This is a genomic window from Musicola paradisiaca NCPPB 2511, assembly GCF_000400505.1.
Classification (GTDB): domain Bacteria; phylum Pseudomonadota; class Gammaproteobacteria; order Enterobacterales; family Enterobacteriaceae; genus Musicola; species Musicola paradisiaca.
Genome location: NZ_CM001857.1, coordinates 195,824 through 253,494, shown reverse-complemented (window position 1 = coordinate 253,494; position 57,671 = coordinate 195,824). Strand labels below are relative to the sequence as shown.

Genomic DNA, 57,671 nt, shown 5'->3' with positions numbered 1-57,671 from the left:
TCGTAATTGCGGCCACCGTGGCCGACCCCAGCGCGATACGCAGCAACGCCGCAACCGTCCAGCACATCAATAACGGCGACAGCGACGACCCTTTCATCAGTTCGGCAATGTACTGCCCTACGCCGCTGTCGACCAGAACCTGCTTGAATGCGCCACCGCCGGCGATGATAAACAGGATCATGGCGATCGCACCGATGGAATCGCTGACGATGTCCATCACCGACGCCATATTCCGCCCACCGCGCAGCCCCAACGTAAAGACAGCCAGCACGATGGCGATAAACAACGCGACCGCCGGATGGCCAATAAACTCAAAGCATTGCCGAACCGCATTCTCTTTTGGCAACAGCATTTCGCAGATCGCCGCAGCAGCCATCAGAATGACGGGGATAATCGCCGCCAGCAGGCTAACGCCAAAACCCGGCATTTCCTCTTCAGTGAAAATTTTCGGGTTAAACAACCCCTTGGGCGGCTCTTTCTCATATTTCTTCAAACACCTGGAAAACACCGGCCCCGCGATAATTACCGTTGGAATGGTAATGATCATCCCATATAGCAGCGTCACGCCCAGATTGGCGTTAAAAATGGTGGCGATGGCGGTCGGCCCTGGGTGGGGCGGCAGAAAACAGTGCGTAACGGACAGTGCGGCGACCATGGGAACGCCAACGTACAACAGCGGGAGTTGCGCCGCCGCCACGATGGTAAACACCAGCGGCAACAGCAGGACAAAACCCACTTCGTAAAACATGGCCAGCCCGACAATCAGGCCGGTAATCACCAGGGCCCATTGAATCCGGCTTTTCCCGAAATGGTGAATAAGGGTTGTCGCAATGCGCTGTGCCGCGCCGGTATCCGAAATTAAACGTCCCAGCATGGCGCCGAAACCCAGAATCATGGATAACCCGCCCAGCGTACCGCCAATCCCGGACTGAATAGAAGACATGACTTTCAGTGGCGCCATACCCTCACCGACGCCGACCAGGGCGGCAACCAGAATTAATGCAATAAAGCCATTTATTTTAAATCCAATCATCAGGATCAATAATAACGCGACCCCTATAGCAATAATGACTAAAGGCATAAGATGTTCCTGTAATAAAGGCAGCGAGAATCTCGCCGCCATAGACACGGTGTATCCGCTAATTCGAATTTATTTATATTTTGTCGGTGGTATTAAACCGCGACCAACATACCGCCGTCGACGAACAATAAATGCCCGTTTACAAAGTTGGATGCGCCGGATGACAGGAAAACCGCCGCGCCGATTAACTCCTCAGGATTGCCCCAACGGGCTGCGGGTGTGCGCTTCGTCAGCCATGCGGTGAATTCCTGATTTTCCACCAACGCCTTGGTCATTTCTGTTTTGAAATAACCCGGAGCAATACCATTCACCTGAATATTGTAACGCGCCAGTTCCACACACATTCCGCGCGTCAGCATTTTTACCGCCCCTTTCGATGCGGCATACGGCGTAATGGTGTCTCGACCCAATTCACTTTGCATGGAGCAAATATTGACGATTTTTCCGGCACGGCGCTCCACCATGTTACGGGCCACCGCCTGCGAAACAAAAAAGACGGCGGACTGATTCACCGCAATCACATCATTCCACTCATTTTCCGGAAATTCAGTAAAAGGATGGCGGCGCTGAATACCCGCGTTATTAATCAGTACATCTATTGCGCCAATATTTTTTTCTATTCCGTCAATGGCTTCATTCACTTCCTGGCAGCGGGTAACGTCAAACGGTGCGGCGTAAGCGCGATACCCTTGCGCCGTTAATTGCGCAACGGCATGTTCCGCACGCTCGGCGGTAATATCATTAACGATAATCTCAGCACCCTGTTCCGCCAATCCTTTAGCCAAAAGGAAACCAATACCCTGGGCCGATCCGGTAATCAAAACTTTTTTATTTTCCAGTGAAAATATATTTTTCATTTTCTGCTCTCTTCACAATATTTATTCAGAAGACCAACTGTACTTTTGCTGCTTTTGATTTATCCGAAGCGAATAACAGTGCCTCTTCGAGATCGGTAAACGTAAATTCCGCACTCAGCAGCGGCAATGGATCGATAATATGGTCGTTCAGCCAGTGCACCGCCGTCGCGAACTCTTCCGTAAAGCGGAATGTGCCAACCAGCTTAATTTCCTTGGCGATCAACATCATCATTGGAAAATCAGGAACCGCGCCACCCATACCGACCTGAACCTGAACGCCTTTGGCACGGGTCACTTCCAGACAGCGCACAATCGATTGGGGATGGCCGGAGACTTCGAACGAAATATCAAAATAACCTTTATCCCGCAGATAATCCGAGAAATCGCCCGATTGGGCATGCACCGTTTGGGTGGCGCCCATGGTAGATGCCAGGGCCAGAGAACGTTCACTAACGTCGGCACAGACAATTTCAGCCGCGCCCATCGCTTTCGCGGCTGCGACCACCAGACAACCAATAGGCCCGACACCGGACACAAACACCCGTTTTCCTTTAATATCGCCGGCCTGATTGACGGCATGAATTGCCACAGCCAATGGTTCGGCAAATACCATCACGCGATCGTCAGCCTGATTGTCAAAAGGAATACACTGTGCCGTATCGACAACTTTATATTGAGTAAAACCACCGTTAACATGCGGAAAATACATAGCGCTGCCGAAAAAGCGCATCGATACGCACTGATTTTCTTCGTGAGCGAGACAATATTTACAATGACCGCAGGGCTTGCTGGGATTAATCGCGACCTTTTGCTGATAACGTAATTCTTTATTATCACTCTGCTCAATAACACCAATAACCTCATGGCCTAAAACCATGGGTTGTTTGACTTCATAATTACCCACTTTCCCTTCGTGATAATAATGAAGATCCGAGCCGCAAATACCGCCGCGGGTTATTTTAACCAGCGTTCCGCTGCCTTGATAATGACACTCCTGATGAATGACATTAACTTTTTTCTTTCCTTCCACCACACAGGATTGCGTACTTTCGACCATGCCGCACCTCATTACCTAATAAAATTACCGGATAAAAAGTAGTAGCTATAAAACGTTAAATTTAAGGTCAAAAGTTTGAAGCGGATCACTTTAATTCATGTTACATAACACATGTTACGCATAACGTGATTTGATCACATCATTGTTACAAAACGCATGTTACAAATAGTGTGATGCGTTATACAGGCGCCGATTTATTACCTGAAACGCGCCCTACTGTGAAACCCTCCCGCCCAGACCTACAGACCATGTAGCATTTGCCGACACTGATCACGGCTTAACCGCCGATATGCATGTTTGCCGGCGGCAACTACAGGTGTTTCATCAATAAAATACGGCCTCAACATAGCCGCCACCTTGGGCGCAAAAAAAAACGCTTGCCCAATCAAAGGCAAGCGCTAATAAAAATCAGGTCTGAAAGACAACTGTTTAAGTGCCCCACTCAACGTTGCGTCCGCAAACCCGGGAAGTCACCTTCACCGGCAGTTGGACGCCAAGGCACCATAAAGGCTCTGCGTCATTCCCAGGTTTATGAAGCCGAAGCAAGCATAGAGAGTGGAATGAGCATCTACACAACAGATAAAGCAGATATCGTGCCAAAAAAACCACACTCAACATAAAAATTAATTTATTGAATTTTAAGCATTTAATTTATTTTTACGGCAACTGGCGACAACGTCGGCCTAAAAATAACGACGGGGTTCACAGAAAGAGTCGCCAATTGGCAACAACTGCATCGATGCGAAATAAAATTCTTTTATATCAGTCAATTAAATGTCTCCGAATGGAGACGTCACATAGCAAGAATTGTCGCCATTAACCAACAAGACATCCTGTCAGTTTTCAGGCCGATAGCAACACGTAGCCATTGCCGTGCCAAGTCAGGCTGGATGAATGACAACGCCGGCGCTGGTTGCCGGCGTTATTGTTATTGCGTCGAATCACGTTGATCAGTGCGCCGACAGTTGCTCCAGCGATAGCTTCGCCAGTTGATACAGATAGTGCGCAGTGGGGAACAGCGCCTGGTCATCCACCCGGAATTTGGGGTGATGCAGCGCATACGGGCCGCCGGAGCCGACCATCATAAAGGTACCCGGCAGTTTCTGCTGGTAGAAAGCGAAGTCCTCGCCAATCGGGCTGGCCTCCACCCGACGCGCGTCAAAACCCTCGTCGCCGGCAACCTGCAATGCAAACTCCACCCAACGCGGCGTATTCACCACCGATGGCGGGCCGGCGTGCCAGATGAATTCGATTTCTGCGCCGAAGGTACTGGCGATGCCGGCCACCACCTGGCGAAAACGCCGCTCAATCAGATCGCGCGCCTCCTGGCTGAAGGTACGCACCGTGCCTTCCACATAGGCGGTATCCGGGATGACGTTCCAGGTACTGCCGCTGTGCACCTGGGTGATGGATACCACCGCGTTGTTATCCGAGGGTACGTTGCGGCTGACGATGGTCTGCACCGCGGTAATCAGTTGGCCGATGATGATGATCGGATCATTACCTTCATGCGGCTTGGCGGCGTGACAGCCTTTGGCGGCAATGTTGATTTCAAAGCGGTCGACTCCCGCCGTCAGCGCACCGTCTTTACCACCGATGACGCCGACCGGCAGCGTCGGATCGTTGTGGATACCGAAAATGGCGGTTGCGCCGTCCAACGCACCGGCCGCAATCACTTCCGGTGCGCCGAGACCGGTTTCTTCCGCCGCCTGAAACAAAATCCGCACTGTGCCTTTCAATTCCGCTTCCGCGCGTTTAAGTAAAATCGCGGCGCCCAGCGCGGCAGAGGAGTGAAAATCATGCCCGCAGGCATGCATCACGCCGGGGTTTTTCGAACTGAATTCGACACCGGACTCTTCTTCAATCGGCAGTGCGTCAATATCGGAGCGCACCACCACCAATGGGCCATCCTGCAAACCACCCACCTCCGCCACCAGACCGGTTTTCAACGGCAGATCCAAAATGCGGATGCCTTCTTTCTCCAGTTCAGCGCGAATCTTCCGCGTGGTTTCAAATTCCTGATTGGACAGCTCCGGGTGCTGATGCAGTTCGTGCCGGAACGCCTGAATATACTGTGCCAACGGCTCATGCTGCGTGTGCACTTTCATGGTAGGTGACTCCTCTTTTCGCCCTGGGATCAGAACCGCCTGGCACCCCAGGCATAGCAGGTGAACAAACGATGCGCGTCAGATATCAAACTCTGACGGTTCTTCTATATTTGTAAGCTGGCGCAGAAAACGGCGGGTCTGCGGATTGTCGGAGAAGCGGATCACCTTCTCTGCCGGCCCTTGCTCCACGATATGCCCATCCGCCATAAAGATAACCCGATCCGCCACTTCTCTGGCAAACTGCATTTCATGCGTCACAATCACCATGGTGGTGGTGTTGGCCGCCAGTTTCTGAATCACTTGCAACACTTCATGAACACGCTCTGGATCCAGTGCAGAAGTGGGTTCATCGAACAGAATCGCCTTCGGATCCACCGCCAATGCCCGTGCGATACTGACGCGCTGCTGTTGCCCGCCGGACAGCGTGATCGGGTACTGATTCGCTTGCGGCAACAGGCCTACCTGCTCCAGCAGCACCAGACCAATCTCCTCCGCGTGCTTTTTCGGTATTTTTTTCACCACGATCAGGGCTTCGGTGATGTTTTCCAGCGCGGTTTTATTCTTGAACAGGTTGTAATTCTGAAACACCATCGCCGTCTGTCGACGCAGTGCATACTCGGCTTTGGTGGTGTAATGACGGGTATCCAGCGTCTGGTCGCCGATAGTAATAGTGCCCGCCTCCGGCTTTTCCAGTAGGTTCAGACAACGCAGTAACGTCGATTTACCGGAACCGGAAGGGCCGATAATGGCGACGACTTCACCTTCTTCGATGTCCAGGCTGATGTCGTTCAGCACGACCTGCTCACCGAACCGCTTAGTCAGGTTTCTTACGCTAATCATGTCGGCTCCTTAACGCTGCCGGGAATGGCTCAGTTTCTTCTCCAGTCGGGTCTGGAACCAGGAATAGGCGATAATCACCAACCAGTAAATCAGCCCCACGACCAGGAAGGTTTCAAAAAAGCGTAGCGATTCCGCAGCAATCATCTTGCCTTCGGCAAACAGCTCGGAAACACCCAGCGCAAACGCCACCGATGTGTCCTTAATCAGTGAAATAAACGTGTTGCCGGTTGCGGGCAATGCATTAAGCATCGCCTGCGGCAACACAATACGGCGGTAAATTTGTACCCGGCTCATCCCTACGGATAATCCGGCCTCAGTCTGCCCGAAATCCACCGACGCCAGCGCGGCGCGAAAAATTTCTGCCATATAGGCAGAGTTCTTCAGGCTAAAACCGATAATCGCCGCCGCCATCGCCGACAGGCCATTCAGCGCCGGAAACAGCTGAGGCAGGCCGAAATAGATGATGAACAGTTGCACCAACGAGGGAATGCCGCGGAACAAGGAGATATACAACTCCACCAGTTTCGCCACCACCAGTAACCGACTTTCGCGGATCAGCGCCAAAATCAACCCCAGTACAATGGCGAACGCCATCGAAACGATCGCCAGCAACGCCGTGGTCGGCAAATACATTAAGACCTGGGGAAATACCTTCAGCAGGTAGGAAAAATCGATATTCATGGATAAGACCTTGAAGCAGGCGCCTGTCGGCGCCTGCGGAGTTAGCGGGCAAAGGCGGGATTATTAGCCCGCAGTGATATCCTCACCAAAATATTTCACAGACAGCGCCTTCAGACGGCCGTCGGTACGCATTTTACTCAGTTCATCGTCAAACTGTTTGCGCAGCGCGTTTCCTTTCTCATCTTTCTGGAACGGGAAGCCGACTTTTTCCACCACCAGCGGACTACCGACCATCTTAAACGGCAGATTACGCTTGTTGATCTCCGCCAGCAGAATCGGGCGGGAGTTGATATAACCGTCCACCCGTTTGGCGAGTGCATCGCTCATCGCACCATCGCGGGTTTCGTAAGTACGAATATTGACGCTGCCGTCGGCAAACGCCTTTTTCAGGTTGTTAACGTGATTGGAACCCAAAACGCCCGCCACGGTTTTCCCTTTCAGATCATCCAGCGTGTTGATGCCGGTATTATCCTTGTGGGTCACAATCTGACTGCCGTAGTAGCTGTAAGGTTGGGAAAAATTGTATTTTTCCTCGCGCGCAGGGGTGATGGCTACCACGTTGGCGATGGTATCGAGTTTTTTGGCTTCCAGTTGGCCCATCAGGCCGCTGAAGTCCGCAGTAACCCACTCAACTTTGTAATTCAAATCCTTAGCGATGGTTTCCGTCACTTCCACATCAAACCCCACCAGCTTGTTGTCCTGTTTGAACGCGCTGGGGTAGCTCTGACCGGTTGCGCCAACGCGCAAAACTTTGTCATCTTTTTGAGAATCACAACCCGCCATCAGTAAAGCAGCTGCGAATGCGAATGCTGATAAGATTATTTTTTTCATTTATATCTCCGCTCTTGGATGTTTCTTTTTCCACTGGTCATAACGTTGCGGGTCGAGCACTTTCTCCATAAAAATAGTCAGGTGTCCTTTACCCAGATCAGCCTGACACACATCCTTAAACCCATAATTTCTGTACATTTCAAGCAGCCAGGGATGGTTTTTCGCGGTTCCCAGCGATACGGCCGGCGCCTTCAACTGCTCGAGCAGAATGTCTTGCTCCAGCCAGTCCAGCATTTGACGGCCCAGCCCCTGCTGTTTGAAATCAGGGTGTGTGGCGAACCACCCGATATGCGGCAATCCAAACGGCCCCGGCTCCGGCCCCCACGGGTAACGGATCGAACACGAAGAGGCGAAGCGCCCCTCTTTTTCCATCACGTACACGCCGTTATGCTGAATATGAAACCGGATCCGCTCAATGTCCGCGTAAGCGGCATCAAACTTGATGCCCATCTCGCGCACAGGCGCATAAGCCGCCAATGCCAGCTCAAGAAACGCCTCGTCGTCCGCCAGTGTAACCTGGCGAAATATCGTACTCATGGCAACTCCTGTCACTCAGCCAGTAGGCCGCTATCGTCGGCGTAGCGAATGACATCGTCCACTTTCTGCGGCGCGCTGCCCAGATAATTGGTCGGATCGAGCCACGCATCCAGATCATCTGCGCTCAGTTGTGACGCCAGCACTGGGTGCTCCAGCAGCACATCCTTGAAATGACGATTTTGCTCAAACGCCGCCATGGAACATTCGTACACCAGATGGTGCGCCGTCTGTTTTCCCAACCGTTTGCCGATTTCAAACATGACTTTTTCAGACAGCAGCAACCCGTTTTGCAATTCCAGATTGGCGCGCATCTGTTTTTCATTGACCGACATGCCGCGCAAAATACCCAGCGCGTTCTGCAATTGCGCCGACAGATAAATATTGATTTCCGGCAATGCGATCCACTCGGCACGCCAGCTCATGGCATCGCGCTCATGCTCCACTTTCATGGATTCGTGAATCAGGGCAGCACTTTTGAACAGCGGCGCCGTCAGGCTGGCCAACCCTTCCAGGGCAGCGGGATTGCGCTTGTGCGGCATCGTGGTGGAACCGATTTTCCCTTCCGAGAAGGGCTCTTCGATTTCGTTGATTTCGGTACGCATCAGGTTGTACAGCTCGTTACCGATTTTGCCCAGCGTGCCGCTGATCAATACCGCGACAGAGGCATATTCGGAAAAGCGGTCACGGGCGGACTGCCAGCCGATATTCGGCGTATTCAGCCCCAGACGCTTCAACGTCTGGCGTTCAATTTCCGGCCCCAACTCGCCGAAGGAGGCATAGGTGCAGATGGCGCCGCTGATGTTGCCCACCAGCACGCGCTCACGGATTTCATTAAGCCGTTGCAGGTGGCGTACAAATTCATCCAGCCACACCGCCAGCTTGAAACCAAAGGTAGTCGGCAACGCTTGCATGCCGTGCGTGCGTCCCGTCATCGGCGTGTATTGATACTGCTTCGCCAGACGTTTCAGCTCACGCGCTACCAGACGGGTATCGCGCACCACGATATCGAATGACTGCCGCAACTGCAGCACCGTGGCGGTATCCACGACATCCTGTGTTGTCACGCCATAATGAATGTACTCACCGGCGTCGCCGCACTGTTTCTGGATAGCGGTGATGGTAGGCATCAGAGAGTGCTTCATGCGCGCGGCGTCCTGCGCGATGGATTCGATATTCAATGTGCTGGCGTCGGCATGGCGGGCGATGGCATCAGCGGCGTCCTGCGGGATAACCCCCAGTTCACCCTCCGCCAGCGCCAGCGCCACTTCTACGTCAACCTGCCTGGTCATCCGGTTTTGCTCTGACCAAACGGCGCGCATTTCTGGTGTACCAAAATTATTACCAATAAGAAGAAAATCAATGAGATGTGATGCCATAACTTACTCTTGTACGTGTAATATGCGGGCAAAAAAAGGCGGGTCTGTATGATGTAAATATGCCCGAAAATATATCATCCACAGGAGGTCGCCCATATATCTTATAGATATAAGATATACCTCATTGTTTTGTCACATGCCAACAAACACGTCACGCTGGCATGACGAAACATTCACATTGCCATCGAAAAACCGGGTACCGAGCACTCAACACGGCGGCGCCCTCGCTATGACACTGCCTTTCCCGCGATTCAGTCCACGAAGTAAAACCAGGCGGTAACGATCAGACCGTCTTTCACCTCAAACACCGCGATGCTTTCCACCGGCTCGGGAGCGATGCCGTAGATCTTTTCATGGTCGAACACTTTGTTTCCCAACACCGTGCGGGAAAGCAGTTCGGCACGCAGCGCTGGATTATTAAAGCGTTGTTCGCAGTAAAATGCTTCCAGCACGATTTTCCCTTCGATAAAAGGCGACGTCGCCGGCATACGGTAGGCCCGAAAATTATCGCTATAGCAAGCGATAAACCTTGCCAAATCTCGGGCGTTATAGGCTTCAAACTGTTCCTGTACCGGGATGATCACTGACACTAAAACCTCCTATTTATGCACAAAAAATGAATTAAAATTCAAATAAACGTACACGAAGGCGGTCAAAAAAGAAATACGACAAAAGATGAGGTGGCATGATTTGTCATGATGGGAAACCATGACAAAAAACCCGCATCCTCAATTAAGGATGCGGGTCTTAATAAGACTTCCGACTATTTCGGGAAAGAAGATGGTCGGCGAGAGAGGATTCGAACCTCCGACCCACTGGTCCCAAACCAGTTGCGCTACCAAGCTGCGCTACTCGCCGATTTTTTTCTTCTTCAATCGTTTGTGTGGTGCGAAGAGAGGGACTTGAACCCTCACGTCCTGAGGACACTAACACCTGAAGCTAGCGCGTCTACCAATTCCGCCACCTTCGCATATCACAAACTTTAGAAGTTGGGGTGGCTAATGGGACTCGAACCCACGACAACTGGAATCACAATCCAGGGCTCTACCAACTGAGCTATAGCCACCATATACCACTGCTTAACTACGTATTTCGGTACTCGATTACGGGGTACCTCCGCAGCTCCGCGCACAACTTAATGGCGCGCCCGACAGGATTCGAACCTGAGACCTCTGCCTCCGGAGGGCAGCGCTCTATCCAGCTGAGCTACGGGCGCGTAGCGCCGTTGCGGGTGGGGATAGTACGGATTTAATATGGGGCTGTCCAGTGCTTTTTCGCAGAAATGATGCGTTTGCTTATGCTTTGCTCATTTATGAACAAACCCTGACCAGACCGCCTTTCCGCCCCGGCGCACGGCGAAAATTACTCGGCTTCAGCCTGGATTTCCGCCTGTTTTTTACCCAGTCCCAACAAGGCGTAGCAGACGCTGACCACCCCCAGGAATATGCAGCCGACGATCAACGACATTCGGGTATCGACATTCACATACATTCCCACCAATACGCATGCCAAAAACACCATGGTCAGATAGTTGACCCACGGAAACAGTACGGAACGGAATGGGTGGCTCGCTATCGCCGCACGGTGTTGTTCGCGAAAACGTAACTGGCTTATCAGCACCACAAACCACGGCACCATACCCGGCAACACACTGGCGCTGTAAACATAGACGAAAACTTTTTCCGGATTCGGGATGATGTAGTTCAGCATCGAACCGGCAATCAGACACAGGATCGAAACCGCTACCCCGGCAGCCGGTACGCCGCCGGCGGTAACACGCCCCAACGCGGCAGGCAGTTGGCGGTTGCTGGATAGGGAATACAGCATGCGGCCGCAGCTGTACATACCGCTGTTGCAACCGGATAGCGCCGCCGTCAACACAACAAAATTGATGATACCTGCCGCAGCGGTAATGCCGATCCTGGAGAACGTCAACACAAACGGGCTGCCGGTAGTGCCGATTTCATTCCACGGGAAGATAGTGACGATGACGAAAATAGCGCCCACATAAAAAATCAGGATACGCCACAGAATATTGTTAATCGCACGTTTTAATGTCACCTGCGGATTACGGGCTTCACCGGCAGTAATGCCAACCAATTCAACGCCCTGGTAGGACGCCACCACCAGACACAGCGCAAACAGCAATCCCTTCCAACCGCCGGCAAGAAAACCGCCGTGTTCAGTCAGATTGGCAAGTCCGGTGGACTGCCCATGGTTGCCGAAACCGAAAAAGATAATGCCGAGACCTACCACGATCATCACGATAATGGTGGTGATTTTAATCATGGAGAACCAAAACTCGATCTCGCCGTACAGACGCACGGCAGCCAGATTGGCGACGGCGACCATGACCACGGCGGCAATCGCAGGGATCCACTGCGGCAACTCCGGGAACCAATACTGCACATAGACGCCGATAGCGGTAATCTCCGAAATCCCGACCGCCATCCACATAAACCAGTAGCTCCAGGCGGTGAGATAACCGAAGAACGGGCTCAGATAATTGTGCGCATAAACGGCAAAAGAACCGGTTACTGGTTCCAGAAACAGCATTTCGCCCATGCTGCGCATAATAAAGAACACAAAAATACCGGCTACGATATAAGCCAGCAGCACAGACGGGCCCGCCCATTTCAGCGCACTCGCCGCCCCCATGAACAAGCCCACGCCGATAGTGCCCCCCAGCGCGATCAGCTCGATGTGTCGCGCCTCCAGGCCACGGTGAAGCTTGTCCTGTTTGGTTGTATTTGCCATATATCCTCTGTTTTTTTGTATGTCGTTGCTGTATCCCTGCCAGCGATGGAGCTCTGTATGCTTTTTTAAGCACGGCACATCTTGCGGCGATATCGGCCGCCTGCCATAAAAACGGCCGAGAAGATACCGCAATGCCGGCGGGATTCATACCACCCTGTACCCGCGCATGATGAAATATTCATCGATTTATTACGTTGATCTCAGCACAGAATCACGAGGGAAAATTGCGCCGCCGCTTAAAGTCGGCCGGAAAAATGATAAAAAAGGTAGCGTAACAACCGCCATTGCCGACGAATGCGGCTGGGTTGCGTCAATAAACGGTAACACCATTCCAACCCGTTCCTACGCCAGAATGCGGGCGCGCGCCGGACATGCCCGGTGAAAACATCGTAAGTACCGCCGACCCCCATATACAGCGCCCCCGGATAACGACGATAAGCATCGCGGATCAGCAACTCCTGCCGGGGCGACCCCATCGCCACTGTCACCAGTTGCGCCCCGCTCTCGTTGATGCGCTCCAGTAGCGTCGATTGTTGCTCCGCGTCGAAATAACCATCCTGCATCCCGACGATATTCACCCGCCAGCGCGTGCGCAGCCGCTCGGCCGTTTCCGCCAGCACCTGCGCGCGTCCGCCAATCAGAAATACCGGCGTTCCCAATGTTCCCGCACGCTGCATCAGCGCTTCCCACAGATCGACGCCCGCAATGCGCGTCACGTCCGCCGCACGGTACTTACGGCGAATAGAACACACCACGCTGATGCCGTCGGCATAGTTACAGGATACCGTCATCAGCGCCCGCAACTCGTCATTTCGTTCCGTTGTCAGCACCTTCTCGGCGTTGAGCGCCACCAGCATGCCAGGCCGTGGCTGCCCATCGGGAAACAGATACGCCACGCACTGATCCCTATCGCGAAAGCCGCTCACCGCAATACCGCGCAGCATATAGATAGGCACGGTTTCCCGCATCGTTCTTACTCTCCTACGCCGGTCGACGGCGCATCCGTTATCACGCCGGCCCGCACCAACAACCGGTACAGCCCTTTGGCCATCAATACGCTGGCGATAAATACCAGGCTGAAAAACACCATGCGCGAGACAAAGGCGTCCAGCCCTTCCCGCACCAGGACAATCAGGTTGAATAATGCCCCGAAACAAAATGCCTGGATCACCGCCGCCAGCGCGCGATTTGTCGTGCGGCATCCTTGCTGGTAGAGGACATCAACCCCCTTGATAATCCAGCCCACCAGAATGGCCCCCGGCAGCACCCCCCACCAGCCGACCATCACCAGCAGCGACCCCAGCAACGTTGGAGACATCGCAAGCCCGGCATGATAGTTCAACACTTCCCAGGTGAAATAGTTGGCGCTGTTGAGTATCTGCGCCGGGCGCTCCGGCCAAAGCCAGGCGGGAATGAACACATAAAAATCGCGTGCGATCGGCGCCAGCCCTTGTAGGACGATCTGCTCATAACGCTGGCACAGCAACGCCAGATTCTCCCACGGCGAAAACGAGTCCCGCGTCAGGTAGAGGAACGTATAAAAAGCCTGCTCGCCATGAACGTTCAGCCCGTAACGCCGCAGTGCCAGCCAGAACATCAACGCCACGCTCGCCACGCCCACAACCGCGATCCACCGCAGGGCGATCCAGCCGCGCGCGACCCCGATGCAGACGAACAGCATCAACGCCATCATCAGGTTGGCGCGCGTCCCGCCGACGATCAAATAGGTCAGCGCGCCGAACGTCGCGGTCGTCAACAAGAACGCCAGCCAGGCGCGTCGGGTCTGATACAGAAAAAACCACACCAGCATTGCAGGGAGGAAAAAATAGAAAAAGCGCTTTAGCGCCACTCCCGAGACGTCGCGGGAAAAGATCTGGCTGTAGGTGTGCAATCGGAACAGCAGGAAACCGTTGTTGGCGAAAAAAACCGCCGCCGTCATCACCGCCACGGCACCGAGAAAACCAGCCGTCAACAGTGCCTCGGATCGGTTCATTCCTACCGAAAAGGCGTGAGCCGAGCCGTTTGCGGTAGGCCGCCAAATGCGATAACCGGCGAGATAAACGGCATAAAACGCCGCCGCCGCCAGCAGCGCCTGCAACAGCGCCCCCGCCCCGACCGGCTGGACATTAAAATGAAACGCCAGTATCGCGGTGAAAGGGAAGCCGCCATAAAACGTCACCCAATACATCAGCGAAAACAGACCGTGAAAGCTGAACCCGCGATGCCGATATTCGCTGGCGATAGCCTGCGTTATCAGGCCCGAACAGAGCAACCACACACACCCCAAGCCGACACCTTGCCACGCCGTCATGCCGCGCCCCCCGTCGCTTGAACCAACGCCTGTCGCCAGGCCGGCAAATAGTTGGGGCTGAAAAACGTTATCCCCCGGATGTCCGTCCGAGCCAGTTGCCGACGCGCTTCCCATACGCACGTCTCATCCAGTTGATCCTCGCAGAACAGCACCGGCAGTTGCTGTTCCGCCAGATCCTGCCAAAACGGATTGCTGCGGCTGATAACGAACGGCACGCGCAATTGAATCAACAGACACAACGTGCCAATCCCTTGCTGCCGCTGAAAAATAAAGTATCCCAGATCGCAGCGCCGCAGCAGCGCCAGATAATCGTCGAACGCCAGCGGCTGGTGCAACACCCGGAAGTTGGCGCCGAATAGCCGTGTCCCCTGCCGAACCACCTGGGCGACATACGCCGCGTTGCCCGCCGGGTACCCCATCGGCAACACCACCTGAACGTCCGCGCCAAACTGGCGATGAATAGCCGCCAGCGCCTCGCGGTGCCGGTTGCTGCGATCACCCGAATTTCCGACCAGAATCGTCATGGGCGTCGATGGGCCCGGGTTCGCAGCGGGCTCGGACAATGGCGGCATACGGGTGGGGAAATACAGCAGCGATGCCGGCAGATGGGGGCGGAAGCGCTGCACCACGCCCAGATCGCCGCGCGTAGCGAAAACATGCCCGACCTGACGAAACGCCCGGCGCCGCAACAGATAAAACATGCGGTATTGCCAGCCGCACGCCGTTTCATAGAGATCCGCGCCCCAGATATGCCAGCTCACCTGCGTGGGCAGAATCAGCCGCGCCAACAACGCCAGCCACAACCAGACATTGAACTGACCGTGAAAAAAGAAGCGCGTCGAACGATCAGCCCAGGCACGGCGCACCACGGCCATGGCTAACGCGCTCTTACTGCCGAATGCATCGATTCGTAACGCAGGAAATGCCCGCCGTAACGCGGCTGCGTCCTGCGCCGCCACCATAAAATGGTGCGGGATCTCGGACGTCAGGTTGTCATTAAAGAAACCCAGCAATGTCTGATTATGGTGAGGGATATCCGCGCCAAGAATGTGAATCAACGTGTTCATGCCCGCCTGCAATAAAGAGTGAAGACACCCGAACAGAGTAAAAAGTAGATCAGATAGGCCGCCAGATACGCCTGGGCCGCGCCTATCGCGCCATGCAGCGGGATCAGCCAATAGGCGAAAGCAAGCAGCAGCGCACACTGGCAGGTCTCCGCCAGCACATAAAAACGTAGCGATGCGCGAGCCACGACCAGATAACCGAACACATAGGCGCCGACTTTCAATACATCCCCGGCCAATTGCCAACCGAACAGCGATCGCATCGGCGTGAACTTCGGCGAAAACAGCAGCCCAATCCCGATATCTCGCGATAGCCACAATGCGACGGCCCCAAACGACAGCCACGGCAAGACGAAACGCAGCGTCCGCAAAATTTCATCCCGTACCGCCGTTTTCTCCGTCAGGCGCGACAACGTCGGCAATAACCAAACGCTTAACGACGCGGTGATGAATTGCAGCCAGGCGTCCGAAATGGTCATCATGCCCTGCCATATGCCCACGGCATCCCAGCCATCCTGAGCCGCCAGCAGATTACGCATCAACACATAGGACACCGGCAAGGTTACGGCGGTGATCAGCGTCATTAGCGTAAATGTGCCCAATAACCTCGCCTGCCGCCGATCCCAACGCGGCGCAAATGTTCGCCAGCGCAACGGCGTGCGACGATGCAACAACCAGCAGGCGGGAAACACCAGCAACGTCGGGGCCAACGCCAACCCCACCAGCGCGCCGGCATACCCTGTTAGCCACACACACAGGACAAAAGCCATCATGCCGGACACACTGCCGATCACCACGGTCAACGCACAAGCACGGGCATCCCGGAAGCCTTTCAGAATCGCCTGCAACAGGCTGGCGACGGCCATGCCGACTTGCAACAACGCCAGCACCCGGATAACCCGATCATAATCCTCAATGCCAAACAACAGACGGGATAACGGAACGGCCCCCCACCACAACAGCAGAGCCAGCGCCAGAGACCAACCCAGCGTTATGGTCACGGCCGTCCCCAACGACGCCGAAGGCGCATCGGCCGTCGTCGGCGCAGCGGCGATCATCCGAGTGACGCCATTGGAAATACCGGCGCCCGCCAGCGCGCCAAGTACGGTGATCAACTGGCGATAGTTCCCCGCCAGCCCCACCCCCTCCGGCCCAAAAGACAACGCCAGCAGCTTAATCACCACCAACCCGGCGCCAACCTTGACCAACACAGAGCCGGCTGTCCATACCGATGCGCGCGCCAGCGAAGACATCAGAAAAACGCCAGCGCCGCGTCGATCACGGTACGTTGTTCCGCATCCGACAGATTATAAAACAGCGGCAGGCGCACCAATCGGTCGCTCTCCCTGAGCGTACAACCGTCATCGCCGATAAAGCGCCCAAACTGGCGCCCGGCCGGGCTGGTATGCAGCGGGAGATAGTGAAATACCGTTAAAATATCGCGTTCCGACATATGACGGATAAATGCAGTACGTTCGGCGCGATCCTGTAAACGCAGAAAAAACAGGTGCCCATTATGTTCGCAGTCCGCAGGGACATGCGGCAACGTTAAACGCCCGGCATCCGCCAGCGCACGGAAGGCCGCTGCATAGCGTTGCCACAGCTGGCAACGCCGCTGGTGAATACGCGATATCGCCTCCAATTGCCCCCATAGATAGGCCGCCTGTACTTCCGCCATCAGATAGCTGGAACCGATATCGCGCCAAGTGTACTTATCCGTCAGACCACGGAAAAAGCGGCTGCGGTCGGTGCCTTTTTCACGAATAACCTCTGCGCGTTCGACCAGCTCGGGGGCATTAATCAACGTCGCGCCCCCTTCACCGCCCGCGGTGACATTTTTAGTTTCGTGAAAACTAAAGCAGCCGATATGACCGATCGCCCCCAACGGTCGCCCCTGGTAGCGCGACATGATGCCCTGCGCCGCGTCCTCCACCACAAACAGGCCGTAACGCTGCGCCAACGCCATAATCGCCTCCATTTCGCAACTGACGCCGGCGTAATGCACCACCACAATCGCCCGGGTTTTCGCCGTTATCGCCGCCTCGATGGCGCGCGCGTCGATATTCAGCGTATCCGGCCGAATATCCACAAACCGGATACGGGCGCCACGCAACACGAACGCATTCGCGGTGGAGACAAAGGTATAGCTGGGCATGATCACTTCATCATCGGGACCGATATCCAGCAAAATGGCCGCCATCTCCAGCGAGGCGGTACAGGAGGGCGTCATTAACACTCGTTGGCTACCGCTATACTGTTCCAGCCACTGCTGACAGCGTCGGCTAAAGTCACCGTCGCCACTCAACCTGCCGCTTTGCATCGCAGTCTGGATGTACGCCAGTTCAGAGCCGACCACTGCGGGGGCGTTAAATGGGATCATGGGCGCTCCGATAAAGCCAGTAGGCGGTACTCTCAAGACGCGCGCCGCTCCCCAGATACAGTCGCATGGCGGGCAGGTTGCTGGTCTGAGTCGCCACCGCCAGACGACGGATCCGGCGCTGCTGGCACCAGACGCGCGACACCTGCATCAATTGCCGTCCGATACCTTGCCCTTGCATCCCAGGCAACACGGACAGCAACCCGATGCGCGCCAACTGTGGGGACTGTTGGCGTAACGTCACAAACCCCGTCAATGCGCCACCTGGCGCCACTGTCACCAGACAGGCATCGTCAAATTCTCCGTCCACCGCTTTCTCCACCCAGCGGGCATAAAAACGACCGCAATCGTCCTCCCGATACCAGGGCGGCCGGAAACGGCTCCAGACAAACGACTGGGCTGCCGCCGCACGCAACACCGGGATATCGCCAATCTCAGCCTGCCGCACGCCGACGGCGAACTGCGCCCTGGCGGCGGGCACCACCGACATACAGAAACTCGCTTCGCCCTCCGCCAGCCGGAATCCCCACGTAGCGAGCGCATCCGCCCGCACCAGCTCGCTGGCGGCGATTTTAGCCTGACAGAGCGCAAACCGATCCAGCGCCGCGGCAGTCAACGGCGGCGCATCTTGGCCAAAACCCAGCCGGCCGCAGGAACGCTGAAAAAACTCGCTCTCCCAAACTAAAGGTTCGATCACGGCGCATAGCGTCATAGGCCACTCCGGTTAATCATGTTTCAACGCCAGATACCCCGGGTATCCACCACCCAGCGTTGGGCGATCTGCTCGGCAGGGACGGCGCGGAACGCCTGATGATCCACCAACATGACCAGAACATCGGCGTCCCGCAACGCTTGTCGGATATCAGCCGGTACGGCGCAGCCCCGTAATATCGGCGGCAACTCGGGCAAATACGGTTCCACCACCAGCGTTTTTCCTGCGTGCCATTCCGCGATCATGGCGGTGATATCCAGCGCCGGGCTTCCCCGACAATCGTCGATATCCGGTTTGAACGTGAGCCCAAAACAGGCAATGCACAGTGACTTCGGCGTTTTCCCGCTCTGCGCCAACGCATCGGCCACGGCAATCTTCACCCGATCCACCACCCACAGCGGCTTGGCGTCATTCACCAACCGGGCGGTATGAATCAGTTGCGCTTGTCGCGGATGCTGGGAAACGATAAACCACGGATCTACTGCGATACAGTGCCCACCGACGCCCGGCCCCGGCAGAAGGATATCCACCCGGGGATGGCGGTTGGCCAGACGAATCAGCGCCCAGACATCAATGCCCTGCTCGGCGCAAATCAGCGACAGTTCATTGGCGAAAGCCAGGTTGACGTCGCGAAAACTGTTTTCCGTCAGCTTGCACATCTCTGCTGTGCGCGTATCCGTCACCATGCACTCGCCTTCGAGGAAAATGCGGTAAAGCTCGCAGGCGCGAGCAGCGCACCGTTCCGTCATACCGCCGATAACCCGATCGTTACGCGCCAGCTCCTGCATGATATTTCCCGGCAGAACCCGCTCCGGGCAATAAGCGATACGAACATCCGACTGCTCGCCCCGCTGTTGTGGAAAGCTCAGATCCGGCCGCGCCAGCGCCAGCCACTCAGCCAGTTGCTCCGTCGTCCCGACCGGCGAGGTGGACTCCAGCACCACCAGATCGCCAGGCTTCAGGACGTCGGCCAGCCCTCGGGCTGCCATCTGCACAAACGTTAAATCCGGTTGGTGATCACCCTGCAGCGGCGTCGGTACGGCAATCAGAAACGCATCTGCCGCCATCGGACGGTGGGTGGCGCGCAAAAAACCCTGCGCTACCGCCATACGAGTCAGACGGGCGAGATCGGGTTCAGTAACCGTCATCTCTCCCTGATTGATGGCCTCCACGAGCGAGCGATCCAGATCGACGCCCACTACGTTCGGATGTCGCAAAGCGAACATCACGGCCGTCGGCAGGCCGATATACCCCAACCCAATAACGGAAATCGTGTCAAAACTCATAACATCACCTGATGCTGCTTTAATACATCCACTATGCGTTGACTGGCGCGCCCGTCGCCGTAAGGATGATATCGCTGTAACATGGACTGATAAGCCTCTTCATCGCTCAACAACGCAGATACGCCGTGCAAAATGGCGTCCGTATCCGTACCGACCAGCCGTACCGCCCCCGTCGCCAGTACCTCCGGACGTTCGGTGGTTTCTCTCATCACCAACACCGGCCGGCCCAACGCGGGCGCTTCTTCCTGAATACCGCCGGAATCAGTGAGAACCAGCCAGGCGCGATCCATCAGGTACACAAAAGACAGGTAATCCTGCGGCTCGATCAGGAAGATATTGCTGATGCCGTGCAAAATGCGGTTGACCGGCTCGGCCACGCTTGGGTTGCGATGTACCGGATAGACAATCTGCACATCTGGATGATGGTGGGCTATTGCGGCCAGAGCCGTACAGATTCTTGCCATACCGCCGCCGAAGCTTTCACGTCGGTGCCCTGTCACCAGAATCATTTTGCTGTCAGGCTTCAGAAAAGCGTATTGATCTTCCAGCCCGCGACGTAATACCGGATCGCGACCAATCAGATCACGCACCCAATACAGTGCGTCAATCACGGAATTGCCAGTGACCCAGATGCGGTCATCCGGAACCTGCTCCCGCAGCAGGTTGCCCCGGGCTTGCGGCGTCGGTGCAAAATGGTAGGTGGCCAAACGGCTGGTCAGCGTGCGGTTGGCCTCTTCCGGCCAGGGTGAATTCAGATTACCGGTGCGCAACCCCGCTTCCACATGCGCGACAGGAATACGATGATAAAACGCCGCCAGACTGGCCATCAGTGTAGTGGTGGTATCGCCGTGCACCAACACCACGTTTGGTTGAAAATCGGCCAGAACAGGCTTAAGCCCGGAAAGAATACGCGCGGAGATTTCCGCCAATTCCTGATCTGGCTGCATGATGTCCAGATCGTAATCCGGCACGATGCCAAACAGGTTCAGCACCTGATCGAGCATTTCACGATGCTGCGCCGTCACGCAGATGCGGGATTCAAACAAGCAGTCCTGATTTATTGTCCGGATCAATGGCGCCATTTTTATCGCCTCCGGGCGAGTACCGAAAACCGTCAAGACTTTCACCATGTCTCTCTTTACTCAGGGTTGACGAGCAATGCGGGCAGCATCTCGCTATCTCGCATGAATACATGTCTGGCATTCACGCAGTATAAGACAGACCCCATTTCAACAGGAACGCATGCCCTCGCTGATGTCAGGGCAACATTGCATAGCGGTAAAAATACATTGGGGACCATCAGGTTGTACCGATATCGAGAACCTGAGCAAATAGTGATAGCTCTGAAATAAAGCTATCGTGCTTTACCAAAATGGCGGTTGGATAAAGGGGCAGCCACTGGCATCAATTTACTCTCTGGTCAGGCGTAAACCTGCATGCAGATTCCTCACTAACCCGGCGCTACGATTAAATACGCGCAACCTTATGTCCTCTAAACCATATGTCCTCTAAACAACCACCACTTCCCGAGGCGGTGGTTTAAAGCTGACAATAAAAAACGCCACGATGATGGTGGCGTTTTTCTTTTTAAACAACAGCGATGGGATCCGCGTTATGAGCGTTTCATCATGTCGAAGAACTCGTCGTTGGTCTTCGTCATCGCCAGTTTGTTGATGAGGAATTCCATTGCGTCGATTTCCCCCATCGGGTGGATAATTTTACGCAGAATCCACATTTTCTGCAGTTCTTCCTGCGTGGTGAGCAATTCTTCTTTACGTGTACCAGAACGGTTGTAATCAATGGCCGGGAAGACACGTTTTTCAGCGATTTTACGAGAAAGGTGCAGTTCCATGTTACCTGTCCCTTTGAACTCTTCGTAAATCACTTCGTCCATCTTGGAACCGGTGTCGATTAACGCGGTGGCGATAATCGTCAGGCTACCGCCCTCTTCAACGTTACGAGCAGCACCAAAAAAGCGTTTCGGCCGATGCAAAGCGTTGGCATCCACACCACCGGTCAACACTTTACCTGAGGCCGGCACCACTGTGTTGTAAGCGCGCGCCAGGCGGGTAATGGAATCCAGCAGGATGATGACGTCTTTCTTGTGCTCAACCAAGCGTTTGGCCTTCTCGATCACCATTTCAGCAACCTGCACATGGCGGGAGGCGGGTTCATCAAACGTCGACGCAACAACTTCCCCTTTAACCAAACGTTGCATTTCCGTGACTTCTTCCGGACGCTCATCAATCAGCAGAACCATCAGTACGCAATCCGGATGATTGTAGGCGATGCTCTGTGCAATATTCTGCAACAGCATGGTTTTCCCTGCTTTCGGCGGCGCGACGATCAGGCCGCGCTGACCACGACCGATAGGCGCGGCAAGATCCAGAACGCGCGCGGTCAGGTCTTCCGTCGAACCGTTACCGCGTTCCATACGCAGACGAGAATTAGCATGCAGCGGCGTCAGGTTTTCAAACAGGATTTTATTGCGGGCGTTTTCCGGCTTGTCGTAATTGACTTCGTTAACTTTCAGTAGCGCAAAATAACGCTCACCTTCTTTCGGCGGGCGAATTTTTCCGGAAATAGTGTCGCCGGTGCGAAGGTTGAAACGACGGATTTGACTGGGGGAAACATAGATATCATCGGGGCCGGCGAGGTAGGAACTATCTGCTGAACGGAGGAAACCAAAACCATCCTGCAATATTTCCAGCACACCATCGCCAAAGATGTCTTCACCACTTTTCGCGTGCTGCTTGAGGATAGCGAAAATAATATCCTGTTTACGCATGCGAGCCAGATTCTCCAGCCCCATATTTTCGCCAAGAGTAATCAACTCAGAAACCGGCGTGTTCTTTAATTCGGTAAGATTCATAATGGTGGGTTCTTAAACTCGGGGTAAATCTCGAACTATTAACGTGAATGGTATGGCAGGATCATCCGTGCCTCTGTAACGGCCTTCAACCACCGGATGCCCGAGCTGTAGTCAGCGCCAAAATACGCGAACCTTGCACATACAACACGGCAAAAGATCGAAGACACCTTAAAAAACCAATTAATTTAAAACTATCAGATTGCCAAACCGGATAATGGATATCGATAACAAAACATTTTCCGATTTCGACACAGAATAAAACTCTAGACTCTAACTTCAGGCTTAAACCCAAAGGTTTAAACATAGGTAAGTACGATATGCAGTAATGACGAATCTAGCACGCTTCCCGATGGGCGTCCAGCAATCAAAATGAGAAAACTCATTATCTGCCGCCGCCCAGGGAAATGCTGTAAAGCAGATTATAAATTGTGGGAGATGAACTCTTTCAGCTGACCTTTAGACAACGCACCCACTTTGGTGGCAGCCAGCTCTCCGTTCTTAAACAGTAACAAAGTGGGGATGCCACGAATGCCGTACTTCGGTGCAGTTGCCGGATTTTCATCAATGTTCAATTTGGCTACGGTCAACTTACCTTCAAATTCGTCAGCGATTTCGTCCAAAATCGGAGCAATCATTTTACAGGGACCACACCACTCCGCCCAGAAATCAACCAGCGTAGGACCTTCAGCCTGCAATACTTCCGCATCAAAACTGCCGTCTGTCAGGTGAATAATTTTATCGCTCATGTTCTACTCCGCAGGATTATATCTACCTAGTTGGTGTAGCATTAACCAACTGTGAGGTTGACTTTATTTCACCGGATACGCTTTCGTAAAGCAACAGTTAGCTGATATTCTATCATACTATGAGCAAAACACACTTAACCGAACAGAAGTTTTCCGACTTCGCGCTGCACCCGCTGGTTATCGAAGCGCTTGAAAGTAAAGGGTTTCATAACTGCACCCCGATTCAGGCATTGGCACTGCCGCTGACTTTGTCAGGGCGTGACGTAGCAGGACAAGCGCAAACCGGTACTGGCAAGACGCTGGCGTTTCTGGCGTCTACTTTTCATCATTTGCTTTCCCATCCGGCTCTCGCTGATCGTCAGGTCAATCAACCTCGCGCACTGATAATGGCGCCAACCCGCGAACTGGCTGTCCAGATCCATACGGACGCGGAAGCGCTCGCTCGAGTGACCGGCTTCAAACTGGGACTCGCCTACGGCGGCGACGGTTATGACAAACAGTTGAAGGTGCTGGAAAACGGCGTCGACATTCTTATCGGCACAACCGGCCGGCTAATCGATTACACCAAACAGAACCATGTCAATCTGGGCGCTATCCAGGTTGTGGTACTGGACGAAGCCGACCGCATGTACGACCTCGGCTTTATCAAAGATATCCGATGGTTGTTCCGCCGCATGCCTTCCGCGAACCAGCGTCTGAATATGCTGTTTTCCGCTACATTGTCTTATCGTGTACGCGAACTGGCGTTCGAACAGATGAACAACGCCGAATATGTGGAAGTCGAACCCGAGCAGAAAACTGGCCACCGCATTAAAGAAGAACTGTTCTATCCTTCTAACGAAGAAAAGATGCGCCTGCTGCAGACGCTGATCGAAGAAGAGTGGCCTGACCGCTGCATCGTGTTCGCCAATACCAAACACCGCTGTGAAGAAATTTGGGGTCATCTGGCGGCCGACGGCCATCGCGTAGGACTGCTGACCGGCGATGTCGCGCAGAAGAAACGGTTGCGTATTCTAGAAGAATTCACCCACGGCAATCTGGATATCCTGGTCGCAACCGACGTAGCGGCTCGTGGGCTGCACATTCCTGCGGTAACGCACGTATTCAACTACGATCTGCCGGACGACTGCGAAGATTATGTTCATCGCATCGGGCGAACCGGTCGCGCGGGCGCCAGCGGTTATTCCATCAGTCTGGCCTGTGAAGAATATGCGCTGAACCTGCCAGCTATCGAAACCTATATCGGCCACAACATCCCGGTAAGCAAATATAACAGCGACGTGCTGTTGAATGATTTGCCGGAACCCAAACGCCTGAGTCGCCCGCGTTCCACCGGAGGCCCGCGACGTCCCGGCGCTCCCCGTCGTAGCGGCGCTCCCCGTAACAACCGAAAACGCCCGGGCTGATTCGTCGATGCTGAGATCTTCTTCTCTCTATGCCGCTATTGATTTAGGTTCCAACAGCTTTCATATGTTGGTGGTGCGCGAAGTGGCTGGCAGTGTACAGACGCTGGCGCGCATCAAACGCAAGGTCAGGCTGGCTGCCGGATTGGACGCCAGTAATCATCTCTCCCAAGAAGCCATGCAGCGCGGTTGGCAATGTCTGGCGCTGTTCTCTGAACGTTTGCAGGACATTCCGCCGGAGCAGGTTCGGGTGGTGGCGACGGCGACGCTAAGACTGGCCACCAATGCGGACGAATTTCTGGAGCGCGCCCAAAAAATTCTGGGATTGCCGATCCAGGTCATTAGCGGCGAAGAAGAAGCTCGGCTGATTTATCAAGGTGTTGCACACACAACTGGCGGCCCGGAACAACGGCTGGTGGTGGATATCGGTGGTGGCAGCACTGAACTGGCCACCGGTACGGGAGCGCAGACCACACAGTTGTTCAGCCTATCAATGGGGTGCGTAACCTGGCTGGAACGCTACTTTGGCGATCGCAATCTCGGCGCGGAAAACTTCGCACGGGCAGAACAAGCGGCGCGGGAGCGGTTGCATCCCATCAAGGATGCATTGCTCAATCAGGGCTGGCAGGTTTGCGTCGGCGCGTCCGGCACTGTTCAGGCCCTGCAGGAAATCATGGTGGCGCAGGGGATGGACGAATACATCACCTTGTCCAAACTGCAGCAGCTCAAGCAGCGCGCCATCCAATGCGGCAAGCTGGAAGAGCTGGAAATCGAAGGGCTCACATTAGAGCGCGCGCTGGTATTTCCCAGCGGGCTATCCATCCTGCTGGCGATCTTCCAGGAATTGCAGATCGGCGCCATGACGTTGGCAGGCGGCGCGCTGCGCGAAGGTCTGGTGTACGGCATGCTGAATTTACCCATCGAGCAAGATATTCGCCACCGCACACTGCAAAACCTGCAACGCCGCTACCTGCTTGACGCAGAACAGGCACAACGAGTCAGCGCGTTGGCTGATAACTTCATGCAGCAGGTAGCGCGAGACTGGCAGTTGGACAACCGATGTCGGGAATTACTGCGCAGCGCCAGTCTGGTTCATGAAATCGGTCTGAGCATCGATTTTCGTCAGGCACCGCAACATGCCGCTTACCTGATTCGCAACAGTGACTTACCCGGCTTCACGCCTGCACAGAAAAAACTGTTGGCGACCCTACTGCAGAACCAGTGCAACACCATCGACCCGATCCCCCTGACACAACAAAATGCATTGCCGGTAGTACAGGCTCAACGCCTGTGTCGCCTGCTGCGACTGGCGATCATTTTCGCCAGTCGTCGTCGCGACGACACTCTGCCGGCCGTTCGGCTACGCGCCGAAGGCGACACGCTGCGTGTCATCTTACCGAGCGGCTGGCTGAATCAGCATCCGTTACGTTCGGAAACGCTGACGCAGGAAAGCCTGTGGCAAAGTTACGTCCACTGGTCTTTGCTCATCGAAGAACACTCCGCCTGATAAAAAATGGAGTAACAATTGGTTACTCCATTCAACCACGCCTTTTGCTGATATGTGATCGCTTTCGGGGCCTTCTCAAAACCCTGGATGTATTTTTATAAAACGACATTTTGAATTTGTTCGTTTTGATCCATTGTTCTCCCCAATTACGTAAAAGGAACCAGGATGAGTACACCCTCACTACCCCGGAATACGTTCTGTCTGGCAACGTTGATCCCGCTTCTACTGCTAGCGCCGCCGACTCTGGCGGCGTCCCGGCAGGCACCGCAAAAACTACAGGTTCCCACGCTGGCTTACGACGATCACAGCGTTGTATTGGTGTGGGACGCTCCGGAAGATACCGCCGCAATTACCGACTATCAGGTTTACCAGAATGGCCGGCTCGTCGGGCTGGCTAGCCAAATCGCCGACAAATACTCGCCAGCACAGCCTTACATCACAGCGTTTTACCGTGCGGATACCCGTAGTTTCCATCATAAAATCGTGCTGCAGAACGCCCGTATCGAAGGATTGAAAGCTGACACGGAATACCGCTTCACCGTCCGCACGGTCTATGCCGACGGCACAGTGTCCGCAGATAGCAACGCTGTCGTGGCGAAAACCGCCGCACCGCCGCAGATAATCAACATCACGCACTACGGCGCCAAAGGCGACGGCACGACACTCAATACCACTGCCATTCAGAACGCCATCAACGCATGTAACACCGGCTGTCGTATCGACATACCGGCAGGCGTATTTAAGACCGGCGCGTTGTGGCTGAAAAGCGACATGACCCTGAATCTGATGGAAGGCGCCACGCTGCTGGGTTCAGAAAACGCGGCGGATTACCCCGCAGCCTATCAGATTTACAGCTATTCATCCCAGATGCGCCCGGCATCGCTGCTGAACGCCATCGATAAACACCATTCCACCGTCGGCACCTTTCAAAACATTCGTATCATAGGGAAAGGCGTTATCGACGGTAACGGCTGGAAGCGCGATACCGCCACGGAGGCTAAGGATGAAACCGGAGCGGTGATTCCCCATTACGTGAAAAGCAACAACAGCAAAGTCGGCAAGGACGGCATACTGGCCAGCAGTCAGGTGGCTGCCGCCATTGCCGACGGCCTGGACGCTAAAACTGCCTATGGCCAGGCCCGCTCCAGCCTGATTACGCTGCGCGGCGTGAAGAACGTCTATCTTGCCGACATCACCATTCGCAACCCGGCCTTCCACGGCATGATGTTTCTGGAAAACCAACATGTGGTGGTTAATGGCGTCACCCACCACACTTACGACGCCAACAACGGCGACGGTATCGAGTTCGGCAACAGCCAAGACACTATGGTGTTTAACAGTGTGTTTGACACCGGGGACGACTGCATCAACTTTGCAGCCGGAATGGGGAAATCAGCGGAACATCAGGAAGCGACGCAAACCTCATGGCTGTTCAACAACGCCTTTATTCATGGCCATGGCGCGGTTGTACTGGGTAGCCACACCGGGGCTGGTATCGCAGATGTCCTGGCGGAAAACAACGTCATGAATCAGACCGATATCGGTTTGCGCGCAAAAAGCGCGACCAGCATCGGCGGCGGCGCTCATAACATTACCTTCCGTAATAACGCCATGAAAAATCTGGCGAAACAGGCCGTTATCGTGACGTTAAGTTATAGCGACGCCAACAGCACCACCGACTACACGCCAGCCGCCACGTCGGCACGTTTCTACAACTTCATGGTGAAAAACGTGACGGTACAGAATTCGACCGGCAAGAGCCCATCCATTGATATCACCGGCGACAGCAAAAACGGCATCTGGCACAGCCAGCTGAACTTCAGCAACATGAAACTGGACAACGTCATGCCAGTCGCCATCAGCGACTTGGCCGACAGCCAGTTCACTCATCTCACCTTCACCCATCTACAAAGCGGCAACACGCCGTGGAACTTCGGCGCGGTGAAAAACGTCAGCGTAGATGGCAAAACCGTGACGCCCTGACGTTCTCGTATCCACCCTGCCGGCGGGCCTGAGCCGGCAGCCTCGCGCGCTCGTGTCTCCGTCCCCAACGCCGCGATCGCCGTGAAGAGGGGGGCGGTGTATCTGTCGATTTCAGGACAACATGGAAAGGTTCGACGGTTCTTATACGGCAGAGGCCCACGCCAACGGCGCTGTCGCACGGCATGGCAGCGACTATGGTTTATCTCTGGCTTTGGCTAATTGCGCCCGCAGGTTGGCCAGGTGGTTTTGCCCCTTCTGCATCCGCTCCTGCGGCGAAACCTCGCGGCGACCGCTTTCCCACACCACATCGTCCTGCGGCAGTTCCAACAGAAAACGGCTCGGCTCCGGACGCACCAGCTCGCCGTATTGCCGACGTTCACGACACAGAGTAAACGTCAGCGCCTTCTGTGCTCGGGTAATGCCGACATACGCCAGCCGACGTTCTTCGTCGACATTATCCTCATCAATGCTGGTCTGATGCGGCAACAGCCCTTCCTCCATACCGACCAGATACACGTAAGGAAACTCGAGACCTTTCGATGCGTGCAACGTCATCAACTGCACCTGATCCAATTCTTCCTCACTCTCGTTGCGCTCCATCATGTCGCGCAAGGTAAAGCGCGTCACCACCTGCGTCAGGGGCATCGGCTCATCCAGATCGCTGCCCTCCAGCATTTCCGTCATCCAGGTAAACAGCTGGTTGACGTTCTTCATCCGCATTTCCGCCGCCTTGGGGCTGGTGGAGGTTTCATACAACCAGCTTTCGTAATCCAGCCCGTGGAGCAGATCGCGCACCGCCTTCACCGGTTCACGCTCCGCCAGACGCGCGATGTCGTCCATCCAGCGGGTAAAACGCTGCAACGACTCCAGACCACGGCCGCTCAGCGTTTGGGACAGCCCTACGTCGAAGCTGGCGCTAAATAATCCCCGGTTACGCTGCCGGGCCCACTCCCCCAGTTTTTGCAACGTGGCGGGGCCAATTTCCCGCTTCGGCGTATTCACGACACGCAGAAAGGCGCTGTCGTCGTCCGGGTTGGTCAACACCCGCAAGTAAGCCAGCAAATCTTTGATTTCTGGCCGGGAAAAGAACGACGTTCCGCCGGAAATGCGATACGGAATACGGTTTTGCATCAGCACTTTTTCAAACAGGCGCGATTGATGATTCCCGCGATACAAGATGGCGTAATCGCCGTACTGGGTTTTGTTGATGAAGTGATGAGCGATCAGCTCCCCGACTACGCGCTCGGCCTCATCATCTTCATTATTGGCGGTGATGATCTTCAGCTCGGTGCCGTACCCCAGCTCCGAATAAAGCCGCTTTTCAAACACATGCGGATTATTGGCGATCAGAATGTTGGCCGCCTTGAGGATACGGCCGGAGGAGCGATAATTCTGCTCCAGCTTGATAACCTGCAATGCAGGGAAATCCTGCTGGAGCAGCGACAGGTTTTGCGGGCGAGCGCCGCGCCAAGAGTAAATCGACTGATCGTCGTCGCCCACCACGGTAAAACGCGCCCGCGCGCCCACCAGCATTTTCACCAGTTCATATTGACTGGTGTTGGTATCCTGATATTCGTCCACCAGCAGATAACGAATACGCTGCTGCCAGCGCTCACGCGCCGGCTCGTCCCGTAGAAACAGTAGCGTCGGCAGCAGAATCAGGTCATCAAAGTCGAGCACATTGCAGGCACGCAAATGGTCGTCATACAGGCGGTAGCAGTGAGCAAATAGGCGGTCGCGTTCCGAACGCGCCATCCCCATCGCCTGCTCCGGCCCCATCAGATCGTTCTTCCAGTTGGAAATGGCGGAAATCAGCTGCTGCAACAAATCTTTATCGTTTTGCAGCCATTGTTCGGTGAGCTCTTTCAGCAGCGCCAACTGATCCTGATCGTCGAACAGGGAAAAGTTGGATTTCATTCCCAGCGCCAGATACTCGCGTTTAATAATCTCCAGTCCCAGCGTGTGGAAAGTGGCGATCATCAGCCCGCGCGTTTCCTTGCGCCCCAGCGTCTGCGCAACGCGCTCCTTCATTTCGCGGGCCGCCTTGTTGGTAAACGTCACGGCGGCGATGTGCCGCGCCTGATAGCCGCAGGTGCGAATCAGATAGGCGATTTTTTGGGTAATGACGCGGGTTTTACCGGAGCCGGCCCCAGCCAAAACCAGACAGGGACCGGAAACCGACTCGACGGCATGTTGTTGGCTGGCATTCAGACGCATGACGTATCCTGCTCATTGATCAAACGGAAGAGGATTGTAGCAAAACTCAGAGCGCTGTCCCGCTATTACGCAAGCTGGCGGCGGCGAGCTGGAATCCACAGCGCACTCTCATTTGTCTCCGACAGCGCTGTGTTACACTGCGGGCCATTTTTCCCATTTATGGAGATGATCGATGGCAACGACCGCTGCAGCATTGCATATTCTGGTAGATACGGAACAACAGGCTCACGACCTGCTGGCGCAACTGGAACAAGGCGCAGACTTTCAACAACTGGCGCAAAAGCACTCGACTTGCCCATCCAGGCGGAACGGCGGCGATCTGGGGGAATTTCGCAAAGGGGATATGGTGCCGGCCTTCGATAAAGCGGTGTTCTCCTGTGAACTGCTGAAACCGTTCGGGCCGGTAAAAACCCAGTTCGGCTACCATCTGATCAAGGTGCTATACCGGAACTGAGCCACCTCGCCGAACCCCGTCCGGGCCAAAAAACATCGGGATGAGGTTCCCCAAAGGGTGCCACATCCCGAAAGTTCGGTAAAACAGCATAACCGTTTCGACGGCTACGGTTATCCCGCCGTCGCGGCAGCGAGCCCTATCGCCGCCGGACTCGGCATCAGGCCAGACGCTGTTTCGCTTCGGCGATGGCGCGCGCCACCTGTTGCGGCGAGACGCCGCCCTGTGCAGCACGTTTTTCCAGACAGGATTGCAGCGACAAACACGGATAGACGTCGTCCCCAATCACCGCGCTGAACTTCTGCAATTCGGACAACGGCAACGCTTCCAGTGCCTTGCCCTGACGAATGGCTTCCACCACCGCTTCGCCCACGATGTGATGCGCTTCGCGGAACGGCACCCCTTTGGAAACCAGATAGTCCGCCAATTCGGTGGCGTTGGCGTAGCCCTGCTCGGCGGCTTCTTGACAACGTGGGCGTTTCACCTGAATACCTTCCAGCACCAGCGCCGCCATCAACAGGCAGTCATGCCAGGTATCCAGCGCGTCGAACAACCCTTCTTTGTCTTCCTGCATGTCTTTGTTGTAGGCCAGCGGCAGACCTTTCAGCGTCACCAGCATACCCGCCAGCGCGCCCTGCACGCGGCCGCACTTGCCGCGAATCAGTTCCAGCGCATCCGGGTTTTTCTTCTGCGGCATCAGCGACGAGCCGGATGTCACGCGATCAGACAGCTCCACAAACGCGGATTCCCCGCTGTTGAAGAAAATCAAATCTTCCGCAAACCGGGACAGGTGCACCATACCGATAGAAGCATCGGACAACAGTTCCAGCACATGGTCGCGATCGGAAACGGTGTCCAGGCTGTTGCGGGTGGCGGAAGCGAACCCCAGCCAGCCCGCCAACTGCTCGCGGTCAATAGGATAAGCGGTGCCCGCCAGCGCGCCGCAGCCCAGCGGGCTGACGTCCAGGCGTTTCAGCGTGTCTTCCAGACGACTTTCATCACGCACCAACATTTCGTGGTAAGCCAGACACCAGTGGGCGAACGTCACCGGCTGGGCGCGCTGCAGATGGGTATACCCCGGCATGACAGCGTCCTGATTGACTTCGGCGGTGGCCACCAGCGCCGCGCGCAGATGGCGGACGGCCTGCACCATTTCACCGACCTGCGCTTTGCACCACAGTTTCAGATCGGTGGCGACCTGATCATTGCGGCTGCGCCCGGTATGCAGTTTCTTGCCTAAATCACCGACCTTCTCGATCAACCGCTGCTCGACCCAACTGTGAATATCTTCGGCATCACTGTGCAAAATCGCCTGCGGGTCAGCCTGCACCTCTACCAGCAGCGTGTTGAGCGCCTGCTCCAGTTGCTGTTGTTCCTGCACGGTCAACACGTTGACCGTCACCAGCGCTTTCGACCAGCCAATGGAGCCGACGATGTCCTGCTCCGCCAGACGGTAATCGAACCGCAGTGAGTCATTAAACTGTTTGAAACGCTGATCCGCTGCCTGCGTGAACCGTCCGCCCCACAAAGCCATAACGTAAACTCCTGGTATCTCTGATGATGGCGGGCCTTGTTCCCGACGGCCCGCCGATAATATGTTGCGCATCTTTCCGCCCGGTGGCGGAAACACTCACGATGACGGGCGATCAAGCCAGAATGCGGGTGCCTATCGGCACGCCATTGAACAGCGCCGGGAGTTGATCGGCATGGCGCCAGCTGGCGATATCCACCGGACGACCCAGCGCGCGAGCGGCGTCCAGCGCGGCATTCACTTTGACAATCATGCCATCGGTGATGATGCCTTGTGCTATCAGCGCTTCCGCTTTCTCTGCGGTCATTTCGGCGATGCGCTGCCCTTTACCGTCCAGAATCCCACTGACATCGGACAGCAGAATCAAATCGGCGCCCAGCGTTTGCGCCAGTGCAGTCGCGGCCTGATCAGCGTTAACGTTCATCAGTTCGCCCTCGGCGGTAATGCCGATGGAGCTGACCACCGGCAGGTAGCCTGCCGCCAGCAACGTGTTGATCAACGCCGGCGACCCGGCCTCGGCTTTACCCACATGGCCCAGTTCTTCGCTCAACTGCGTTACCGAGGTGCTGCCGCCATCCGCCAGGCTCAGCCCTACTGCGTTGATATCATGGCGAATCGCCCAGGCCAGCAGGGTTTTGTTGGCGGAACCCGCCAGCGCGCCGGTAATGATGTCGATTTGATCCGCCGGCGTAACGCGCAGACCATTTTTCTTCACCACCGGCAGGGAGAGTTTCTTCATCAGGTCGTCCACCAGACAACCGCCGCCGTGCACGATCACCAGCGGACGCTGATGCTGCTGACGATATTCCACCAGCGCGGTGAACAGGCGCTCCAGCGCCTCTTCGCTATCCAGTAACACACCGCCGAGTTTGATAATTAACGGATTCATGGGTCTTTGCGCCTCAGGGATTGAATCAGAGTAAAGATTGGGTTTCCGGGAAACCAAAACGAATATTCATACATTGTACCGCCTGGGCCGCCGCGCCTTTCAGCAAATTATCTTCGGCTGCGACCACGATCAGGTGTTCACCCTGCACCGCGAAGCCGATATCGCAGAACGGCAAGCCCACCACGGATTTCAACGCCGGAACGCCTTTTTCATACAGGCGCACCAGCGGTTTATCGTGATAGGCGTTGTGATAGGCTTCCGCCACGTCCTGCGCGGTCACGCCCGGTTGTAGGCGGCAGGTAATGGTAGCCAGAATGCCGCGCGGGAAGTTGCCCAGATGCGGCGTGAAGATCACCGGAATCCCCAGATGCGTGGCGATTTCCGGGTGATGACGATGGTTGAAAATACCGTAGGGTTGCAGGCTGACTTCACAGAAACTGTTGGTCATGGAAGCCTTGCGGCCGGCGCCGCTCACGCCGCTGGTGGCGTCGATGACCGGCCACTGTTCAGGGTTCAGCAAACCGCCTTCCACCAACGGTTTCAAGGCCAGTTGGGAAGCCGTGGGGTAACAGCCCGGTACGGCGATCAGCTGCGCCTGACGGATATTGTCCGCCTGCCACTCCGCCAAACCGTACACCGCCTGCGACAGCAGATCGGCATGTTGATGTTCGAAACCGTAGTAACGGTTGTAGAATTCCGCATCCTGCACGCGAAACGCACCGGATAAGTCAAAAACCGTACAACCGGCGGCCAGGAACTGCGGCGCCAAGTCGTGACTCACTTTATGATCAGTGGCCAGAAACACCACGTCGACGCCTTTGGCGGCTTCCGCGACGTCGGTCAGCGGTTGCACCGGCAGCTCAATGATGCCTTTTAATTGGGGATGCAGATCGGAAATGCGTTTTCCCGCATCTACACTTTGCGCGGAAACCGCCAAAGCGGTTATGTTCATCTGCGGGTGACGGTTCAGGTACAGTGCCAGCTCAGCGCCGGTATAGCCACTTGCACCCACGATCAACGTATTCAGCATGTATCCGTATACCTTAAATTGCTTATGTTTGTGGAACAGGGAGCAGGCTCACCAGCGCAGCCACGCCGTTCACCCACAAGGTCAGGAAAAGCATTATGCGGCATTTTGCCCCGCCGCTATAGCTTACGATTTCCTTTCACCCGACATTATTGTATTTTTATTCAAAATAAATGCATGAATATTGATACTATCCTAACCAGAGGCTGTCAACTGTGAAGATGAATTTACCCCCTTTTATTGAGCTCTATCGGGCGTTGATCGCCACACCGTCCATCAGCGCCACCGATCGTGCGCTGGATCAGAGCAATGAAACCTTAATCAACCTGCTGGCAGGTTGGTTCGCCGATTTGGGTTTTCACGTTGACGTACAGCCCGTGCCGGGCACCTACAATAAATACAACCTGCTGGCGCGTCTGGGCGAGGGTAGCGGCGGGTTGCTGCTGGCCGGCCACACCGATACCGTTCCGTTCGACGACGGCCGCTGGACGCGCGACCCGTTCACGCTGACGGAACACGACAACAAGCTCTACGGGCTCGGCACCGCCGACATGAAAGGCTTCTTCGCCTTTATTCTCGATGCGCTGCGGGATATTGACGCCGACAAACTGACCAGGCCGCTGTACATTCTGGCCACGGCGGATGAAGAAACGACGATGGCGGGCGCCAAATACTTCTCCGAGTCGACCGGCATTCGCCCGGATTGCGCCATCATCGGCGAACCGACGTCGCTACAGCCGATCCGCGCCCACAAGGGCCATATGTCGAATGCCGTGCGCGTTCAGGGGCAGTCCGGTCACTCAAGCGACCCGTCCCGCGGCGTCAACGCCATCGAAGTGATGCACGACGCCATCTCCCACCTGATGGTACTGCGCGACGACCTTAAAACGCGCTACCACAACCCGGCGTTCCATATTCCCCACCCCACCATGAATTTCGGCCATATCCACGGCGGCGACGCCGCTAACCGCATCTGCGCCTGCTGCGATCTGCACATGGATATCCGCCCGCTGCCGGGCATGACGCTGAGCGATCTGAACGGACTGATCACCGAAGCGCTCTCGCCGGTCAGTGACCGTTGGCCCGGCCGTCTCACCGTCAGCGAGCTGCATCCGCCGATCCCAGGCTATGAATGCCCTGCCGACCATGAACTGGCGCAGGTGGTGGAAAAACTGCTGGGGCAGCCGACCGATGTGGTGAACTACTGTACCGAAGCGCCCTTTATCCAGACGCTGTGCCCGACGCTGGTGCTCGGCCCCGGCTCCATCAATCAGGCGCATCAGCCGGATGAATTCCTGGATATGTCGTTCATCCAGCCGACCCGCACATTGATTACCCAATTGGTGCATCATTTTTGTCGGTAGTGATACCCTTGCGGTCAACGGTAATCCTTTGTTCGCATTTACAGCGCCGCCTCGCTCAGGCGGCCACGTTCACCGGGCGCACGATCACGATGAAGAAGAAAGACTTTATTGCACAAGATCTACTGAGCAAGATTTACCAGCACGCCGCACTGCGGCCGGAACAGCGAATGTCAGAAAAACTGCCACCGGAGCGCACCTTAGCGGAGGAATATGGCGTATCGCGTTTTACCATCCGCAAAGCGTTGGAAAAATTGGCCAGCATCGGTGCGATTCGTCTGGTTCAGGGCGCAGGGAATTACATTAATCCGGACATCCGCAACAATCCGTTGGTTTATAACTCCGTTACCGAGAAGAAATTTCATCAGATCGCTTTTCGTCTGCTCAGTTTGCATAAGCGTCTTCCTACCCGTGATGAGCAACAGATGTTCGGCATTTCCGATGCCGTTTTTTTGTGGGAGTTTTGCCGGTTACGGTACGTTGAGAACCAGAAGGTACAGATCGAAGTCTCCAGAATGCCTGCCGACCTGTTTGCCGATATGACCAGGCGTATACCTGAGCAATCCATTCAAAAATACATTCTGGGCAAGGGGTATGAGATTTCTCACTTTTTAACCCATTATCAGGCCGTCACCGTCAATCAGGCTCAGGCGGAACTGCTGGGGTGTAAAAAAGGCATCGCCGCGATGCACATTCTCAATCGCGGCATGCTGAAAGACGGGAGGGTATACGAAGTCAGCGATATCATCGACATCAACTACACCTGCACTTACGTGATTCCCTTCAATCAGGACAACCTGACCTTCCGTCAGTCGACTTGATAAACCGGGTGGGACTAAAAAGACTATGGCGTATGCAACGAACCATCCGGCAGGCGGCTTTGAGTCCATTCGTGCGGCCGATAAACAACGGGAAACGCCTGCGCCACATCCTCCGCCATTTCGACGCCGATACCGGCTTTTTCTATAGGATATAAATACCCGTTATCCGGTATTGGCGAATCAGGGAAAACCCGCCGGGTGTTTTCCGGATAAGCGATATATTCCTGAATCGCCGCATTATGCAGATGGATATTGAGATGTAAGTTCACCGCCGCGCCAATTGGCGTCATATCCGGTGGGCAATGCCATGCCAGCCGAATACCAAAGTTCTGGCAAAATGCCGCCAGTTTCAATGCGGGAGAAATACCGCCTATCTGAGAGACATGGCAACGGATGAAATCAATGTGGCGATGGATCACCAGATCCTGCCATTCCGCCGGATTGTTAAACAGCTCACCTGTCGCCAGCGGCACCGATGTTTGAGCACGGATTTGAGCCAACCAACCGTTCTGTGCCGGAGGAAGAATATCCTCGATGAAGTAAGGTCGATAACCTTCCACCGCCTGGGCAAACTGCACGGCCTGAGACGGAAATAATCGCTCGTGCACGTCATGCAGAATATGAAACTTGTCGCCATAACGTTCCCGTAAGGCCCGGAACATGGACAACGTATTGGCGATGTACTGCTCCTGATCGTAATAGGCGCCGGGCGTCGGCTGGCGCGTGGAATGCAGTTGCTCCGGCGTCCCGCCATAAAAACCCAGCTGGCACCGAATATGCCGATAACCGTCCGCGTAGTGGCGATCGACCTCATCAAACAACCCCGTCAACGTCTCGCTGGCCGCATGGGTATACAGGGTAATGGCATCACGGGATTTTCCTCCGAACAGCTGATACAACGGCATATCAGCCAGTTTGCCTTTAATATCCCACAAAGCCATATCAATGCCCGCTATGGCATTGTTGATAACCGGCCCGTTACGCCAGTAGGCATTGACCATCATCAAATGCCAGAGATCTTCGATATGGTTTGCATCTTTTCCCACCAGCAATGGGCATAAATATTCATCTATCAGCGTTTTCACTGCCAGAGGCCGTTGCTGGAAGGTCGCGCAGCCATAACCAGTAATGCCCTTATTGGTATCGACGATGACTGTAACCAGATTATGTCTGTCCGGTTTAGTGATAAGACATTTAATGTGAGTAATAATAGTCGGAGTCACAGAAACATATCTCCTGGTATTGATAACAAAATAACTGATGGTAAAAACACGTTTTTCGTGACGTGAACCCCTGTGGAATAACATGTTTTTACTTATTTATCCTTGGCTTGTAAAGGTATTATTTTTTGGTCTAAAAAACCCACTATTTTTTAATTAAAAACCATACCAATTTTAAAAAAAACACATAACACCCGTATTAAAAGGGAAAATGAGACAATCATCATATTTTATTGGTTTGTTTTTAATAAAACAGCCCTCTATCATCAAAGCCGTTGTTTTTGACAATAATGATAATGAGGATTTATTTATGGGGAAAAATAAAATCGTCCAATCAATTATTAATCTGATTGGTGGATCGGAAAATATTAATAAGTCCTGGCATTGCATGACACGGCTTCGTTTTGATGTTCTTCGTGAAGAAAAAATAGATATCGACGCTATAAAAAAGCTTCCTGGAATATTAGGCGCACAATATCAGAACGATCAGTTTCAAATTATTATCGGCCCGCAAGTCGCAGAATACTACGCGGCGCTGACACAAAGCCTGTCAGAAAACACGGCTGAAAATACGGAAAAGACCTCCCATACGGCATCAAAGAAAGGCCTCATTTCGCTGTTCATGGATACTGTTTCCGGTGTATTTGGCCCAATTGTACCGGCTATTGCCGGTGCCGGGATGATCAAAGGGCTGCTGGCAGGTCTATTGGCCATGAAAATCATCTCCACCAAGACCGACACCGTTATCATCATCGACCTCATTGCCAGCGGCGTGTTTTATTTCCTGCCCTTCTTTCTGGCGATTTCTGCGGCTCGCATGTTCAAAACCAATGAATATTTGGCTGCGGCGATAGCCGCCTGCATGATGTACCCCTCACTCATTGAGGCGGCTAAAGCGCTGGCCAGTAAAACACCGAACGCCGCCGACACCTTCTATTTTCTCGGCCTGCTGCCCATACCGGTGTTTAACTACTCAGCCAGCGTCATACCGGTGATATTTTCCGTGCTGGCCTTGAGCTATATCCATCGCGGGGTCGATCGCATCATGCCTGCTGTACTCAAAACGGTGTTTACCCCAACACTGACATTGTTCATTACCGCGTTAGTTTCACTGACGATCATCGGCCCATTGGGGATCCACTTTGGTAAAGGACTCGCCTGGCTGATTCAGGGATTGTTCGACCTTTCCTCCGTGCTCGCGGGCCTTGTTGTTGGCGCTATCCGTCCGGTGGCGATCCTGACAGGCATGCATCACGCCATGACACCTATCGCATTACAAAATTTTGCCGAAAAAGGCTACGACATGTTGATGCCAATGATGTGCATGGCCAATATGGCGATTGCCGGGGCAACGTTCGCTATCTTTCTATGAAAAAACACGGCAGGATAAATCGGTGGTACTGTCTGCGGCGGTTTCTGCGCTTTTGGGCATCACCGAGCCGGCGCTGTTTGGCGTGCTCACCAAATATAAAAAAGCGTTTTTGTCCGCGACGATTGCCAGCTCTGTTGCATCCGCGTTCATTGCTTTCTTCGGCGTGCGGCTGTTCGGATACATCCTGTCCAGCGTATTCAGTTTGCCTGCCTACATTGGCCCTTACTTCATCTATGCCATTAGCGGCGTCCTCATTTCCCTGATACTTTCTTTTTCGCTGTCTTATTGCCTGGTCGTCAGGAAAAACCGCTGATCGTTACCATCCGGCGCATCCTTGCTGACGCGCCGGACACGCTTTCCCCGCCCCACTGAATTTGCACCGACATGACATGGTATCCCCGCCTCGTTTGCTTACTCGTTTCGTGCATAAAATAAGCCGTGCTTATCTACAAGCTTTTGTAATTAAATTTCACAAATTGCTTTATCACCTGTTAAACAGGTACAACAGAGGAGATGTTGTCACATTCATTGACGAACAGAGCAGGTCGTGGCTAGATAATCACCAGTATCCACATATTTTGTGTGGTGTAAAAAACTTACAGAATAGAGAGAAATGGGTCAGGGTTACTATGAATGAAAAATATTCCGCAATGCGAAGCAACGTCAGTATGCTTGGCAAATTGCTCGGAGATACCATCAAGGATGCATTGGGTGAAAACATTCTTGATCGTGTTGAAACGATTCGAAAACTGTCCAAAGCGTCCCGCGCCGGCAGTGAAAAACATCGTCAGGAACTGCTGACTACCCTGCAGAACCTGTCCAACGACGAGCTACTGCCTGTCGCCCGCGCTTTCAGTCAATTCCTCAACCTGACCAATACCGCCGAGCAATATCACAGCATCTCTCCGCATGGCGAAGCCGCCGGCAACCCTGGGATGCTGGCCGATGCATTCCGCAGCCTGAAAAGCCGCGATAACCTGAGCGACAGCGCCATCCGCGAAGCGGTGGAATCTCTCTCTATCGAACTGGTGCTGACCGCACACCCAACGGAAATTACCCGTCGAACCCTGATTCACAAGCTGGTTGAGGTCAATACCTGCCTCAGCCAGCTCGACCACAACGATCTGGCCGATTACGAGCGTCACCAGATCATGCGCCGTCTGCGCCAGCTGATCGCTCAATATTGGCATACCGACGAAATCCGTCGGGATCGTCCAACGCCGGTGGATGAAGCCCGTTGGGGCTTCGCCGTAGTGGAAAACAGCCTGTGGGACGGCGTGCCCGCATTTCTGCGCGAACTGGACGAACAGTTGGAAAACGCTTTCGGCTTCCGTCTGCCGGTGGAGTCGGTGCCGGTACGCTTTACCTCCTGGATGGGCGGCGATCGCGACGGCAACCCGAACGTGACGTCGGAGATTACCCGCCACGTACTGCTGTTGAGTCGCTGGAAAGCCGCCGACCTGTTCCTGCGTGATATCCAGGTACTGGTGTCCGAATTGTCGATGACGCAATGTACGCCGGCGTTTCGGCAGTGGTTAGGATGCGGAGAAGAAGAGCAGGAACCGTACCGGGTCGTGATGAAACACCTACGCGCCCAGCTCAGAGAAACACTGACGTATCTCACCGCGCAGGTGAAAGGTGAAGCCGCTGCGCCGCCGAAAGATCTGATCACCCATAACCAGCAACTGTGGGAGCCGTTGTACGCCTGTTATCAGTCGCTGCACGCCTGCGGCATGGGCATCATCGCCGACGGTCAATTGCTCGATACGCTGCGCCGTGTGCGTTGCTTCGGCGTCCCGCTGGTTCGTATTGATGTGCGTCAGGAAAGTACCCGCCATACCGAAGCCATCGCGGAAATCACTCGCTATCTGGGGTTGGGTGATTATGAGAACTGGTCGGAATCCGACAAACAGGCGTTCCTGATCCGCGAACTGAATTCCAAACGTCCGCTACTGCCGCGTCAATGGGAACCCAGCGCCGAAACCCGCGAAGTGCTGGAAACCTGCCAGGTGATCGCCGAAACGCCGCGCGATGCCATTGCCTCCTACGTCATTTCCATGGCGCGCACGCCGTCCGATGTGCTGGCGGTTCATCTGTTGCTGAAAGAAGCCGGTTGCCCTTACGCACTGCCGGTAGCGCCGCTGTTCGAAACCCTCGACGACCTCAACAACGCCGACAGCGTGATGACGCAGTTGCTGAATATCGACTGGTATCGCGGCTTCATCCAGGGTCGTCAGATGGTGATGATCGGTTATTCCGACTCCGCCAAAGACGCCGGCGTGATGGCCGCCTCCTGGGCGCAGTACCGTGCGCAGGACGCGCTGATCAAAACCTGCGATAAATTCGGCATCGCCCTGACCTTGTTTCACGGCCGCGGCGGTTCGATCGGCCGTGGGGGGGCTCCCGCACACGCCGCGTTGCTCTCCCAACCGCCAGGCAGCCTGAAAGGCGGGTTGCGCGTCACCGAACAGGGCGAAATGATCCGCTTCAAGTTCGGCCTGCCGGAAGTCACCATCAGCAGTTTGTCGCTCTATACCTCGGCGATTCTGGAAGCCAACCTGCTGCCGCCGCCGGAACCGAAACAGGAGTGGCATCACATCATGGACGAGCTGTCGCGCATTTCCTGCGATATGTACCGCGGCTACGTGCGTGAAAACCCCGGCTTCGTCCCTTATTTCCGCGCAGCAACGCCGGAGCTGGAGCTGGGCAAACTGCCGCTGGGTTCGCGTCCGGCCAAACGTCGCCCCAACGGCGGCGTGGAAAGCCTGCGCGCCATTCCGTGGATCTTCGCCTGGACCCAAAACCGCCTGATGCTGCCCGCCTGGCTTGGCGCCGGCGCGGCGTTGCAAAAGGTGATCGACGACGGTCATCAGGATCAGCTGGAAACCATGTGCCGCGACTGGCCGTTCTTCTCCACCCGTATCGGCATGCTGGAAATGGTATTCGCCAAAGCCGACCTGTGGCTGGCGGAGTATTACGATCAGCGACTGGTGGATGAAACACTGTGGCCGCTGGGCCAACAGCTGCGCGAACAATTGGAAAAAGACATCAAAGCAGTGCTGACCATTTCCAACGACGACCATCTGATGGCCGACCTGCCGTGGATCGCTGAATCCATCGCGTTGCGTAACGTCTATACCGACCCGCTCAACGTGCTACAGGCGGAACTGTTGCACCGTTCGCGTCAACAGGACACGTTGGATCCGCAGGTGGAACAGGCGCTGATGGTCACGATCGCCGGCGTGGCCGCCGGAATGCGCAACACCGGCTGACAGGCGGCTTGCATCGTCTGTCACGACAAACCGGGAGCCAATGCCTCCCGGTTTGTTTTCCACTCAGCAGTTCATGCCGTGATATCAACGCCGGACTGCGAATACGGGTCGGTTTGTTCGCCCTGATAGCGCTGCATGATACTCAGCACGGATTGCAGACTGGCGACGGATGCCTGATCGCCATGACTCAGCGCGTTGTCGAGCCCGTCTTGGATCATCTGTCGGTAATTAAACGTACCCTCGGCGTTATTGTTATTAATGCCGTTGCCCGCAGCAGACAGTCCATTCACCGTCATCGATACGAACGTCGTGCTCTCGTCGAACGTCATTTCACCGCTTTGCAATTTGTCGTTAATCCAATCTTTCAGCTCATCTCGCGTCATGTTGGAAAAATCAATCTGCTTCACGTCGACATCTTGGCCGGTACTGTCAAGCCCGGCACTGGCAAGCGCGGTGCGCAACGTGGAGGAAAACGCGCTGTCGCCCGCATCGGCGGGAGATAATGAAGAAAACGCACTCAAACTGGCATAACGGTTATCGGTATCAACGTTCATCGACACTCCTTTCATTCCTAACGGTGTATATCGCTCATTCCCGCAATACAACACGGGTCGGCCGCATCCTCGCTATGCAAGAGAAACGGCGCCAACCGGTACAACACACAATGTCTACGCTTTCCATCCCCCAAACGCCACTCTCCAAAAGGCGACTCCGTCTTCGGCAGAGAAGAGCAACCAATAAAATCGCTAGACGTCGCTGAGATAATCGGGCTGCGACAACCTCGTCTTTGATCCGGACAAAACCAGCGCGTCCGAAGAGTCTTCGCGATTAAACCACCGCAATCGACATCATGCAGGATCCTCGCCGGCGAAACCGCGAGATGAAAGGGGTATCCGCCGCCGGGCACGCCCATCCGCGTTTTCCGCGCAAACCGCTGACATTGGCGGAACTGGCGGAAAGCGAGCAAACCGACGCAGATAATGCGCCCTAACGGGCCGCTGGGGTGGGGACGAGGCGTTATTCCAGATATTTTGCTTTGAGCGCATCACGGGCGCCCGCATCCAACCCGAACTCCTGCGTCAACCAGCCGTCTACCGACCCATAGCGCTCACGCATGGTGTGCAACGCCATCGACAGGAACTCTTCCCGCGCGGAAAGCACAAAGTCAAAACGCCGTAGCGCCTTTTCGCTCAGGCTGGCGGCCAGGTCTTCCAGCAGTTGGCGGCGGAACGGCGTCAGTGTGCGTTCCGTCAACAGATAATCTTCCATCACGGTCTGTTCGTCGGCACCCAACGCGAACAGCACCAGCGCCGAGCCGATACCGGTGCGATCCTTGCCCACCGCGCAATGTTGCACCAGCGCGCCGTCGTCCGGTTGCCGCAGCAGCGCCACCAGATGCTGATACGCTGGGTTGCCGAACGGCAGACGACGATACAGCTCCAGCATAAAAGCGCGAGAATCGAACGCTTCCAGTTTTTCCGAACCGAGCGACTCCAGATTAGCCGTGATTTCATGCCGCAACGGGTTAGCAGGCACCTGATGGTAACGGGCGCCGTCCCACAGGCGATCGGGCCGCAGCGCCGCTTCGTTTTCGTCACGATAATCCACGATATGGGCAACAGGTACACGAGCCAGATGGTCGCAATCGGTATCACTCAACAGATCCAGCGCCCCCGAACGAAACAGTTTGCCGGAACGCACGCGCCGCCCGTCGGAAACAAGAATACCGCCCAGGTCGCGAAAATTGACGCCGCCGTCCAGCGGCAGTAATGAAGGATGATGAAATGAAGATGCAGTCATAGCGTTCCCTGAAATACGTCGAAATAGAGTCTGAAACTATCTGATAATTCTATTAAGGCAGCATGAAGTCCGGAGCTCGGGACACCTGTCGTACTGTTCTGACGGGGAAGCAAATCGGGCCGGGCACGCCCGGCCCTGTAGCCATCAGGCCAGCAATTTACGCGCCGCCGCCAGCACGACGCTAACCGAGATACTCTCCGCCTGTTTCATGGTGGCGGCATCAGGAATTTCCTGCTGAGTGCGGTTGACGATCACCCCGGCCACCATCCCGGCGTATAGCCCCTGGCTGGCGCACATGGTCAGCAACGTCGCGGATTCCATTTCATAATTCAGCACGCCCATGCTCTGCCATTCCGCCATGGAGCCCTGAAAACGACGCACGACCCGGCCGGAGTAAGTATCGTAACGCTCCTGGCCCGGATAAAACGTATCAGAAGAGGCCGTCACGCCGACATGCAGCGTTGTGCCGGCTTCTTTGGCGGCGTCGACCAGCGCAGACGTACAGGCGAAATCCGCCACAGCGGGGTACTCCAGCGGCGCAAAATGCAGGCTGGCGCCGTCAAGACGCACGGCGGCGGTAGTCACCAGTACATCCCCTACCGCAATATGCGGCTGAATGGCGCCGGTGGTGCCGACTCGCAGAAACGTGCGCACGCCAAGCTGCGCCAGCTCCTCCACGGCAATCGATGTCGAAGGCCCGCCAATGCCGGTGGAACAGACAATCACCGCTTTACCGGCCAACTCGGCGCGCCAGGACGTGAATTCCCGATGCGAAGCCAGAAAAACCGGGTTATCCATCAGCCGGGCAATTTTCTCCACCCGAGCCGGATCGCCAGGAACAATCGCCAGCGTCGCCCCCTGTAAATCATTTTTTGTTAAACCGAGGTGAAACACATCAGACATAGCAACCTCCCAGTAGGCTATAGGGTACGCCAGGATCCTAGCGCAGAACCCCTCGATTTTTAGTGAACTCCATCATTCATTGAAAAGTAACGGATTTATCATTACAACAAAAACGTGATATTAGTCACAAAATAAACGCTAATATGCCCATTATGTAGTCAAACACGCTATGACAAGGTCTGTACATTTCTGTACGCCGCCGCGCACATGCCGGGCAGGTTTTCTACCATTACTTAACTATCGCCCCGGGCCGGGCCCGCATCAGCCGATTCACACTTAAGGATAGCGCCATGAAAACAGATGAATTATTGCGCCTTAGAGAAACTGACCGGGGATTCTCTCCCGCAGTAATCCCGCTGGCGTCCTCTACCATTACCACCGACACCAGCGGGCTTATCGTGGGGGAAACCACTATCCCCTCCCAAGGCGACGAACTGCCGGCTTACATCGCCATGCCGCGCGAAGAAGCGGGCGCATTGCCGATTGTACTGGTGGTACAGGAAATTTTCGGCGTCCACGAGCACATTCGCGATATCTGCCGCCGTCTGGCCAAACTGGGCTATCTGGCCATCGCGCCCGAGCTCTATTTTCGTCAGGGCGATCCGCAGCAATATCACGACATCCCCACCCTGATGGCGGAGCTGGTGAGTACCGTGCCGGATACGCAAGTGCTGTCCGACCTGGATCACGCCACTCACTGGGCAATTCGTCAGGGGGGCGACGCCTCCCGGTTGGCCATCACCGGCTTCTGCTGGGGCGGCCGCATCAGTTGGCTATACGCCGCGCACAACCCGCAATTGAAAGCGGCCGTCGCCTGGTACGGCCGACTGACCGGCGCCAAAACCCTGACCAGCCCGACGCATCCGGTGGATATCGCCACATCGCTGATAGCGCCGGTGCTAGGGTTGTACGGCGGCCAGGACGCGGGTATTCCGCTGGAACAGGTAGACATCATGCGACAGGCACTGCGCGCAGCCAACGCCGACGCGGAAATCGTGGTTTACCCGCAGGCCGAACACGCCTTCTATGCCGACTATCGCCCGTCCTATCACGAAGCCTCCGCCAAAGATGGCTGGCAACGTATGCTGGACTGGTTCGCTCAACACGGCGTAGCGTAATCATTCATACAGGTAAACCCGAAAAGAAAAAGGGGAGATAGCGTCTCCCCTTGTCATATGCGGCGGTGATGAGGAACGCCCCGGCCCTGAGCGTCACATCCTGTGGTTCACGCACATCCTGTCATCCTTTGCGCCATTCCCCATCACCTGTTTCGGTGGTTCAGCGTGTGGTTTCACGCAGCTGTTTGGCGGCCTGCACCATGTTGGCGAGTGACTGACGGGTCTCCGGCCAGCCGCGGGTTTTCAGGCCGCAGTCCGGGTTGACCCACAAACGCTCGGCTGGAATACGCTGAGCCGCTTTACGCAGCAGCGCTTCGATCCACGCCACGCTCGGCACGTTCGGCGAATGAATGTCGTATACGCCGGGGCCGATTTCATTCGGGTACTCGAACTCTTCGAATGATTCCAGCAGTTCCATATCGGAACGGGAGGTTTCGATGGTGATCACGTCCGCATCCAGCGCCGCAATGGAATCCATGATGTCGTTGAATTCGCAATAGCACATGTGGGTGTGGATCTGCGTGTCGTCTTTCGCTACCGCCGCATTCAGGCGGAACGCATCAACAGCCCACGCCAGATACGCAGCCCAATCGGAGCGGTGCAGCGGCAAACCTTCACGCAGCGCCGGTTCGTCAATCTGGATAATGCCGATGCCAGCCTGCTCCAGATCCGCCACCTCGTCGCGCAGCGCCAGTGCAATCTGCTTGGCGATGGTTTCGCGGCTGACGTCTTCGCGTGGGAACGACCAGCACAGAATAGTGACCGGGCCGGTCAGCATGCCTTTCACCGGCTTGTCGGTCAGCGACTGGGCATATTTCGCCCACTCGACCGTGATCGGCTCCGGGCGGCTGATGTCGCCAATCACCACCGGCGGTTTCACGCAACGGGAACCGTAGCTCTGTACCCAGCCGTTCTGGGTGAACACGAAACCGTCCAGATGCTCGCCGAAATACTCCACCATGTCGTTACGTTCGGCTTCGCCGTGCACCAGTACGTCCAGCCCCAGACGTTCCTGTTCCACAATCGCCTGTTTGATGTGCTCGGCGATGCCGACGCGGTAATTCTGGCTGTCCAGACGCCCTTGTTTGAAATCCAGGCGCAGGCTACGGATTTCGGTGGTCTGCGGGAATGAACCGATAGTGGTGGTCGGCCAGGCCGGCAGGTTGAAACGCGCCCGCTGGGCGTCGGCGCGTACCAGGTACGGGTTCTGACGCAGGCTGTCCTGAGCGGTGATCGCCGCCAGACGCTTCGCCACCGCTGGGTTGTTAACGCGGGCAGACGTGCGACGGGCGCGGATCGGCGCGCTATACGCCACCAGCTCGTCGCCGTTACCGTCGTTCAACGCACGGGTCAACAACGCCAACTCCTGGCATTTCTGAATGGCGAAAGCGAACCAGCTCTTCACCTCTTCGTCCAGACGGGTCTCGACGCTGAGATCGATCGGGCTGTGCAGCAGCGAACAAGAGCTGGCCAGCCACAGCGTGCGCTTGCCCAGCAACGGTTGCAGACGCTCGAACCAGCTCGCCAGGTCGGCGCGCCATACGTTACGGCCGTTGATCACGCCCAGCGACAAGACCCAATCGGCAGGAAGTTGTGCGTTCAACGCCGTGGCGTCGTCTTTGCCGTGCACCAGATCGACATGTAACCCCTGTACCGGCAGCGTTGTGATCACGTCCAGATTCTGGCCGATGCTGTCGAAATAGGTCGTCAGCAACAGTTTCACCTGCCCTTGCAGCGCGTCGTAAGCCGGCTTGAAGGCGGCTTTCCATTCGGCGTCCAGTTCCAGCGCCAGTAACGGCTCGTCAATCTGCACCCACTCGATGCCGCGTTTCGCCAGTTCGGCCAGCACCTGCTGATACACCGGCAGGATAGCATTGAGCAGTTCCAGACGATTGAACGCCTCACCTTTGACTTTACCCAGCCACAAATAAGTCACCGGCCCCAACAACACCGGCTTCACCTTGTGGCCCAGCGCCAGCGCTTCGTCTACTTCATCCAGCAGTTGCGTCCAGGTTAGCGAAAACTGCTGGCCTTGGGTGAATTCCGGCACCATGTAGTGATAGTTGGTATTGAACCATTTGGTCATTTCCGCCGCGGCAGCCGGTTCGCCGCTCGGTGCGCGGCCACGGCCGATGCGGAACAACGTATCCAGATTCACGGAGCCATCCGCGTTCTGATGACGGGCCGGAACGTTGCCCAGCAGCAGGCTGGTGGTGAGTACGTGATCGTACCAGGCGAAATCGCCCACCGGCAGCAGATCCACGCCCGCCGCCTGCTGTTGCTGCCAATGACGAGCGCGCAGTTCGCGACCGACGGCCAGCAACTCTTCCTGAGTGGCATTTCCTGCCCAATAGCTTTCCTGTGCTTTTTTCAGCTCGCGCCGCAGACCAACACGAGGAAAACCGAGAGTATGATTTAAAATTGCCATGCTTGAATTCCCATTTAGCCGTCCAGATGTTTACACATCCATAATCCGCAGGTACTGTATAAAGCTCAAGCGCAATTTATTCACTGTCACTGTGAAGGACTCTCATGATCGAACTTAAACACTTACGGACGTTGCAGGCGCTGCGCAATACGGGATCGTTGGCCGCCGCCGCCGCACAGCTCCACCAAACGCAATCCGCACTGTCGCATCAGTTCAGCGATCTGGAACAACGGTTAGGATTTCGATTGTTCGTCCGTAAGAGCCAGCCACTACGGTTCACTCCGCAGGGTGAGATCCTGTTGCAGCTGGCGGAACAGGTGCTGCCGCAAATACAGCAGGCGTTGCAAGCTTGCCATCAGCCGCACCAGACCACGCTGCGTCTGGCGATTGAGTGCCACAGTTGCATCCAGTGGCTGACCCCGGCGCTGGAAAATTTTCATCAGCACTGGCCGCAGGTTGTGATGGATTTTAAATCCGGCGTAACGTTCGATCCGCAACCGGCATTGCAGCAAGGCGAGCTGGATTTGGTGATGACGTCCGACATTCTGCCGCGCAGCGGCCTGCACTACTCGCCGCTATTCGATTTTGAGGTACGTTTGGTACTGGCGCCGGATCACCCGCTGGCTGCCCGCCCCCGGATCGATCCGGAGGATCTGGCGCAGGAAACGCTGATGATCTACCCGGTACAACGCCAGCGGCTGGACATCTGGCGGCATTTTCTCCAGCCGGCGGGCGTCAGCCCATCGCTAAAGAGCGTAGACAATACCCTGCTACTGATTCAGATGGTGTCTGCCCGAATGGGCATCGCCGCCCTGCCCCACTGGGTGGTGGAAAGTTTTGAGCGACAGGGGTTGGTGGTCACTAAAACCCTGGGGGAAGGGCTATGGAGCCGGCTGTACGCCGCCGTGCGCGACGGCGAGCAGCGCCAACCGGTGATTGAAGCCTTTATTCGTTCGGCGCGCCAGCATGCCTGCGAGCATCTGCCGTTTGTGCGGGACGCTTCAAGACCCAGCGGTGGTGTATCCACAGCGCCGCAGCAATAATCGCGGAACCGATGATAAAGCTGGTCCAGTTCGGGGTTTTCTGCCAGAACGCAAAGTTGACCAGCAACCCGGCCGGAACGTGGAAGTTGTTCATAATACTCAATGTTCCGGCGTCCACCTGGGTGGCGCCGTAGTTCCACATGAAGTACCCCAGCCCAGAAACCACCACGCCGAGAAACGCCAGTACGCCCCACTGTACGCCAGTGGTTGGCAGCCTGGCCGCGTTGCCGAACAGCCCCCAGGCGACCAGCGTTACCAGCGCTGCGCCCAGATAAAACCAGGAAAACGCGCTGTGCTGGGGCATGGGATGCAACTCCATCAACCGTTTGTATCCCACCTGCCCGATGGCGAAACAGATATTCGCCGCCTGCACCAGCAGCAGCCCCCACCAGAAGTGATCGCTCACACCGTGGTAATGGATCACCGCCGCGCCCAGTACCGCCAGCAGCGCGCTGAACAAGTACCCCCAACGCAGACGACGGCCGCTGAACAGGTCATAAATCAGTGTGACGTACAACGGCGTCATCACCGAGAACAACAGAATCGTCGGCACATTCAGATAGAGATAACTGCGGAACAAGAACAGATACATGATGCCCAGCTGGAAGACGCCAATCAGCAGATACAACCCCAGAATCCTGGGGGAGTAACCTCGCCAGCGCAGAAAAGGCAGAAACACCGCTGCCGCCAGCACCAGACGGAACATGGCGGAAAACCAGCTATCCACCTGACCGGCCAGATACTCGCCGATCAGACTGAAAGAAAATGCCCACACAATGGTGGTGATGACCAATAACGGCACGTTGCCTACTCCCTACGAACAATGAGGCGCTATTGTACTGGAGTTTGTCGCCGGAACTTTCTTCAATATGGTTTACATACGAACAAAAATAAACCAAACAATTAAAGCTGCCAGCGTAGCCAGGCAAAATACACATTGCCGTTGTTGTGCGTTCCTGGAATGTAGGTCATCTGAAACGACAGCCGCTGATAGTTAATCGACGCCAGCGGCAGCAGCACCGGTATCGGGATGTAATTCCAGTTATCCCGCATAGTCACACCCGCCGTGAAGCCCAACCCCAGTTGAAAATCGTCATTTCCGGCCACCGGTTTCCAGCGTTTTTCGTATCCATAACCGCCAATCGGCTCCCATTTATTGAAGGAGTCTTTGAACGCCATCAGGTAAATACCGTGCCAGTCGCCATCGCTGTCCAGCCGGGAAACGCCGTATCCTGCGCCCCAGGGACGTTCGTTGTACTTATCGATCTTCTGCCGTGAATAAGTCCAGCGGTTATGCCAGGTCATCGCCGGTACATACAGATCCTGAGACTGCCCGTTATGCCAAGTTTCAGAGAGATTGTTCTTCGCTCGCTGCCAGAATCCGTCCTGCCCATCATTCTCCATCGTGGCAGCCTGAGACGTTGAGGGGAAAAACACCCAATACCACGCCATAAGCGCTGGCGCACAAAACCGTAACCACATATGCATATTTCCAGAGGTTTACTATTCAGACAGCATCCGCCGACGACATTTTCGAAGGGGCAAATCCGGGCACAATCCGCGTCAGGCCCTAAAAACGCTGACGGACATCCACTACGGCCGCCGCTATTTTTCATCTTAGGCGAAGCACACCGCAGACGGCACGACAGCTGCGGTCTTAGGCAGCGATTCGCTGTCCGCCAGATGTGTTTCCAATTCATGGGAACATGTAGCGTAAATAGCCACGAGAGGGGTAATTTTCACATGGAAAATACAACCAAAACTAAATAGAACAGATAATTAGCGATTTTTAAGAGGTCTCTGAGATAAACGAATAAAAAAACAACTGCTGAGGGGGTGCGTCCGTGACGTTATCAGCGACAAAGCGCTAGATGACGCCGGGAACCTTCCCGGCGAAAAGCGACGACATCAAATACCATCGCCGTCTTCAAAACCGCGTAACGATCCATTGAAATACTGATCCATATCCAGCGAAGGCATCTCGCTTTCCGGGCGACCGACGATTCTGGCAGGCACACCGGCTGCGGTGGTATGAGGCGGCACCGGCTGCAAAACGACCGAACCTGCGCCGATCTTGGCGCCGCATCCCACTTCGATGTTACCCAAAATTTTGGCTCCTGCGCCGATCATCACACCTTCGCGAATCTTGGGATGACGGTCGCCGTTAGTTTTACCCGTCCCCCCCAGCGTGACAGACTGCAGGATAGAGACGTCATTTTCCACCACTGCGGTTTCGCCAATCACGATGCCGGTGGCGTGATCCAGCATGATGCCGCAACCAATGCGGGCGGCCGGGTGAATGTCGACGCCAAAAGTCACGGAAATCTGGTTCTGAAAATAAATCGCCAGCGCCTTGCGATCCTGCAGCCACAGCCAGTGGCCGATGCGGTAAGCCTGCAAGGCATGAAACCCTTTCAGGTAAAGCAGCGGGGTGGAATATTTGTCCACTGCCGGGTCGCGCAGACAGACCGCCTGAATGTCGCGGGCGGCGGAAACGATCATATCAGGGTCGGCGCGATAGGCTTCCTCAACCACTTCCCGAATCGCAATCGCCGGCATGATGGCGTTGGCCAACTTGTTGGCCAGCATATAGCTCAGGGAATTACCCAGATTTTCATGCTTCAACAGCGTCGCATGGAAGAAACTGGCCAGCATGGGCTCGCACTCCGCCAGAGAACGGGCTTCATCCTTGATGTTTCTCCAGACCAGTTCCAACTCTTCATTCGACATTGCACCACCCCTCCGAAATGCCTTCACCTTGACACGCATCAGACAGCCTGTTGCACCGCTGAGCGCCGAACCGTGCGATGTATCTGTTTAATAAGCAGTAAAATGACCGTCGGTCTGCCCCGTTGTTAACCGGAACAGCCACCGGAATGCCACCACATCAGAGCAAAACGACAACGGGCCTCCCATGGGAAGCCCGGTAATACAGACGCCGCGATGCCATGCGACCGGAATATGCCCAGGAATAACCGGCATGACTAACGCAGGACTTCGTCCTTGCTGGCTCGACCCAGCAGCGTCAACGCCGCCTCTCCGGCATCCTTACCGCAGTACAGCACCTGCCATAACTGTTCGGTGATCGGCATTTCCACACCGTAACGCTGGGCAAGCGCCATCACTTCACGGGTATTGCGATATCCTTCCACCACCTGACCAATCTGCGCTTGCGCCGTCGTCACGTCCATCCCCTGCCCCAGCATCATACCGAAGCGGCGATTACGCGACTGATTATCGGTGCACGTCAGCACCAGGTCGCCCAGCCCCGCCATCCCCATGAACGTCGCGGGGTCGGCCCCCAACGCTACGCCAAGCCGGGTCATTTCAGCAAGCCCACGGGTAATCAACGCGGTACGGGCATTGGCGCCGAACCCCATACCGTCGGACATGCCCGCTCCGATAGCAATCACGTTTTTGACGGCGCCGCCCAGTTGAACGCCGATAAAATCGGGATTGCTGTAAACGCGGAAGCTTTTGCCGCAGTGCAGCAACTGCTGCAAATCATCGGAAAACGCGCGATCGGTCGCCGCCAGCGCAATCGCCGTCGGCAAACCGGCGGCCAGCTCCCTGGCGAACGTCGGCCCGGACAGCACCGCCAGCGGAATATCATCGCCCAACATCTCACGCGCCACATCCTGCAGCAAACGCCCGGTGTCCGCTTCCAACCCCTTGGTCGCCCACACCAGACGGGCGTCTGGGCGCAGGTGCGGTTTTATCTGGCGCAACACGTCGCCGAACACATGGCTCGGCACCACCACCAAAATATTACGGCTGGCCGTGACCGCTTGCGCTAAATCGGCTTCCAGCCGCAGGGTCTCGGGAAAAGGCACATCCGGCAGAAAAGCCTGATTGCACCGCGCCGCCTGCAACGCCTGTACATGCGCGGGGTCATGCCCCCACAACACAACCTGATGGCCGTTGCGCGCCAGCGTAATCGCCAGAGCGGTGCCGTAGGAACCGGCACCGATCACCGTCATGGCGGCTTGCGACATGTTCATCAGGCATCCAGCGTCTGATTCTGTTCCGCGCCTTCGTTGGCGGCCTGCTGTTCCAGATAGTTCATGAACAGGGCATCAAAGTTGACCGGCGCCAGATTTAATTGCGGGAACGTGCCACGGGAAACCAGGCTGGTGATGCATTCGCGCACATACGGGAACAGTACATTCGGGCAGTAAGCGCCCAGGCAGTGAGCCAACTGCTGGCCTTCCATACCGCCGACGGTGAAGATGCCCGCCTGCTGAACTTCACACAAAAATGCCGTTTCTTCGCCGAGCGTGGCAGTCACGGTCACGCGCAGCACCACTTCATACACGTCGTCAGCCAGTTGGGTTGAGGCCGTGTCCAGATCCAGTTTGACTTCCGGATTCCACTCCTGCTGAAAGACCTGCGGCGCATTCGGCGCTTCGAAAGAGATATCTTTGGTGTAAATGCGCTGGATCTGGAAATTCACTTCGACGTTGTTTTGTTCAGACATGTTGAAAATACCCTTTGTTTAATTTTCCCGACGAACGGCCTGTCACAGAGACTGAACGCCGACATATATACCCGTCATACTGCAAGTTGCAGGCGCATTGGCGGTGTTCGTTCACCCGACTCACTTACCGGAGTAAGCTCATCGCCATTCACTCACTTGCTGTCTTCCTGCCACTCGAATTATTCAGGGTATAGACAGAATCTGGCTCTTCCGGCCAATTCTTGTTATTTCCCGCGCACCAAAGGAAGATTATCGCCACTCCAGCCGGCCAGACCATCCTTAAGGGTCAATACACGCTCGAACCCTGCACGATACAAATTTTCACCCGCTTCACGCGAAGCCATACCATTAGCACAGACCAGGATGATCGCTTGCGCTTTGTGTTTTTCCAATTCACCCAGGCTGCCGTTTTTAATGTCATTAGGCTGCACATTGATGGCATTGGCGATATGGCCGCGACGGAAATCATCACGATTGCGAAGATCCACCACAACAGCATCTTCTTTATTAATCAATTGGATCGCTTCACCACGAGCCACTTCTTTGACCTTGGAAAATTTACTCTTCACCGTAAGCACGATGACGGCGACCAATAGGGCAATCCAGGCCACGCTCAGGATCGGGTGCTTGCTGATGAATGGCATAATCTCTTGCATGGGGTGTAACAACTCCGGAATCAGTTAAGCAATAAAAATACAGGGTGTCTGAGTATACCTGTGCGATACCGCAATTACAGCCCGTTCGCCAACATCGCATCATGATTCTGCGGAGCTCGCCATAAATCAGGAAGAAAACTCGGCTAACGCCGTGATTTCGGGCTGCTACGGTGGATAAACGCTGTCATGCCTGGAAATAGAAATCCTTGGCAAGACAACTGGTAAGGCGCAAAGCATCGTGAAATAATCTTTCGCCATGAACGAAAATGCGCCTTCCGTTCCGCTGCTGACGGGTCGTCACAAACTGCTGATTCGGTGCGCCAGCGCGCTGTGCGTTGGCGTACTGCTATTGCCGTGCCGCAGTTGGGGCGAAGACAACCAACAGCAGCTCAAATCGTTGCAGCAAGACATTGCCGCCAAAGAAAAAAGCGTCAAAGAACAGCAAAGACAGCGCGGCGCCCTGCTGGAGCAGTTAAAAAAGCAGGAACAATCCATCTCCCAGGCCAGCAGGCAGTTGCATGAAACCCGCAATACGCTGGAGCGACTGAATCAGGAAATCAACCGTCTGAGCGCCTCCATCTCGGCGCTGCAAGCCCGCCAGAAAACACAGGAACACTTACTGGCGCAACAGTTGGACGCCGCATTCCGACAAGGACAGCACAGCGGGTTGCAGTTAATCCTCAGCGGCGAAGAAAACCAACGGCGCGAGCGCATCCTGGCCTACTTCAACTATCTCAACCAGGCGCGGGAGAAATCCATCAACGATCTGCAGCAAACGCGCAGCGAGCTCAGTGCACAAAAACAGCAGATTGAACAGAAGCAGGCGCAGCAAAAACGCCTGATGAGCGACCAGCAACAGCAGCAAAAAACGCTGGAGCAGGCGCAGGGCGAGCGTCAAAACACATTGAGTTCGCTGGAGAATTCGCTGGAAAAAGACCAGCAACAACTCACTGAACTGCGTCAAAACGAAACCCGGCTACGCGACCAAATCGCCAAAGCCGAGCGGGAAGCAAAAGCGCGGGCGGAAAAAGAAGCCCGCGAGGCGGCGCGTATCCGCGAAAAAGAAGAGCAGGCGAAACGCAGCGGCACCCGCTATAAACCGAATGAAAATGAGCGCTCGCTGATGGCACGCACCGGCGGGCTGGGCCCGCCCAGCGGGCAATATATCTGGCCGGTTCGCGGCCATACACTGCATCGTTTCGGCGAACAGCAGCAAGGCGAATTGCGCTGGAAAGGTCTGGTGATCAGCGCCGCCTCCGGCGCGGAAGTCAAGGCGATCGCCGACGGCACCGTATTGATGGCCGACTGGTTGCAAGGGTATGGCCAAGTCGTGGTGATTGAACACGGCAAAGGCGATATGAGTCTGTACGGCTACAATCAAAGCGCGCTGGTCAACGTCGGCACACAGGTCAAGGCTGGGCAGCCTATCGCGCTGGCCGGCAACAGCGGTGGGCAGAGCCAGCCGGCTCTCTATTTCGAAATTCGTCGTCAGGGGCAGGCGGTCAATCCGTTACCCTGGTTAGGAAGGTAAGGTTTGCGCTCATTGATTCTCCGCGTGATATCGCTTTTCGTCAGTTGCGTACTGGCGCTGCCCGTCTGGGCGGGCAAACTGTCGCTGGTCATCGACGATTTCGGCTACCGTCCGCATAACGAGAATCAGGTACTGGCGATGCCGGTCGCGATCTCGGTCGCTGTATTACCGAATGCCCCCTATGCCCGGGACATGGCGACCAAAGCGCATGCTCAAGGGCGGGAAGTGCTGATTCATTTGCCCATGGCGCCGATGAGCAAACAACCGCTGGAGCGGGATACGCTGCGCCCGGACATGAGCAGCGAGGAAATCGCACGGATCCTGCGCGACGCAGTCGGCAAAGTCCCTTACGCCGTTGGGCTTAACAACCATATGGGTAGCGCCATGACCGCCAGCCTGCCGGGCATGCAGAAAGTCATGCAGGCCATGACCACCTACCGGCTGTATTTTCTGGACAGCATGACCATCGGCAGCAGCCAGGCCAGCCGCGCCGCGGCGGGTACCGGCATTCGGGTGCTCAAACGCAAAGTATTCCTGGACGATACGCAGAACACGGCCGATATCCGCCGTCAGTTCAACCGGGCGGTAGAATTGGCGCGACGCGACGGCGTCGCCATCGCCATCGGCCATCCCCACCCCACCACCATTCAGGTATTGCAGCAAATGTTGCCGACGCTGCCGCCCGACATCGAATTGGTGCGTCCCAGCCAGTTGTTAAACGAGCCGGAAAGTGCGCCACGCCATTACGAACCGGTACCGGTCTATACCGCATCGGCACGCATACCCGTGGGAAAACACACCATTCGCCCGATTCGCCAATGCGTCAGCAAAGTGCCGTTGCCGCCCATCACACAGCAGGACATGCTGCAACGGCTGGCCGCCGACGTGATGCAAAGCGCCGCCATCGTCTACCTGGAGCAACGCTGGAAAACCTGGCGAGGTGAGTGGGTCTTCCGCCAATAATGCAGCAACCGCTGGCGGTGATGACGCCGTTAAAACCGTGTCACCGTTAAAACCGTGTCACCGTTAAAACCGCGTCACCGTTAAAACCGCGTCACTGTTAAAACCGTGTCACCGTTAAAACCGCGTCACCGTTAAAACCGCGTCACTGTTAAAACCGTGTCACCGTTAAAACCGCGTCACTGCTAAAACCGCGTCACCGTTAAAA

49 protein-coding genes and 4 tRNA genes (1 of these 53 cut by a window edge) are annotated in these 57,671 nt (G+C 55.5%); 13 read left to right on the top strand and 40 right to left on the bottom strand.

All coding sequences use genetic code 11. The annotated features are described in order from the left end of the window. The 25 genes from DPA2511_RS01170 to trxA form a co-directional block, all read right to left on the bottom strand. Positions 1–1,081: the 5' portion of a gluconate:H+ symporter gene (locus tag DPA2511_RS01170; protein WP_012763863.1), read on the bottom strand. It extends 239 nt beyond the left edge of the window; only the first 1,081 of its 1,320 coding nucleotides appear in the window; it begins with the start codon at positions 1,079–1,081; the stop codon falls past the left edge of the window. Positions 1,082–1,173: 92 nt separating this feature from the next. Beyond that, entirely contained in the window at positions 1,174–1,938 is a 765-nt protein-coding gene (idnO, locus tag DPA2511_RS01165) for a gluconate 5-dehydrogenase (protein ID WP_012763862.1), read from the bottom strand. Positions 1,939–1,963: 25 nt separating this feature from the next. Next, positions 1,964–2,995 carry an L-idonate 5-dehydrogenase gene (gene idnD / locus DPA2511_RS01160; protein WP_012763861.1) on the bottom strand — a complete coding sequence of 344 codons (1,032 nt, stop codon included), beginning with the start codon at positions 2,993–2,995 and terminating at the stop codon, positions 1,964–1,966. Positions 2,996–3,945: 950 nt separating this feature from the next. Continuing rightward, a complete protein-coding gene (locus tag DPA2511_RS01155; RefSeq protein ID WP_012763860.1) occupies positions 3,946–5,103 on the bottom strand; it encodes a M20 peptidase aminoacylase family protein in 1,158 nt (385 codons plus the stop codon). A gap of 78 nt (positions 5,104–5,181) precedes the next feature. Then, positions 5,182–5,943: an amino acid ABC transporter ATP-binding protein gene (locus DPA2511_RS01150; protein ID WP_012763859.1), complete on the bottom strand. Its 762-nt coding sequence runs from the start codon at positions 5,941–5,943 to the stop codon at positions 5,182–5,184. A gap of 9 nt (positions 5,944–5,952) precedes the next feature. Next, the gene (locus DPA2511_RS01145) at positions 5,953–6,624 is read right to left on the bottom strand and encodes an amino acid ABC transporter permease (RefSeq protein WP_012763858.1); all 672 of its coding nucleotides are present in this window, start codon (positions 6,622–6,624) and stop codon (positions 5,953–5,955) included. A 63-nt stretch (positions 6,625–6,687) separates the two neighbouring features. Then, entirely contained in the window at positions 6,688–7,455 is a 768-nt protein-coding gene (locus tag DPA2511_RS01140; protein WP_012763857.1) for an amino acid ABC transporter substrate-binding protein, read from the bottom strand. After that, entirely contained in the window at positions 7,456–7,992 is a 537-nt protein-coding gene (locus DPA2511_RS01135) for a GNAT family N-acetyltransferase (protein WP_012763856.1), read from the bottom strand. Between the two features lie 11 nt (positions 7,993–8,003). Next, the gene (gene purB / locus DPA2511_RS01130; RefSeq protein ID WP_012763855.1) at positions 8,004–9,368 is read right to left on the bottom strand and encodes an adenylosuccinate lyase; all 1,365 of its coding nucleotides are present in this window, start codon (positions 9,366–9,368) and stop codon (positions 8,004–8,006) included. A gap of 251 nt (positions 9,369–9,619) precedes the next feature. Beyond that, positions 9,620–9,958, bottom strand: a complete 339-nt coding sequence (locus DPA2511_RS01125) for a nuclear transport factor 2 family protein (RefSeq protein WP_012763854.1) — start codon at positions 9,956–9,958, stop codon at positions 9,620–9,622. Between the two features lie 191 nt (positions 9,959–10,149). Continuing rightward, positions 10,150–10,226, bottom strand: a tRNA-Pro gene (locus DPA2511_RS01120). 26 nt (positions 10,227–10,252) lie between these two features. Then, a tRNA-Leu gene (locus DPA2511_RS01115) sits at positions 10,253–10,338 on the bottom strand. A gap of 20 nt (positions 10,339–10,358) precedes the next feature. Beyond that, positions 10,359–10,434: transfer RNA gene (locus DPA2511_RS01110), tRNA-His, on the bottom strand. A gap of 73 nt (positions 10,435–10,507) precedes the next feature. Then, positions 10,508–10,584: transfer RNA gene (locus DPA2511_RS01105), tRNA-Arg, on the bottom strand. A gap of 146 nt (positions 10,585–10,730) precedes the next feature. Continuing rightward, positions 10,731–12,125, bottom strand: coding sequence for a bifunctional threonine/serine APC transporter ThrP (gene thrP / locus DPA2511_RS01100; protein WP_012763853.1), 1,395 nt, complete (start codon positions 12,123–12,125; stop codon positions 10,731–10,733). Between the two features lie 236 nt (positions 12,126–12,361). Next, a complete protein-coding gene (gene wecG, locus DPA2511_RS01095; protein WP_012763852.1) occupies positions 12,362–13,093 on the bottom strand; it encodes a lipopolysaccharide N-acetylmannosaminouronosyltransferase in 732 nt (243 codons plus the stop codon). Positions 13,094–13,098: 5 nt separating this feature from the next. After that, on the bottom strand, positions 13,099–14,436 hold the full coding sequence (wzyE, locus tag DPA2511_RS01090) for an ECA oligosaccharide polymerase (protein ID WP_012763851.1): 1,338 nt from the start codon (positions 14,434–14,436) through the stop codon (positions 13,099–13,101). Beyond that, on the bottom strand, positions 14,433–15,503 hold the full coding sequence (locus tag DPA2511_RS01085) for a TDP-N-acetylfucosamine:lipid II N-acetylfucosaminyltransferase (protein ID WP_012763850.1): 1,071 nt from the start codon (positions 15,501–15,503) through the stop codon (positions 14,433–14,435). The genes wzyE and DPA2511_RS01085 overlap by 4 nt, the downstream gene beginning before the upstream one ends. Continuing rightward, a complete protein-coding gene (wzxE, locus tag DPA2511_RS01080; RefSeq protein WP_012763849.1) occupies positions 15,500–16,753 on the bottom strand; it encodes a lipid III flippase WzxE in 1,254 nt (417 codons plus the stop codon). Before wzxE ends, DPA2511_RS01085 begins: the two co-directional genes overlap by 4 nt. Then, a complete protein-coding gene (rffA, locus tag DPA2511_RS01075; RefSeq protein WP_012763848.1) occupies positions 16,753–17,880 on the bottom strand; it encodes a dTDP-4-amino-4,6-dideoxygalactose transaminase in 1,128 nt (375 codons plus the stop codon). The genes wzxE and rffA overlap by 1 nt, the downstream gene beginning before the upstream one ends. Beyond that, positions 17,867–18,589 (bottom strand): dTDP-4-amino-4,6-dideoxy-D-galactose acyltransferase, encoded by a 723-nt coding sequence (rffC, locus tag DPA2511_RS01070; protein WP_012763847.1) that lies wholly within the window; start codon positions 18,587–18,589, stop codon positions 17,867–17,869. The genes rffA and rffC overlap by 14 nt, the downstream gene beginning before the upstream one ends. 23 nt (positions 18,590–18,612) lie before the next feature. After that, the gene (wecC, locus tag DPA2511_RS01065; protein ID WP_012763846.1) at positions 18,613–19,875 is read right to left on the bottom strand and encodes a UDP-N-acetyl-D-mannosamine dehydrogenase; all 1,263 of its coding nucleotides are present in this window, start codon (positions 19,873–19,875) and stop codon (positions 18,613–18,615) included. Next, complete coding sequence (wecB, locus tag DPA2511_RS01060) at positions 19,872–21,002, bottom strand: non-hydrolyzing UDP-N-acetylglucosamine 2-epimerase (protein WP_023638095.1); 1,131 nt, start codon at positions 21,000–21,002, stop codon at positions 19,872–19,874. Before wecB ends, wecC begins: the two co-directional genes overlap by 4 nt. Positions 21,003–21,487: 485 nt before the next feature. Continuing rightward, positions 21,488–22,747 carry a transcription termination factor Rho gene (gene rho / locus DPA2511_RS01055; RefSeq protein WP_012763844.1) on the bottom strand — a complete coding sequence of 420 codons (1,260 nt, stop codon included), beginning with the start codon at positions 22,745–22,747 and terminating at the stop codon, positions 21,488–21,490. Between the two features lie 419 nt (positions 22,748–23,166). Further along, positions 23,167–23,493: a thioredoxin TrxA gene (trxA, locus tag DPA2511_RS01050; protein ID WP_012763843.1), complete on the bottom strand. Its 327-nt coding sequence runs from the start codon at positions 23,491–23,493 to the stop codon at positions 23,167–23,169. 119 nt (positions 23,494–23,612) lie between these two features. On the opposite strand from trxA, the gene rhlB reads away from it, so the two are divergent. From rhlB to DPA2511_RS01035, 3 genes are all read left to right on the top strand, one after another. Further along, positions 23,613–24,899 carry an ATP-dependent RNA helicase RhlB gene (gene rhlB / locus DPA2511_RS01045; RefSeq protein ID WP_012763842.1) on the top strand — a complete coding sequence of 429 codons (1,287 nt, stop codon included), beginning with the start codon at positions 23,613–23,615 and terminating at the stop codon, positions 24,897–24,899. A gap of 7 nt (positions 24,900–24,906) precedes the next feature. Continuing rightward, positions 24,907–26,403 carry a guanosine-5'-triphosphate,3'-diphosphate diphosphatase gene (gppA, locus tag DPA2511_RS01040; protein WP_012763841.1) on the top strand — a complete coding sequence of 499 codons (1,497 nt, stop codon included), beginning with the start codon at positions 24,907–24,909 and terminating at the stop codon, positions 26,401–26,403. Between the two features lie 165 nt (positions 26,404–26,568). Next, complete coding sequence (locus DPA2511_RS01035) at positions 26,569–28,386, top strand: glycosyl hydrolase family 28 protein (protein WP_012763840.1); 1,818 nt, start codon at positions 26,569–26,571, stop codon at positions 28,384–28,386. A gap of 192 nt (positions 28,387–28,578) precedes the next feature. On the opposite strand, the gene rep is transcribed toward DPA2511_RS01035, so the two are convergent. Beyond that, positions 28,579–30,603: a DNA helicase Rep gene (gene rep, locus DPA2511_RS01030; RefSeq protein ID WP_012763839.1), complete on the bottom strand. Its 2,025-nt coding sequence runs from the start codon at positions 30,601–30,603 to the stop codon at positions 28,579–28,581. Positions 30,604–30,775: 172 nt separating this feature from the next. Here rep and ppiC point away from each other — a divergent pair, with 172 nt between their 5' ends. After that, entirely contained in the window at positions 30,776–31,057 is a 282-nt protein-coding gene (ppiC, locus tag DPA2511_RS01025) for a peptidylprolyl isomerase PpiC (protein WP_012763838.1), read from the top strand. 157 nt (positions 31,058–31,214) lie between these two features. Here ppiC and argH read toward each other — a convergent pair whose 3' ends face one another. From argH to argC, 3 genes are all read right to left on the bottom strand, one after another. After that, positions 31,215–32,588, bottom strand: a complete 1,374-nt coding sequence (gene argH / locus DPA2511_RS01020; protein WP_012763837.1) for an argininosuccinate lyase — start codon at positions 32,586–32,588, stop codon at positions 31,215–31,217. A gap of 112 nt (positions 32,589–32,700) precedes the next feature. Continuing rightward, positions 32,701–33,474 (bottom strand): acetylglutamate kinase, encoded by a 774-nt coding sequence (argB, locus tag DPA2511_RS01015; RefSeq protein ID WP_012763836.1) that lies wholly within the window; start codon positions 33,472–33,474, stop codon positions 32,701–32,703. A gap of 25 nt (positions 33,475–33,499) precedes the next feature. Then, positions 33,500–34,504 carry an N-acetyl-gamma-glutamyl-phosphate reductase gene (argC, locus tag DPA2511_RS01010; protein WP_012763835.1) on the bottom strand — a complete coding sequence of 335 codons (1,005 nt, stop codon included), beginning with the start codon at positions 34,502–34,504 and terminating at the stop codon, positions 33,500–33,502. Between the two features lie 212 nt (positions 34,505–34,716). Here argC and argE point away from each other — a divergent pair, with 212 nt between their 5' ends. Then, the gene (gene argE, locus DPA2511_RS01005; protein WP_012763834.1) at positions 34,717–35,865 is read left to right on the top strand and encodes an acetylornithine deacetylase; all 1,149 of its coding nucleotides are present in this window, start codon (positions 34,717–34,719) and stop codon (positions 35,863–35,865) included. Between the two features lie 89 nt (positions 35,866–35,954). Then, a complete protein-coding gene (locus DPA2511_RS01000; RefSeq protein ID WP_012763833.1) occupies positions 35,955–36,683 on the top strand; it encodes a GntR family transcriptional regulator in 729 nt (242 codons plus the stop codon). 23 nt (positions 36,684–36,706) lie between these two features. Here DPA2511_RS01000 and DPA2511_RS00995 read toward each other — a convergent pair whose 3' ends face one another. After that, entirely contained in the window at positions 36,707–37,906 is a 1,200-nt protein-coding gene (locus DPA2511_RS00995; protein ID WP_012763832.1) for an enolase C-terminal domain-like protein, read from the bottom strand. 307 nt (positions 37,907–38,213) lie between these two features. Here DPA2511_RS00995 and DPA2511_RS20825 point away from each other — a divergent pair, with 307 nt between their 5' ends. From DPA2511_RS20825 to ppc, 3 genes are all read left to right on the top strand, one after another. Further along, the gene (locus tag DPA2511_RS20825) at positions 38,214–39,275 is read left to right on the top strand and encodes a PTS transporter subunit EIIC (RefSeq protein ID WP_404821620.1); all 1,062 of its coding nucleotides are present in this window, start codon (positions 38,214–38,216) and stop codon (positions 39,273–39,275) included. Between the two features lie 22 nt (positions 39,276–39,297). Then, the gene (locus DPA2511_RS24195) at positions 39,298–39,588 is read left to right on the top strand and encodes a hypothetical protein (RefSeq protein WP_404821610.1); all 291 of its coding nucleotides are present in this window, start codon (positions 39,298–39,300) and stop codon (positions 39,586–39,588) included. A gap of 316 nt (positions 39,589–39,904) precedes the next feature. Continuing rightward, positions 39,905–42,547, top strand: a complete 2,643-nt coding sequence (gene ppc, locus DPA2511_RS00985) for a phosphoenolpyruvate carboxylase (protein WP_012763831.1) — start codon at positions 39,905–39,907, stop codon at positions 42,545–42,547. Positions 42,548–42,618: 71 nt separating this feature from the next. Here ppc and DPA2511_RS22300 read toward each other — a convergent pair whose 3' ends face one another. The 3 genes from DPA2511_RS22300 to udp all read right to left on the bottom strand — a co-directional run bounded on the left by DPA2511_RS22300 (position 42,619) and on the right by udp (position 45,250). Further along, positions 42,619–43,101 (bottom strand): hypothetical protein, encoded by a 483-nt coding sequence (locus DPA2511_RS22300; protein ID WP_012763830.1) that lies wholly within the window; start codon positions 43,099–43,101, stop codon positions 42,619–42,621. Positions 43,102–43,564: 463 nt separating this feature from the next. Then, positions 43,565–44,347, bottom strand: coding sequence for a tyrosine-protein phosphatase (locus tag DPA2511_RS00970; RefSeq protein WP_012763829.1), 783 nt, complete (start codon positions 44,345–44,347; stop codon positions 43,565–43,567). 144 nt (positions 44,348–44,491) lie between these two features. Then, positions 44,492–45,250, bottom strand: coding sequence for a uridine phosphorylase (gene udp, locus DPA2511_RS00965; protein ID WP_012763828.1), 759 nt, complete (start codon positions 45,248–45,250; stop codon positions 44,492–44,494). 290 nt (positions 45,251–45,540) lie between these two features. Here udp and DPA2511_RS00960 point away from each other — a divergent pair, with 290 nt between their 5' ends. Further along, positions 45,541–46,368, top strand: a complete 828-nt coding sequence (locus tag DPA2511_RS00960; protein ID WP_012763827.1) for a dienelactone hydrolase family protein — start codon at positions 45,541–45,543, stop codon at positions 46,366–46,368. 160 nt (positions 46,369–46,528) lie between these two features. Here the strand turns inward: DPA2511_RS00960 and metE are convergent, their stop codons facing one another. Then, the gene (gene metE, locus DPA2511_RS00955; protein WP_012763826.1) at positions 46,529–48,796 is read right to left on the bottom strand and encodes a 5-methyltetrahydropteroyltriglutamate--homocysteine S-methyltransferase; all 2,268 of its coding nucleotides are present in this window, start codon (positions 48,794–48,796) and stop codon (positions 46,529–46,531) included. A gap of 104 nt (positions 48,797–48,900) precedes the next feature. Here metE and metR point away from each other — a divergent pair, with 104 nt between their 5' ends. Continuing rightward, entirely contained in the window at positions 48,901–49,839 is a 939-nt protein-coding gene (gene metR, locus DPA2511_RS00950) for an HTH-type transcriptional regulator MetR (RefSeq protein WP_012763825.1), read from the top strand. On the opposite strand, the gene DPA2511_RS20815 is transcribed toward metR, so the two are convergent. From DPA2511_RS20815 to DPA2511_RS00920, 6 genes are all read right to left on the bottom strand, one after another. Beyond that, positions 49,742–50,641, bottom strand: a complete 900-nt coding sequence (locus DPA2511_RS20815) for a carboxylate/amino acid/amine transporter (protein WP_012763824.1) — start codon at positions 50,639–50,641, stop codon at positions 49,742–49,744. The two genes, metR and DPA2511_RS20815, sit on opposite strands and share 98 nt — an antisense overlap. A gap of 101 nt (positions 50,642–50,742) precedes the next feature. Then, the gene (gene pagP / locus DPA2511_RS00940; protein ID WP_026595093.1) at positions 50,743–51,321 is read right to left on the bottom strand and encodes a lipid IV(A) palmitoyltransferase PagP; all 579 of its coding nucleotides are present in this window, start codon (positions 51,319–51,321) and stop codon (positions 50,743–50,745) included. 426 nt (positions 51,322–51,747) lie between these two features. Further along, the gene (gene cysE / locus DPA2511_RS00935; RefSeq protein ID WP_012763822.1) at positions 51,748–52,569 is read right to left on the bottom strand and encodes a serine O-acetyltransferase; all 822 of its coding nucleotides are present in this window, start codon (positions 52,567–52,569) and stop codon (positions 51,748–51,750) included. A gap of 254 nt (positions 52,570–52,823) precedes the next feature. Further along, a complete protein-coding gene (gpsA, locus tag DPA2511_RS00930) occupies positions 52,824–53,840 on the bottom strand; it encodes an NAD(P)H-dependent glycerol-3-phosphate dehydrogenase (RefSeq protein ID WP_012763821.1) in 1,017 nt (338 codons plus the stop codon). Continuing rightward, positions 53,840–54,316 (bottom strand): protein-export chaperone SecB, encoded by a 477-nt coding sequence (gene secB, locus DPA2511_RS00925; protein WP_012763820.1) that lies wholly within the window; start codon positions 54,314–54,316, stop codon positions 53,840–53,842. Before secB ends, gpsA begins: the two co-directional genes overlap by 1 nt. Before the next feature lie 224 nt (positions 54,317–54,540). Then, complete coding sequence (locus DPA2511_RS00920; RefSeq protein WP_012763819.1) at positions 54,541–54,972, bottom strand: rhodanese-like domain-containing protein; 432 nt, start codon at positions 54,970–54,972, stop codon at positions 54,541–54,543. A 256-nt stretch (positions 54,973–55,228) separates the two neighbouring features. Here DPA2511_RS00920 and envC point away from each other — a divergent pair, with 256 nt between their 5' ends. Together envC and DPA2511_RS00910 are read left to right on the top strand one after the other, a co-directional pair. Continuing rightward, entirely contained in the window at positions 55,229–56,503 is a 1,275-nt protein-coding gene (envC, locus tag DPA2511_RS00915) for a murein hydrolase activator EnvC (RefSeq protein ID WP_012763818.1), read from the top strand. 15 nt (positions 56,504–56,518) lie between these two features. Beyond that, positions 56,519–57,466 (top strand): divergent polysaccharide deacetylase family protein, encoded by a 948-nt coding sequence (locus DPA2511_RS00910; protein WP_404821619.1) that lies wholly within the window; start codon positions 56,519–56,521, stop codon positions 57,464–57,466. The last annotated feature ends 205 nt before the right edge of the window (positions 57,467–57,671 follow it).

Bases quoted from the DNA above. Each gene is read 5' to 3' on its own strand.
- envC (WP_012763818.1), top strand. From the start codon at position 55,229: ATGAACGAAAATGCGCCTTCCGTTCCGCTGCTGACGGGTCGTCACAAA.
- argC (WP_012763835.1), bottom strand. From the start codon at position 34,504: ATGCTGAATACGTTGATCGTGGGTGCAAGTGGCTATACCGGCGCTGAG.
- idnD (WP_012763861.1), bottom strand. From the start codon at position 2,995: ATGGTCGAAAGTACGCAATCCTGTGTGGTGGAAGGAAAGAAAAAAGTT.
- DPA2511_RS01135 (WP_012763856.1), bottom strand. From the start codon at position 7,992: ATGAGTACGATATTTCGCCAGGTTACACTGGCGGACGACGAGGCGTTT.
- wzyE (WP_012763851.1), bottom strand. From the start codon at position 14,436: ATGACGGCGTGGCAAGGTGTCGGCTTGGGGTGTGTGTGGTTGCTCTGT.
- rffA (WP_012763848.1), bottom strand. From the start codon at position 17,880: ATGATCCCATTTAACGCCCCCGCAGTGGTCGGCTCTGAACTGGCGTAC.
- DPA2511_RS00920 (WP_012763819.1), bottom strand. From the start codon at position 54,972: ATGCAAGAGATTATGCCATTCATCAGCAAGCACCCGATCCTGAGCGTG.
- gpsA (WP_012763821.1), bottom strand. From the start codon at position 53,840: ATGAACATGTCGCAAGCCGCCATGACGGTGATCGGTGCCGGTTCCTAC.
- ppiC (WP_012763838.1), top strand. From the start codon at position 30,776: ATGGCAACGACCGCTGCAGCATTGCATATTCTGGTAGATACGGAACAA.
- ppc (WP_012763831.1), top strand. From the start codon at position 39,905: ATGAATGAAAAATATTCCGCAATGCGAAGCAACGTCAGTATGCTTGGC.
- DPA2511_RS01155 (WP_012763860.1), bottom strand. From the start codon at position 5,103: ATGAAAGTGCACACGCAGCATGAGCCGTTGGCACAGTATATTCAGGCG.
- argB (WP_012763836.1), bottom strand. From the start codon at position 33,474: ATGAATCCGTTAATTATCAAACTCGGCGGTGTGTTACTGGATAGCGAA.
- DPA2511_RS00970 (WP_012763829.1), bottom strand. From the start codon at position 44,347: ATGACTGCATCTTCATTTCATCATCCTTCATTACTGCCGCTGGACGGC.
- rffC (WP_012763847.1), bottom strand. From the start codon at position 18,589: ATGACGCTATGCGCCGTGATCGAACCTTTAGTTTGGGAGAGCGAGTTT.
- rep (WP_012763839.1), bottom strand. From the start codon at position 30,603: ATGCGTCTGAATGCCAGCCAACAACATGCCGTCGAGTCGGTTTCCGGT.
- gppA (WP_012763841.1), top strand. From the start codon at position 24,907: ATGCTGAGATCTTCTTCTCTCTATGCCGCTATTGATTTAGGTTCCAAC.
- rhlB (WP_012763842.1), top strand. From the start codon at position 23,613: ATGAGCAAAACACACTTAACCGAACAGAAGTTTTCCGACTTCGCGCTG.
- DPA2511_RS01000 (WP_012763833.1), top strand. From the start codon at position 35,955: ATGAAGAAGAAAGACTTTATTGCACAAGATCTACTGAGCAAGATTTAC.
- metE (WP_012763826.1), bottom strand. From the start codon at position 48,796: ATGGCAATTTTAAATCATACTCTCGGTTTTCCTCGTGTTGGTCTGCGG.
- idnO (WP_012763862.1), bottom strand. From the start codon at position 1,938: ATGAAAAATATATTTTCACTGGAAAATAAAAAAGTTTTGATTACCGGA.
- udp (WP_012763828.1), bottom strand. From the start codon at position 45,250: ATGTCTGATGTGTTTCACCTCGGTTTAACAAAAAATGATTTACAGGGG.
- DPA2511_RS00960 (WP_012763827.1), top strand. From the start codon at position 45,541: ATGAAAACAGATGAATTATTGCGCCTTAGAGAAACTGACCGGGGATTC.
- wzxE (WP_012763849.1), bottom strand. From the start codon at position 16,753: ATGTCTTCGCTGGCGCGCGCATCGGTATGGACAGCCGGCTCTGTGTTG.
- rho (WP_012763844.1), bottom strand. From the start codon at position 22,747: ATGAATCTTACCGAATTAAAGAACACGCCGGTTTCTGAGTTGATTACT.
- secB (WP_012763820.1), bottom strand. From the start codon at position 54,316: ATGTCTGAACAAAACAACGTCGAAGTGAATTTCCAGATCCAGCGCATT.
- thrP (WP_012763853.1), bottom strand. From the start codon at position 12,125: ATGGCAAATACAACCAAACAGGACAAGCTTCACCGTGGCCTGGAGGCG.
- pagP (WP_026595093.1), bottom strand. From the start codon at position 51,321: ATGTGGTTACGGTTTTGTGCGCCAGCGCTTATGGCGTGGTATTGGGTG.
- wecC (WP_012763846.1), bottom strand. From the start codon at position 19,875: ATGAGTTTTGACACGATTTCCGTTATTGGGTTGGGGTATATCGGCCTG.
- DPA2511_RS01140 (WP_012763857.1), bottom strand. From the start codon at position 7,455: ATGAAAAAAATAATCTTATCAGCATTCGCATTCGCAGCTGCTTTACTG.
- DPA2511_RS01145 (WP_012763858.1), bottom strand. From the start codon at position 6,624: ATGAATATCGATTTTTCCTACCTGCTGAAGGTATTTCCCCAGGTCTTA.
- wecG (WP_012763852.1), bottom strand. From the start codon at position 13,093: ATGCGGGAAACCGTGCCTATCTATATGCTGCGCGGTATTGCGGTGAGC.
- DPA2511_RS01035 (WP_012763840.1), top strand. From the start codon at position 26,569: ATGAGTACACCCTCACTACCCCGGAATACGTTCTGTCTGGCAACGTTG.
- cysE (WP_012763822.1), bottom strand. From the start codon at position 52,569: ATGTCGAATGAAGAGTTGGAACTGGTCTGGAGAAACATCAAGGATGAA.
- metR (WP_012763825.1), top strand. From the start codon at position 48,901: ATGATCGAACTTAAACACTTACGGACGTTGCAGGCGCTGCGCAATACG.
- DPA2511_RS01085 (WP_012763850.1), bottom strand. From the start codon at position 15,503: ATGAACACGTTGATTCACATTCTTGGCGCGGATATCCCTCACCATAAT.
- DPA2511_RS20825 (WP_404821620.1), top strand. From the start codon at position 38,214: ATGGGGAAAAATAAAATCGTCCAATCAATTATTAATCTGATTGGTGGA.
- purB (WP_012763855.1), bottom strand. From the start codon at position 9,368: ATGGCATCACATCTCATTGATTTTCTTCTTATTGGTAATAATTTTGGT.
- DPA2511_RS22300 (WP_012763830.1), bottom strand. From the start codon at position 43,101: ATGAACGTTGATACCGATAACCGTTATGCCAGTTTGAGTGCGTTTTCT.
- trxA (WP_012763843.1), bottom strand. From the start codon at position 23,493: ATGAGCGATAAAATTATTCACCTGACAGACGGCAGTTTTGATGCGGAA.
- argH (WP_012763837.1), bottom strand. From the start codon at position 32,588: ATGGCTTTGTGGGGCGGACGGTTCACGCAGGCAGCGGATCAGCGTTTC.
- DPA2511_RS01150 (WP_012763859.1), bottom strand. From the start codon at position 5,943: ATGATTAGCGTAAGAAACCTGACTAAGCGGTTCGGTGAGCAGGTCGTG.